Consider the following 57,671-nt stretch of genomic DNA (forward strand, 5'->3'; position numbering starts at 1 on the left):
GCTGAAGAGATAGAACGCAATGATAACGACCACAATTGCGCTGAGTGGAAACATGGTGCCTCCGGGCCTATGTGACTGCTGCTGAATACAGGTCAGGAGGATTCTACCGCAGTGACAGCTACTCTGAAAGTAAGAAGCTCACACGAGAAAATCGCCGCTTCACACCTATGCACATGGTCGTCCGGTGCGCCTGGCACTGCGCTCTGGGCGAAGCGATTGCCGGAAACTTCGCTCTAGGTGTAATCTAATCCTGCTCGTACGTGAGCGGGAGTAGTTCAGCGGTAGAACGCCAGCTTCCCAAGCTGGATGTCGCCGGTTCGATCCCGGTCTCCCGCTCCAATTCTTTCTGCGAGCTAATTACCAGAAATACAGGGCAACGACCCGAGGCGGACCAGACCGTCCATCGATCACCTGCGTCTCGATTACCACTTCAAGTCCTCGACTGCTCCAGTTACGCGGAGCTTTGCGCGCGATTTCGTCCATTTGGTCGGAGTTGGTCAGGAACTCGCCGGCGCTCACGGTTCCGCCACGGGCGATTCCGGCGGCAATCACGACGGGGCGGTCGGTATTGGAATCCCAGTAACGCGCCACAATCGCGTAATCCTTGTAGGTTCCCTTCAACTGCTGCGTGCGGTCCAGAACCCATGCCCGATTTCCCGGATTCTGTCGGTCTTCGATCCAGAACTGAGTCATGTCGGCGTTGTTGCCGAAGTGATAGCGCAAAGGCGCCGTCAGGCGCAGCGTCCAACTGTTGTCATAAGCACCGATGAAAACCGTGGGCCCTTGGCGGAGATCTGTAAACGTTGTCGCCGACTCGGCCTTTACGCGGTATGACCGTCCGTGCGACTGGAGTATCCCGGCGATGTTCACCAGCGGACTCACGTCATCGAATATCAGTGTGACCATCTGATCGTCGAGCGTGGTCTGGCGCGCTGGGTTTGCCGCGTCGCGCAATGTGATGTTGGAGTAGTGCACCTGGTCGGCAATGCAAAACAGCACTGGATCGCCGGAGTGAACGAACGGCCTCCAGAACTCATCCAGCGTCGAGCGATGTAGCAGTTGCCATCCGCTCAAACCGCAAAGGATGAGGAACACGACAGTTCCGACGGCGAATGCGAGAGGCGAGATGCGTCTGCTGCTGCTAATGGCAATTGCAGGTAAGGGCGCAGGCGAGTCTTCGCGTGATGGCGCGGCTTCTTGTACAGGCTTCGCAACTTCGTCCGACGGCGTGTTGGGAATGAATGTTGGCGCGTAGGAGCCAGATGGCAGTAACAGACGTAATTCGTTTTCGTGCCCTGGATCTTGATAATACTGGGCGATTCGCTTGCGGATTTCGGCAGCCGTAACGCGGACGATTGGATCGTCGGTTGTATCGTAATTGGGATCGCGCCCGAAGACTTCCACGCCAAGCGTGCGCTCTTTTATGTATTGCGCGTTTCCGGCGAGTGCCTCTGAAACTACGTACTTCAGAAAACTCGGATAGCGCTTGCTGTGGTTGAAATGGGAGTCCTGAACCATCCGGTTCAACTGATCGAGGACGAGAGCTTTCTCCTCTTCGGTCTGAGGCATCCAGTTTGCAACATCCGCTCCGGACGGCATGCTTCGAGTCTCCAGTCAGTTGAAAAGGCAAGCGGAATTGTATCCAAGGACTTGCAGAATGTCACGACTGAGTTTCTGGATGGGTCTTCACGCGCTCTTACTCGTGAGGCTGCAAGCCGCTGAAATCAGACCGATAATTCGTGGTCTTTTCATGTAAAGAAGTCTGAGTGCGGCGCGCACCGCAGTCGTCTTGCAGGGCGGCATTGCTGCAAAAACATTAGCGCTTGGAGACGAGTCGATTCCGATGCGTGTCACTTATCGTTTTCATTTGCCGTAAGGAGCTTTTCAGCAGCGCAAGTGCCCCGATATAAGTGTGTTCGAGTGCTGCGACGCTAAGCATTCCTGTTCTTCATACCAATTCATAAGGCGGCTCATGATCCGGAACAAAACTGCGGCCCTGCTGACAACTCTGATCGCGTTCAGCGCGTTAGCCTGGGCCGCCAGTTCTGCTGCATCCACACCGACACCGACGATTATGCCCTCAATCACCCTTCTAGGCGCACTCTCGTCGAGCACGCCCACCAATTCTGGCCTCGACCTGCGCAGCGGAGATGCCGTTATCCGGATCGTTGCTCTGCGCGATGATGTTCTGCGAATTCGCATTGCGCCCAAGGGAAAGTTTCCCGAAGATGCATCCTGGGCCGTGTTGCCGGAGGCTTCCAAGCAGTCGGTGAGCGTCGTTTCGGAGGCGAATGAGCGCACGGTAAGTTTTCGGACTCAGTCGCTTCGGGTCGAAGTCGATCGCGCAACCATGCGCATGCGGGTCTGTGATCTCGAGGGCAATATATTGCAAGAGGATGCCGAGGGGTTCTCTCCAGAGTTCAGGCAAAACGCGTTCCGCATCTACAAGCGCATGCCGGATGATGAGCACTATTTTGGATTGGGTGACAAGACCGGCCCACTCGATCGTCGCGGGCAAAGCTTCACGCTTTGGAACACCGACTCTTATAAGTTTCAGGAGTCCACGGATCCCATCTATAAAAGCATTCCTTTCTTCATCGCCGTGCGCCAGGGCCGCGCCCTCGGAGTACTGCTCGACAACACATGGCGCAGTAACTTCGACTTCGGACGACAGATGCCCGGGACATACTCCTTCGGGGCCGAAGACGGGCCGCTTGACTATTACCTGCTCTACGGAAGCGATGCGAAACAGGTGCTGAAGTCCTATGCATGGCTGACCGGAACAACTCCGTTGCCGCCGCTATGGTCATTGGGGTTTCAGCAATCACGATACACATATGAGCCGGAAAGCCGCCTGCGTGAAGTAGCTGCAAAGTTGCGTGCGGATCGCATTCCCACCGATGCGCTCTACCTTGATATCGGGTTCCAGCAGGAGAACAGGCCCTTCACCGTGGACACCGCGAAGTTTGCAAACTTTCCCCAACTTATAGAGGATCTGAGGAAGCAGAACTTCCGTGTCGTCGCAATTACGGACCTGCACATAGCGAACCGCACAAACTACGCGCCCTACGATTCAGGAATCGGGGGCGATCACTTTTTGAAGAATCCCGATGGCTCAAACTACGTCGGCAAGGTGTGGCCGGGAGCCTCCGTGTTCCCCGATTTCACGCATAAAGCTACGCGCGAGTGGTGGGGATCGCTCTACCGGGAATTTGTGGCGGACGGTGTTGCAGGCTTCTGGAACGACATGAACGAGCCCTCCGTGTTCGATGGACCCGGCGGCACCATGCCGGACTCAGTGCGCCATCGCATCGAGGAGCCAGGATTCGAGACAAGAGTTGCTGGGCATCGCGAGATTCACAACGTGTACGGCATGGAGAATTCCCGTGCGACGTTCGAGGGCCTGCAAAAACTCGAGCCCGATGTGCGTCCGTTCGTGTTGACCCGCGCAACCTTTGCCGGAGGACATCGATACGCAACAACGTGGACGGGCGACAACAGCAGTACTTGGAATCACCTTCGGATGACCACTCCCATGCTGTTGAATCTCGGACTGAGTGGTTTTGGAATGAGCGGCGCTGATGTGGGAGGATTCATCGGATCACCCTCGCCGGACCTGCTGACGAAGTGGACGGAACTCGCTGCCTTTCAGCCGATCGATCGGTATCACGCAGAGAAGGGAACCGCTGACAAAGAGCCTTGGGTGCATGGTCCGCAACATGAAAACATCCGCCGCGCCTACATCGAAGAGCGCTATCGGTTGATGCCGTATTTGTACACGGCGGCGGAAGAGATGTCGCGCACGGGAGTCCCTATTGTGCGTCCGCTATTTGTGGAGTTCCCAAGGGCCACGGCTGACGCGCATCCGCTTGATATCGATGCGGGCAGTGAATTTCTCTTTGGGCGCAACCTGCTCGTGGCTCCATCTCCATATCCCGAGCGGCCGGATGACTACGCTGTGCAACTGCCTCCTGTGGATTGGTATGACTATTGGACAGGTGAGCGTTATGCGGTAGCGCGCGGACAATCCATTTCTTCGGAGCCCAACGCTCCGGTGAGTCCGACTGCTGGATTGACATCCATCAATATACGTCCGAGGCTCGATGTGCTTCCGGTGTATGTGCGAGAGGGCGCAATCATTCCCATGCAACCGCTGACGCAAAGCACAGAAGAGAAGCCGAATGGACCGCTCACGCTGCGAGTGTATCCTGGGCGCGATTGCACCGGTTCGATCTACCAGGATGACGGCAAGACCATGGCTTACAAGCGCGGTGAATTCCTGCGCATGCAGTTCACGTGCGAAGTAGCTGCTGATTCAGTAAAGCTGCATATCGGAGCGCACGAGGGAAGCTACAAGCCATGGTGGAGTCAACTGCGTGTCGAGGTGTATGGTTGGCAGGCAACGTCCGCTCATGTGACCGGAAATGCAACCGCGCCGTTGGCGAGCGTTGACCGCAGTCGACATGTCGCAAGCTTCACGGTTGCCGATGATGGCAACGGGGCTGACATAGAAATTATGCACTGAGCCTTTATGCGCGATGTGCGCCGGTGAGGCTTGGCGATAACACCGGCGCTGGGCAACAATCCAGGGCGCAGAAATCGTGACTCGGCCCGAAAAGGCCAAGGGCAGGGCGTTGCGCGTCTGGATTCATCCTCTCTTCGATCAGCTCACGGATCATGCTTACAAATCGTGGATGCGTGCCCGCAGTGTGTGCGCGCTGATATGTGACGCCGAGTTCTTCGCAGCGCTCACGAGCCTGAGTGTCGAGATCAAAAATGATCTCCATGTGATCGGAGACGAAGCCGATGGGCACGAGCACAAGATCCTTAGCTCCGCGTGAATGCTCTTCGTCGATGGCCTCGAGAATGTCAGGAGCGAGCCAAGGCTGCGAAGGTGATCCGCTTCGACTCTGATATACGAGACGGTAATCGCGATGGCCAACGGCTTCGGCCACCAGCCGGGAAGCTTCCTCGAGCTGCTCGACATAGCGCGACGTAGATGCCATTGTCATTGGGATGCTGTGAGCAGTGAACAGCAGACGAGCATTGGCGCGGCGCTCGGCGGGCACTCTGGCGAATGCTTCACGCGCATTGGACGCGACTGCTTCGATGTAACCGGGATGATTGTAGAAAGCGCGGATCTTATCGACTCTTGGTGCACCTTCTCCGACTGATTGTTGTGCCGCGGCGATATTTTCTCGATACTGACGGCAACCGGAATAGGAACTATAGGCCGATGTGAAGAATCCAAGTGCGTGGCGGATGCCGTCGCGCTTCATCTCTGCAAGCGTGTCGGCGAGCATGGGGTGCCAGTTACGATTTCCCCAATAAATTGGAAGCGAGATGCCGTGCGCGTCCAACTCAGCGCGGAGTGCAGCGAGGAGGTCGCGGTTCTGCTGATTGATAGGACTCTTGCCGCCGAAGTGATAGTAGTGCTCGGCTACTTCGAGAAGGCGCTCGCGAGGCACAGGCTTGCCGCGCAATACGTTTTCGAGGAAGGGGATCACGTCCTCGGTCTTCTCTGGGCCGCCAAAAGAGACAAGCAGAATCGCGTCATACATACAAAGTGTTCTGATGCTGCGCTGAAGGCAGCGATGCGATATTCGCGGCGAATTCGACTCTGGTTCAAAGACTGCTTGAAAAATTGTCCACGGAATAAAATAGCCGAATGGCAATTGGAGTAATCAGCGATACTCATGGCCTGCTCAGGCCCGAAGCTCAAGATGCATTGCGCGGAAGCGAGTTGATCCTTCACGCAGGAGATGTAGGCAAGCCGGAGATCTTGCGCGAACTCCGTCGCATCGCCCCGGTCTTTGCGGTACGTGGAAATGTGGACGTGGAGTCGTGGGCAAAACAATTGCCAGTGAGCGAATTGGCAGAATGTGCTGGAAGAAGCTTCTACATCTTGCATCGCATCGCTGATCTTGATGTGAAGCCGCAGGCCGCGGGTTTTGCGGCGGTGATCTATGGACACTCGCACAAGCCGCTGATCGAGTGGCGCGATGGCGTGTTGTTCTTCAATCCAGGCAGTGCCGGACCTCGACGATTTTCGCTGCCAGTCACGGTGGGGAAGATAGAAGTCGTGGATGGAGAGCTCCGCCCGGAGATCATCCCCATCCTCTAATCACTACCAGATACCTTTGTCGCTGCCCGTTAGTTTGTAGCTGATTGCCGCGGCCGATGCGAGATAAGGCAACAGCGAAAGCCGCAATGTTCCCGCGACATCGCCGCGCATCGCAGCGGTTGTGACTTGTGCGGTGTAGAGCTGCGCGCCCTGCGGAACAATGGGTACGCGGATGAAGCGCGAACGAACGTACACCTTCTCGCCTCCGAAGACTGCGTCGGCGAGAACTTCCGATGGCAGAACGACAGGCGTGCCGCGATATTGCTGGACATAGTCGCTGACGATGCGGAGCAGCGAGCACACACCTTTCCAGATGCCGCCCATGGAAGCGGAGCGATGCAGCTCAACAAAATCCACGGCTCCGGACTCGACGAGCGCAGCGATGTTCACGATGTCGCAAACGCGAAAGTAGAAGTGGCGATACATGCGTTGCAGCGTGGCAACGACGATGCGCTCTTCTGGTGCGGGCACTCGAAAGTCGAAACCTGAAACTGATTTTGTAACGCGACGCGATACGAAACGCTGCGCCATCGCAAGATGCTCACCTGTCTGTCCGAGCCGCTGAACATGCACCTCTACGGCCTCGGGCAGGCCGGGGATGGCGAAGTTCCATTTATTGGCGAGGCGGTCGCCCCAACTGCGCGCTTCGATGTGCGCGTGGAATCGCGAGGTCATGACATCGCAGACCTGACCTGCTGACGCGGTGGTGTAGAGGTCGAGATCATTGCCGAGGTCGGGCCAGTGGTCGAGCGATTTCATTACCGTAGTGGGACAATTTGCGGATTCGAGCGCGCCAGTGATGACGAACAGGTGTTGAATTGCGTTGCTGATGCGGCGCTGTTCGTGCTCGATGCGAGTGCGGCAGCGCGTGGCGAGAGCGGTGTCGCCGTGGTGTTCGGCAGTTTCTTTGAGCGGCAGCAAGGCGCGTAGAACAACGTGGTTGGAGTCGGCGAGAGATGTGAACTCGTTGAACTCTTCGTCAGTAAGCTCGCATAGGTGTGGATAGACTTCGTGCGCGCGGGAGGGCGCGAGCGTAAGGGTAGAGAGCGCTTGCATGAACGAATTTTCTTGAGAGCTGGACATTTTCATAAGCAGGATGGCTGAACCACAAAGGCTAGGATGATGCTGAAATGCGCGGAGTTGCAGGTACTAGGGCTTAGTTCAACAGGTCTCAGGAAAGTGAACAGGAGTTCGGAGGGAAGTAACGGGCGAGTATATAGGATTGCAGTGAGGGGCGAGCATTGGCGGGAGAGTTAATGGAAGTTGTGAGGGAGTGCATGCGCGGTCAATGGAGGCCGGATTAGCAGGTTTTGGAGGGGAAATCGAGGGTCAGCGAGTCCTCTTGGTGGATGCTGGGCGCGAGTTGGTCGCGCCCAGTTTCTTGAGGCGCTCACGCGCCTGAGTCGCTTCGATGGTGCGGGGGTAACGCTGGATGAGCGCATTCAGTTCGCGGACGCCGGCGTCCTTGCGTCCGAGTTCGAGAAGAGCGTAGCCCTTCTTGAGCTGGGCGGCGGCAGCCTTGTTGCCTCCCGGGAACTGCTCGAGCACTTTGTCGTAGTCGGCGGCAGCGGCTTCGAAGTTTCCGGCGCGGTACTCGACGTCGGCGACATAGTACTGGGCATTACCGGCGAGATCGGTATTGGGGTAGTACTTGATGTAGTCCTGGAATTGCGAGAGCGCCAGGTCGTAGCGTCCGGAGTTGTAGTCGCGGAGCGCGTTGTTGTAGAGAACGTCGGCAGGAGGCGCGGCGGCTGCGCCGGTGGGCGCGCCTGCGGGTGCGGAACCGGAGGCAGGCTGTCCGGGCTGCAGATTCTGCTGCTGGTTCTGGAGATCGTCGAGCTGCTTGCTGGTTTTGGCAAGGCGAGCTTTTAGCTCATCGAGGGAATCATTGAGGGTCTGGATCTGTCCGGAGACCTGCTCGATGCGGCCCTGCGAATCGGAGCTCTGCTGCTGTAGCGTTCTCTGCAATCCCTGGACGGACTCGGTGAGCTTGTTCACGTTGTCTGTGCTCTGCTCGATGAGGCTGCGCATGACGCCCATGCGCTCGTCGAATGACTGCTGCATGTGAGCCATGCGGTCGGCGAGGTCCTGCACCTGGGTTTGTAGCTGGATGATTTCCTTGGACACGGCAAAGGCCGGAGTGGCGGGAGCCGCAATGGTGATGGCCAGAAGCGTGAGAGTTGCTGCTTTTCTCAGATTCATGATTCGTCTCCGGGCGTCTGGCGCCCGACTCTGTTCTGATGAAGACAAGAGAAACAGAGGTGATAACAACTAGTCGAGTTTAATACAAGCGACTTACTTTGTCTTGCCAGCCAGCGAAATCCGTTCGTGTGTGATGCGAAAAGTTTGCTATTCCCACATTCGCCAGAAGAGGGCGGATGTGGGCGACCGAGTTGGGGGGCACCGAATTTGGGGCTCCCCAAGATTACTCGGGATTAAGAATGGCGGGACGCGTGTGGCGTCCCGCCAAGTGAGTGCAAGCCGAAGACTACTTCTGTCCGTAGACGAAGTGGTCGCGGCGGTTCTGCTGCCAGCACGCTTCGGTGCTTTCGCTGCAGAAGGGCTTTTCCTTGCCGAAGCTGATGACCTTGATCTGGTCGGCCGAAACGCCAGCCTTGATCAGGGCATTGCGGGCGGCGTTGGCGCGATTGTCGCCAAGAGCCAGGTTGTAGTCGGTGGAACCGCGTTCGTCGCAGTGTCCCTCGATGGTGAACTTGATGGACGGATGCGACTTGAGGAAGGCGGCATCGGCATCGACGACGGCCTGATCTTCGGCGCGAAGGTCATAGCGATCGTAGTCGAAGTAGATGTCCTTCACGTTCTGCGCGAACAGAGCATCATCGGCCGGCTCGGGAGCTTTGGCAGCAGGAGGCGGCGGAGGCGGCTCAACAACGGTGAGGCGCGCGGTCGCGTCGGTCGATCCACCCGCACCCTGCGCGGTGAGGCGATAGGTGGTGGAGGTCGTCGGGGAAACCTGCTGCGAACCGCTGGCGTTTACGGTGCCGATTCCGTCGATGCTGACGGTCGTGGCGTTTTGCGTGGACCAGGTAAGGGTTGCAGAACCGCCGCGCTGAACGCTCTCAGGGCTGACGCTCAGGGTCGCGGTGGGTGCCGCCGGAGGAGGAGTTGGAGGCGGAGTCGGGGGAACCTGTTTTTTCTTACATCCGCCAACGATAACGATCATTGCCAGCGCAAGTGTTAATAGAAACCACTTCATCTTGCTATGTTTCAATTCATCCTCCAGGCGAGAAATCTCGCGTTGGGCCGACTTAGAAAGTTCGCCGGCCGTTATGAGTTACGGACACGTCTCAGCAACTGCTCATTAGAAAGCCGTTCCGATTTCTATTTCCAACTCCAATTAGGTTGCGAGTTGGAACCGGTGAAAGTCAATTGTGTTTGCTGGCTACCATCGGCCAGCATGGACCATATCTGTTCCGTACCGCTGCGCGTCGATTGATAGACGATGTGCCGTCCATCGGGAGACCACGACGGGAAATCGTTGCGTCCGCCATCATGGGTCAACTGCACCCACTGGTGGCTGGCTACGTCCATGATGTAAATGTCGGAGGCGCCGGGCGCACCGGGACCATAGTGGCGAATCCATGCGAAAGCAAGGAACTGTCCATTGGGAGACCAGGAGGGCGAGACTGCATAGCCCTGGTCGGTGATGCGCTGCACGTTGGTTCCGTCTGCGTCCATGATATAGATCTGCGGCAGACCGCTGCGCCCGCTCACCCACGCGATTTGCGCGTTGGTCTTCGGATTCCATACGGGCGATACGTCAGGTCCATGATACGCCGTCAGACGCTTGAGGTTATTGCCATTCTGATCGCAAACGTAAATTTCAGGATCGCCAGTGCGCGAGGATGAGAACGCGATGCGCGTTCCATCGGAACTCCACGCGGGTGAGAGATTGGTGCCGCCGAAACTGGGGAAGTTGACGAGGCGTCCGAGTTCGAGCGAATACATGGCGATGTTGGGACCGCCGCGCGCAAAGGATGAAAACGCGATGCGCGAGTTGTCGGGCGATACGCGCGGGGAGAGAGCGATGGAGCCCTGATGGATGAGCTGGTGCTGTCCCGCACCGTCATAGTCCATGCCCCAGACTTCCTTGCTGCCGCCGCGATTGCTGATGAAGTAGAGCCGGGTTTCGGCGATGCCGTTGATGCCGCCTCCGAGGCGGAAGATGATCTCATCGGCGAAGCGGTGAGCGATCAGGCGAGCATTGTCTTCGCTGGCAGCTTCGCGATACTGCTTGGCAAAGACCTGCGGGTTCTGCGAGTTCTTGACGTCGAAGAGCCAGCCCTGCACTTGAAGGCTTCCGCCGTTGACGCCGAGGTTTCCGAAAGCGAGCATGGCGGTGTTGACCGGAGGCGCGGCCCAGACATCAAGGCGCGCATCGGCCGGAACTCCGACGGCTGCGAGCGGGTAGAAGCTCTTGGAAACCATGTCGAAGATGCCAGCCTGGGCAAGGTCGTTGAACAGGACGGAATTAAACGTCTTGTCGAGCGGCGTGGATTGCGGGTCGCCAGTAGCGATTTTGAAATCGGGGACCGAGATGCGAATTTTTTCGCCACCAACGCCGGTGCCGGTGCGAATCCAGTCCTGCGCGAGAAGGGGAGAAGTCAGGGTGAGGAGGAGTGCTACGAAAGCAAAAATCGAATGGCGGTAGAAAGGCTTGGAACAGCCGAGCATATTTGAGCCTTGCTGGGATCCTTCGCTGCGCTCAGGATGACACCTCATAACAGAAGATTTGGGAAACGATTCCTTCATTCAACTCTCCGAAAGTGCGTCGACGCGTAAGGGTCAGCGCCGGTAATCGAACCAGAACTCCACGGAAACGTAGCTACCGTTGTACTCACGGGGCAGGTCGCCAAAGGTGTCGATGCGCTGCAGGGTACGAACGGCGGACATGTCGAGCGCCGGGATGCCGGAGGACTGCTCGATGCGTACGTTGGATGGCCTCCCATTCCGCGAGATGTCAAAAAGTATATAAACACGCTTGGCCGAGGTGACACTCGGATTTACTTCACTCTGCCAGGCCTGATGAACCTTTCTTGCTACGACCTCGGTGTACCAACCAAAGCGCGAGCCGAAGGTTCCGCTGCCGCCTTCGCCGAACTTCATGCCGCCGCTGGTGCCACCGCTCTGGAACGTGGTGAAGGGGCCGGCAACTGGGCCGCCGCCTCCGAAGGGAATTGTGTTATCGACCTTCGCCATCTCGCGCGGCTTCTCGCGGCTGGGCGCGGCGATCGTGGGTTGCTTCGCAACCTCGCGCGGGTTGGGGCGCGGGGAGGTGTTGGCGACGGGCTTCTCTTTCGCGGACTTCTGCTTCGCGTCGCGATCGGGGATGGCGATGGCTTTGTCGTCAGGCTTGGAAACCGGAGCGGGTTGCGATTGCGAGAGTCCTTTGCTGTCGTTGGCAAGAACGTTTTCGGGCTTGGCCTGCGGATTGGGAGGCAAGGGAATGCCGCTGACGAGATGCGCGCTCATGGCTCCGCCGGGCTCGCCGCCATTGCCGTTGTTTCCCCAGGCATCGCCAGAGTGGGAGAAGACACCGGGCAGCAACAGGGCGCACGCGAGCAGCGCCGCGTGAAGGGCAGCAGAGACGGCCAGCGACGAGAAAAGTGATTCCTTGCGGCCGTAGATGTCAGCGTCGAGAGGCATTGGTCTTCGTATTGAGCGGTTGCGTCACGATGCTCACGTTGGTGATGCCGGTCTGCTTCACGGCGTCCATGACGGTGGCAAAGGCGCCAAAAGGCACATTCTCATCGGAGCGGATGAACACGCTCTGGCCTTGCGGATCGCGGATCTTGTCGTGCAACCTGTCGGAGATTTCGTTGATGTTGATGGGATCGTTGCCCAAAAAGACGCGCTGATCCTTATCAATGGTAATGACCAGGCGCTCTTCGGTGATCTCCTTGACTGTTTTGGTCTTCGGCACCTCGACTTCGATTCCGGACTGAAGGATGGGCGCGGTGACCATGAACATCACGAGCAGCACGAGGACGACATCTACGAATGGAGTGATGTTGATGTCCGACAGTGAACTCTGGGTGCGTCCCTTGTTGTTTGTAAACGCCACCGATGTCTCCTAACGCGCGTCGCCGTTGCGGTCGATAATGTTGAGCAACTCGAGGCTGAAGTCATCCATGCGCGCGGCGAATTCACGAATGTTCTGCAGGAAGACGTTGTAAGCCACCACGGCGGGCACGGCAGCAAAAAGTCCGGCGGCGGTGGTGATGAGTGCTTCGGAGATGCCAGGGGCAACGGCGCGGAGGGTGGCAGCGCCTGCGGTGCCGAGTCCGTGAAAGGCGTCGATGATGCCCCAGACGGTTCCGAAGAGTCCGACGAAGGGAGCGATGGAGCCGGTGGTGGCGAGCCAGTTCAGACGGCTCTCGAGGCGCGTGAGTTCTTCAGAAGCGGCGATCTGGGTGGCGCGCTGCACGGAGACCGTGCGCGGGTTGGCACCGCAGCGCTTCAACTCTTCGACGGCGCCTTCAAAGACGGCCACGAGAGGCGAGGGCTTGAACTGATCCGAGACGGCGGCGAGCTCCTGCAGGCGCGAAGCCTTACGGAAGGTGCGAACGAAACGTCCGCTCTGCACCGAGGCGCGGCGGAAGAGACCGTACTTGGAGAGAATGATCGTCCAGGACAGAAGACTGAAGGCGAGAAGGATCAGCAGTACGATTTTGGCGACGAGGCCGGTGCTGGAAACCATGTCCAACACCTCTCCGCCGAGTGCGAAAGCTAGCAAATTAGTGATTGGCATCCTTTTCTCATGAGAGCGGGCGCTGAAGTCGCATCACGCCCAGGCGAGGCTTGTTGGCTTGTGGCTTGAGGCAGTGATGCGAAATCATTTTCATTATAGTCAGCTCTGTAGAGCTTTGCGCAGGCGTGTTGTGCAGAAGTCGAAGTTATCGAGCAAACAGGAATATGAAATGACAACTTCAGAGTAGGTTTTAAGGGGATGACTGTAGAGCAGGCTCTGAGGGCGTGTAAACTGCGAGTGCCTGAAGTAGGGGGAAACGGATTGAACCTAATCATGAAGACTAGTGGATGGTTGACGATCGCACTGCTGGCGGCTGGATCGCTGGCGGCAACGGCTCAGAATACGCCCGCGACTGCAGCGGCGAAACCGGCGGAGCGTCCGCTGAAGGCACTGCCTTATACACCGAGTCTGGATGTGCCGTCGATGGATAAGACGTCGGCCCCGTGCGTGGACTTCTATCAGTACAGTTGCGGCGGATGGATGAAGAAGAATCCGATTCCTCCGGACCAGGCGCGCTGGGATGTTTATTCGAAGCTGGCGAACGACAATCTGCAATATCTATGGGGCATTCTGGACGACCTCTCGAAGGCGAATGTGACGCGGACTCCTGTGCAGCAGAAGATTGGAGATTATTTCGGCGCGTGCATGGATGAGACGACGGTGGAGAAGCTGGGGGCGAAGCCCATCGAACCGATGCTGAAGCAGATTGCGACGATGAAGTCGAAGCGGGAGATTGCGCCGTGGCTGGCGGATCAGCATCTGAATGGGGCTCACGCAGGGCTGATGTTCGGATTTGGCTCGAACCAGGACTATGCGGATGCGACGCAGGTAATCGCCTTTGCCGTGGGCGGAGGGCTGGGGCTGCCGGATCGTGACTACTATCTGAAGACCGATGCGAAATCAGTCGAGCAACGGCAGAAGTACGTTGAACACGTGGCGAAGATGCTGGCGCTGGCCGGGGAAGGCGAGGCACAGGCGAAATCCGATGCTGCGACGATCATGCGCATGGAAACGGCTCTGGCGAAGGCTACTCTGACGCGGGTGGACAAGAGAGATCCGTACAAGCTGTTTCACAAGATGAGCCCGGCAGAGGTGGAGAAGATGTCGCCGGAGTTTGACTGGAAGACCTACCTGACGAAGAGTGGGCTGGATGGAGTGAAGACCGTCAACGTGACGGAGCCGGAGTTTTTCAAAGAGCTGAATGCGCAGTTGGCGAGCGAGCCGCTGGAGAATTGGAAGGTGTACTTGCGGTGGCACGTGATCGATGGGGCGGCGCCGTATTTGTCGAAGGCGTTTGTGGATGAGGATTTCGCGTTTAACCGGAAGTATCTGCGCGGAGTGGCAGAGCAGAGGCCGAGATGGAAGCGGTGCGTCGCGGATGTGGATCATCTGCTGGGAGAGGCGCTGGGACAGGAGTTCGTGCGCAGGACGTTCAGCGAAAAGACGAAGCAGGACACGGTGCGCATGACGGAGCTGATCGAAAAGGCCATGGCCGAGGAGATCAACGGGCTTGACTGGATGACTCCGGAGACAAAGAAACAGGCGCTGGTGAAGCTGAACGGAATCAGGAACAAGGTTGGGTATCCGGAAAAGTGGCGGGACTATAGTTCGGTAGAGGTCAGGCCGGGAGACCTGTTTGGAAATCACATGCGCGCGGCGTCGTTTGAGGCGCATCGCGATCTGAACAAGATTGGGAAGCCTGTGGACAAGATGGAGTGGGGCATGAGTCCTCCGACGGTGAACGCCTACTACAACCCGCAGATGAATGACATCAACTTTCCAGCGGGAGTGCTGCAACCGCCGCTGTACGATCCGAAGATGGATGACGCGCCGAACTATGGCAATACGGGATCGACGATTGGGCATGAGCTGACGCATGGGTTCGACGATGAAGGAAGGCAGTTTGACGCGGCAGGAAATCTGAAGGACTGGTGGACTCCAGAAGACGCCAAAAAGTTCGAGGAGAAGATCAACTGCGTGCGCGATCAGTATGCGGATTACGTGGTGGTGGACGACATCAAGATCAACAGCAAGCTGACGAGCGGCGAAGATGTGGCAGATCTGGGGGGCACTCTGCTGGCGTACATTGCGTGGCGAGAAGCGACGAAGGATATGAAGCTGGAGGCGGTGGATGGGTTCACGCCGGAGCAGAGGTTCTTTGTCGGCTTTGCGCAGTGGGCTTGCGAGAATGCAAGGCCGGAGGAGTTGAGAGCGAATGCGATCACGGACCCGCACTCTCCAGGAAAGTATCGGATCAATGGGATTGTCAGCGATCTGCCGGAGTTTCAGAAGGCGTTTGGGTGTAAGGCGGGTCAGCCGATGGTGAGAGCGAAGGCTTGCAAGGTGTGGTAAGGCAGGGAAAGTGACTACTCTAAACTCGCAACGCGAGTTTGGGGGAGCACCCGAAACAAGATCAACAACAAACGCAACAGCAACAGCAAAGGCAAAAACGGCAAAGACAAGAGAAGAACCTTTGGAGGGCGCTTCGCGCCTTCTTCAATAGAACCCACATGCGCTTGCCAAAAGAGGCAAGCGTATATGGGGCACCCGCGGTGCTTAGCGCTTTGCTTGGGTACAGGGACTTCTCGCCCGCGGTGCTTAGGTTCGCGGTGATGGGAAGCTGGTGCGCGAACAGTGGTCGTGCTTAGGGCATGGAATCAGAGCAACAGTGATAGCAAGGGCAAAGGCAAGGCAAGTTAGTTGCGGCGAGGATGCAGGAGGCGTGGTATGCTCGCCGGGAAATCTACACACGATGGGTGCCTGAGTGCTTAGGGAACTGCGGGTTGAAAACTACGCCGTTATCGACAACGTGGTGGTTGAGTTTGGGGCTGGGTTGAATCTGCTGACGGGCGAGACGGGCGCTGGTAAGTCGATTCTGATCGACGCGCTGGCGCTGCTGCTGGGCGAAAAGGCTTATAGCGATGTCGTGCGCCATGGAGCGGAGAAGGCGACAGTGGCAGCCGTGTACGAGTCGGAGGATCCGGGGATCGCCGAGGTGCTGGAGGAAAACGGCATCGACAGCGAAGGGGCGGAGATCATCCTGCGCAGGGACATCGCGCTGAACGGCAAAGGCAGAGTGTTCGTAAACAACCAACCGGCGACAGTGGCGGTGCTGAAGGCGCTGGCCCCGAGGCTAGCGGTGGTGCATGCGCAGAACCAGACGATGCTGATGTTCGATCCTCCGGAAAGGCTGGCGCTGCTGGATGCGGCGGCGGGGCTGAGTGTGGCCGGAGTGAGCGAGGCGTTTGCGAAGTGGAAAGAGGTCGCTGCGCGCATTGCTGAGTTGGAGAGGGACGAGCAGGAGAAGCTGAGGCTGGTGGATCTCTGGAAGTTTCAGTTGAAGGAGATCAAGGACGCGAACCCCGCCGCGGGAGAGGATCAGAAGCTGGAGGGGGAAAAGCGCGTGCTGGCGAACTCCGAGCGTGTGTATGGGGCGGCGCAGGGCGCATTCGATGTGCTGTATGAGGTGGAGGAGTCGGCGGTAGCAAGGTTGAGGGCGGCGACCAAGCATCTGGAGGAACTGGCGCGGTTCGACGAGTCGTTTAAGGATGTGCTGGCGCAGTTGGAAAGCGCGCGCATCACCGTTGAGGATGTGGCGACGACGCTGCGGGATTTCGCCGATGGGATGGATGCTTCGCCGGAGCGGCTGGCCGAGGTTGAAGACAGGCTGGCGGTGCTGGATAAGTTGCGCAGGAAGTATGGGCCGACGCTGGAGGATGTGCTGGCTTTCCAAGAGGAGACGGCGGGAAAGCTGAGCGATCTGGAGAATAAGGACGAACTGCTGGCGGGGTTGCGCAAGGAACTGGCGGCTGCGGCGGCTAAGTATCTGGAAGAAGCGCGGGCACTGAGCAAGAAGCGCTACGAGATGGCGCGGAAGTTGGAGAAGACGGTTGAGGCGGAAATCAACGACCTGGCGATGAAGTCGAAGTTCAAGATCGAGGTATCGGGGTCGGACGAGGAAGGCAACTGGTCGGCAACGGGATTTGATCGCGTGGCGTATCTGATTTCGACCAATCCGGGCGAGCCGATGGGACCGATTGAGGAGATTGCGTCGGGCGGTGAACTATCGCGAGTGATGCTGGCGCTGAAGGCGAGCGTTGAGGCAGGAAGCGCGAAGCACAGCAAGAAAGTGGACGGGCAGCGCTCGCTCGTATTCGATGAAATCGATACGGGAATTGGTGGGCGCGCGGCAGACGCGGTCGGCAAGAAGCTGAAGGCTCTGTCGAGGACGAAGCAGGTGCTGTGCATTACGCATTTGCCGCAGATCGCGTCGTTTGCGGACAGGCATTTCTTAATTGAAAAGCACGAGAGCGGGGGAAGGACTCGGACGACGGTGCGTCCGCTGAGCAGCGACGAGCGGAAGCGGGAAATTGCGAGAATGCTGAGCGGAGCAAAGGTGACAGAGGCGAGTTTGCAGAACGCGGAGCAGTTGCTGAAAGCGAACGCGTGAGGGGGTGGATTGCGGTCGCGTTGGTTTGGTGCGCGCTGGTGGTGTCGGTGGCGTGCGTGGATAGGTATGAGTGGATGGATGGTATTTGGATTGCGTTCCTGCTCGTGGGAGTGTTCGCGGCTTCGATCCATTCAGTGATGAAAACCCGGCGAGGAGTGTTGGGGGATATCCGCGGTGGTTCTTGCGATTCGCTTTGGACGAGAAGCGAGTAGGGGAAGGGAACTCCGGTGGGGGCGAGAGGGAAGGTTGCGGGAATAAATAGGGTCCCTCGCTTCGCTCGGGATGACACCGAAGAGCAAGGGCAAATACACGAGAATGGCGGTTGGTGACCTCAGGGTCGGCAGCGATGCGAGCGGTGGCTGTGATCCTTCGCTTCGCTCAGGATGACACCTTAGAAACAACGGCAAGAACAACAGCAAAAGCAAGAACAAGGACAAGGAAGGCGCTTCGCGCTTCTTTGGTAGATCCCACATGCACTTGCCAAAAGAGGCAAGCGTATATGGGGCACCCGCGGCGCTTGGGGATGCGGTGCTATCGCGGGGAGGGGTCTCCTGTTAGAATCGAGAGAGTTCAGGGATTGCTGTTCGCCTCCTGTTTTAGCCCTGCCCGATGCTGAATGGCCGCATTTCTATGCGACGAGGTGGCGGGAAATGGTGCCGGGACATAGACTTACAGGAAGCGTTGCTGTGCCGGTGGAGCACTGAAATCCCGGCAGGGCACAGTTGAATCTAAAAAATCGAATGACACAGACAACCGAAGCCAAAACCCTCCTGCTTTTGAAGCCCCGTGGATTCTGTGCTGGCGTGGTGCGCGCGATCGATATCGTACGCATTGCGCTGGATACGTTTGGTCCGCCGATCTATGTTCGCAAAGAAATTGTCCACAATAAGTATGTCGTCGAGGACCTGAAGGCCAAGGGCGCAATCTTTGTTGACGATGTGGAAGAGGTGCCGAATGGCGAGCGCGTGATCTACAGCGCTCACGGCGTGGCGCCTTCTGTACGCGAGGCCTCGAAGCTGCGACTGCTGCGCGTGATCGATGCGACCTGCCCGCTGGTGACAAAGGTTCACGTCGAGGCGATCCGTTTCGCGAAGGATGGATACTCGCTGATCCTGATTGGTCACTTGAATCACGACGAGATTGTTGGCACTCTGGGCGAAGCTCCAGAGGTTACGCAGGTCGTGAGCAATGCCGAGCAGGTGGCGAATATCGTGGTGCCGGACCCGAACCGCGTGGCCTATCTGACGCAGACGACGCTTTCGCTGGATGAGGCGAAAGACATTATCGAGGCGCTGAAGGCGAAGTTTCCGAATATTCGCGGGCCGCACGCGCAGGATATCTGCTATGCGACGGAGAACCGCCAGGTCGCGGTGAAGAACGTCGCCGAACAGGCGGATCTGGTGCTGGTAGTGGGCTCGCCGAACAGTTCGAACTCGAACCGCCTGGTAGAAGTGGCACGGAATCTGGGGACGAATTCGCACCTGATCGATACCTGCCAGGATATCGACGAGCACTGGCTGGAGAGTGCGCATACTGTTGCGCTGACGGCAGGTGCCTCGGCGCCGGAAATCCTGGTGCAGGAAGTGATCACGTTCCTGGAGAAGAAGGGCTTTGCGAATGTGCGCGAGGTGGAAGTGATGCCGGAGCATGTGCGTTTTGCGCTGCCTCCGGAGATCGTTGCTGCGATCGGTGCTGCTCCCGAAGCAACGGCGGAGTAAGAATTCATGGAAGCAAGTTCTACGCAGTCGAGTGCGATTCGATTTGGAAAGATATCCGGCTTAGGTACGCGGCTGAAAAGCGCGATCAAGGCAGGGCAGGATTTCCTGTTCTCGCACCAGCACGAAGAAGGCTGGTGGTGCGGCGAGTTGGAAGCCGACACGACTCTCGAATCCGACTACATCTTCTTACATACGGTGCTGGGTACGCGCGACGAGGCGCGGTTCCAGCAGTGCGCGGACGAGATTCTGCGTCATCAGAACGACGATGGCGGATGGCCGATTTATCAGGGTGGGCCGTCGAATATTTCGGCTTCGGTGAAGGCGTATTTTGCGCTGAAGATGTGCGGGTATTCGCCGGACGATCCTCGGATGGCAAAGGCGCGCGAACGTATCCTGGACATGGGGGGCGTGCCGGCCTGCAATACGTTCAGCAAGATTTACCTGTGCGCGTTGGGACAATATGACTACGACGCGGTTCCGGCGATTCCGCCAGAGATCGTGCTGTTTCCGAACTGGTTCTGGTTCAATATCTACGAAATTTCATCGTGGTCGCGGGCAATTCTGATCCCGCTGTCGATCTGCTACGCGAAAAAGCCGTTCAAGAAGATTCCTGACGAGTGGAATATCGACGAGTTGTTCCCCGAGGGACGGCACGGAAGTTCGCTGCATTTGAAGTGGGACAAGAAGCTGGTGGGGTGGAGAAATTTCTTCCTTGTCCTCGACAGGCTGTGCCACTGGTTTGAGCGCGTGCACGTGAGGCCGCTTCGCTCGGTTGCGTTGAAGGCGGCAGAGAAGTGGATGCTGGAGCGATTTGAGTTGAGCGATGGGCTGGGCGCGATTTATCCGTCGATCCTGAACTCGATCATCGCGTTGCGCTGCCTGGGGTATTCGCTGGACGATCCGCAGGTGATTCGTGCACTGGATGAGTTTGAAAAGCTGGGAATCGCCGAGGGAGATGGTTTCCGCATGCAGCCATGCGTCTCTCCGGTGTGGGATACGGCGTACTCGCTGTTTGCGCTGGCGGAGAGCGGAGTCGATCCGAAAGACCCGCGTATGCTGAAGGGCGCGGAATGGATGCTGAAAAAGCAGATTCGGCGCAAAGGCGACTGGTCGGTGAAGGTTCCCAAGGCCGAGCCGGGCGGATGGTACTTCGAGTTCAATAACGAGTTCTATCCGGATGTGGACGACACGGCGCAGGTGATGCTGGCGCTGAATCAGATCGAAACGAGCGATGCACGGTTCCAGAGCGAGTCGGTGAAGCGCGGAGTCGCATGGGAACTGGCGATGCAGTGCAAGAACGGCGGCTGGGCCTCGTTCGATAAAGACAACGACCGCATGGTGTTCCAGTACGTTCCGTTTGCCGACCACAACGCGATGCTCGATCCGGCGACGGTGGACATTACGGGGCGCGTGCTGGAGTGCCTGGCGGCACACGGATTCACGCTGGAAGACAAGCCGGTAAAGAAGGCAATCGAGTTCATCCGCAAGGAACAGGAGCCGGATGGATCGTGGTTTGGACGCTGGGGCGTGAACTACATCTACGGCACGATGTGCGTGCTGCGCGGGCTGGAAGCCATCGGGTTCGATAATCATGAGGCGATGGTGCAGCAGGCGACGGAGTGGCTGCGCATGATGCAGAACTCCGACGGCGGATGGGGCGAGTCGATTGCCTCCTACGAGGATGTGAACGAAAAGGGCGTCGGGGTGAGCACGAGCTCGCAGACGGCGTGGGCGGTCTTGGGACTGATGGCCGGAGGAGATTACAGGTCGGAGTCGCTGGCGCGCGGAATCGCCTATCTGCTGGATCATCAGCAGGCGGACGGCGGGTGGAGCGAAGTGCCGTACACGGGCACGGGATTCCCACGAGTGTTCTACCTGAAGTACCACTCGTATCCTTGGTACTTCCCGCTGATGGCGCTGGCGAAGTATGCGCGTTTTGAAGCGCAGGGAGCATAAGTGCGAGCGGTGACGCGATAGGGCCTGCACAAGTAAGGCTATGGGGCGCAGCCTGAACGGGGCTGCGTTTCATTTTGAAAGAGGGAAGAGTTGAAGGCGTTTGTCACGGGAGCGACGGGGTTTGTAGGAAGCCATGTGGCTCGCCTGCTGGCAGAGCAGGGAGCAGACCTGCGTTTGCTGGTGAGGGCGGGAAGTCGGCGGGAGAATCTGGAAGGACTCGGCGGCGAACTGGCGGTTGGCGATCTGACGGATGCGACTTCGCTGCGCAAGGGTATGGAAGGCTGCGAGGCGGTGTTCCATGTGGCGGCGGATTACCGGCTGTGGATCCGCGACCCGAAGCCGATGTATGCGACGAATGTCGAGGGAACGGCAGCAGTGATCGAGGCGGCGCAGGCAGCAGGCGTGCGTAGAACCGTGTACTGCTCGTCGGTGGCAACGCTGGGATTTGGCTACGAGCGCGTGGCGGTGGACGAGGCGACTCCGGTGACGGAGGCCGACATGATTGGACATTACAAGCGCTCGAAGTATCTGGCGGAGCGGAAGGCCGTGGAGTTGGCAGCCAAGGGCGCCGAGGTGGTGATCGTCAATCCGAGTACTCCGGTTGGAGAACAGGACATTAAGCCCACGCCGACGGGAAGGATCATTCTGGATTTCCTGCTGGGGAATTTTCCGGCGTACATGGAGACGGGAATGAACCTGGTGGACGTGCATGATGTGGCGCGCGGACATTTACTGGCATTTGAGAAGGGGCGAAGGGGCGAGAAGTACATTCTGGGCGGAGAGAACCTGACGTTGAAGCAGATTCTCGACATGCTGGGAGGCATCACGGGGCTGCCATCGCCGAAGATGAAGGTTCCGCATGGAGTGGCAATGGCGTTTGCGGCGTTCGATCAGACCTTCAATGGATACCTGAGGAATCGGGAGCCGAGAGCAACGCTGGAAGAAGTCAGGATGGGCCGGAAATTCATGTGGGTGAGCACCGCAAAGGCCGAGCGCGAGCTGGGATATACGCATGGTGAGGTACGGGCGGCGCTGCAGCGGGCGGCAGAGTGGTTTGTCGCGCACGGATATGCTCCGGCGTACGAGGCGATGTGTCCGACGGCATGAGCGAGCAGGTCGAGTTCGGATTTGTGGCGGCGCTGGAGCGAGAAGTGTCCGGGCTGGTGCGCGGATGGGGACGTGTGAAGCTCCAGCGCGGCGGGCTCGAATGGCGCATTTTCCGGCAGGGGAATGCGGCGCTGATATGCGCTGGAACGGGCGCGGAACGGGCATATGCCGCCACGAAAGCGCTCGTTGAGAACTGCTCGCCAAGGGTGATAAGTTCTATAGGGTTTGTGGGTTCCTGCGTGGCGGAGTTGTCTGTAGGGGCAATCGTTACTCCGGGGGCGGTCATTGACGCAGAGACCGGGCGGAAGTATCCGTGCGCTTCGGGTAATGGGCAGCTTGTGACACTGGCTCGGGTGGCCGGGAAGGCTGCGAAGCAGGACGCTTGTGCCCGGTTCAGTGCCGTGGCGGTGGATATGGAAGCCGCGGGCGTGGCGAGGGCGGCAGCGGAGCTAGGCAGGGAATTCGTGGTGATCAAGGTGGTGTCGGACGGGGCGGATGAGGATTTGGAGTTTCTGGCGGATTTTGTGACGCCGGAAGGGTTTGCTACTGGAAGGTTTGTGGCGCATATCGCGGTGCGTCCGGGATTGTGGCCGAGCGTGAAGCGGCTGCAGGAGAATAGTGCGAGGGCGGCGAAGGCGCTGTGCGGCGCGGTTGAATCGTGCATTGAACGCGGTGCGGTGCTCGTGCCAGGAAGCCGGAGTAGAGGGTAGGGGCCTTCGCTTCGCTCAGGATGACACCTCAGGAGCAAGGTCAAAGGCAATAGCAAGGCTTAGGAAAGTGAGTTGGGGAGAAGAATGGCGGTAAATGTAACGACGGTGGCGGCGCAAGGAGCTCAGGGGACGATTCCTGAGAAGATGCTGGCGGCGATCTACTACGGGAAAGACGATTTAAGGCTGGAAAGCGTTCCGGTGCCGCAGATTGGAAGCGGCGAGTTGCTGGTGCGCATTCATACGTGCGGCATCTGTGGGACGGATCTGAAGAAGATTGCGACGGGATCGCACTCGGCTCCGCGGGTGTTTGGTCACGAGATGACCGGTGTTGTGGTGGCGCGTGGCGCAGGGGTGACGAAGTTCAGCGAGGGAGATCGGGTGATGGTGTTCCATCATATTCCCTGCGGAACGTGCTACTACTGCAAGCGCAAGGTGTTCTCGCAATGCCCGGTGTACAAGAAGGTGGGGACCACGGCGGGGTTTGGCGAGGCCTCGGGCGGCGGCTTTTCGGAGTACATCCGGGTTATGGACTGGATTGTCGAAAAGGGCGTGATCCGGATACCGGACGGGGTGAGTTATGAGCAGGCTTCGCACATCGAGCCGGTGAACACAGTCTGGAAGGGCATCGACACGCTGGCGGTACAGAAGGGCGAGACGGTGCTGGTGATCGGCCAAGGGCCGATTGGGCTGCTACTAGCGAAACTAGCTCAGCGGGCGGGAGCGAATGTAATTACTTCCGATTTATTCCCACAGCGGCTTACAATTGGTCAGCGTTACGGATTAAGCCAGTCGATTGATGCTTCGACGACGAATGTAGTGCAGGCAATCCGGGAACGAACGGACGGCCGCGGTGCCGATGCCGTGATTCTGGCGGTAGGCGGAAGCTCGCTGATTAAGCCCGCGATTGAGGCGGCGCGGTTTGGCGGGCGCGTTTTGCTGTTCGCGCAAACGGTGCGCGGTGAGGTCGTAATCGATCCAGCCTCGATATGCGTAGATGAGAAGACGCTTCTGGGTTCCTATAGCGCATCGGTGGAACTGAATGACGAAGTAGCTCAATTTGTTTTTAGCGGCGAGATGGACCTGGCGGGGTTGTACAGTCACCGGTTTCCGCTGGCGCAGTCGCTGGAAGCATTGAGATTAGCTGCACATCCACAGCCGGACACGATGAAGATCGCGATTCAGCCGGGCAGCGAGTGGGAAGGATAACAGAGTGAGCAAACAGATGACGGCAGCAGTCCTCTACGGTAAAGAGGACGTGAAGATCGAGCGGGTTCCGATACCGTCCGTTGAAAAGGGCGAGGTGCTGATTCGCGTTCAGGCGGCGCTTACCTGTGGGACCGACCTGAAGGTGTATCGCCGCGGATATCACGCGAAGATGATCGTGCCGCCAGCATTGTTTGGACACGAATTCGCCGGTGTGATCGAAGAAGTAGGACCGGCGGTGAAGAACTTCCAGGTAGGGCAGCGCGTGGTGGCTTTGAATTCGGCACCGTGCGGGCAGTGCTTCTACTGCAAAAAGCATCAGGAAAATCTGTGCGAAGACCTGCTGTTCAACAATGGCGCGTATGCGGAGTTCATCCGAGTACCAAGGCGCATTGTCGAGAACAACATGCTGGTCATCCCGAAGGACATCAGCTTTGAGACGGCAGCGCTGACCGAACCGCTGGCGTGCGTGTTGCGTGGACTGCATGCAACGCATGTGGAGATTGGCGATACGGTGACGGTGATTGGAGCCGGGCCGATTGGGCTGATGTTCATGCAGGTGGCCCACATTATGGGCTGCGACGTGATCGCCGTGGTGAAGCATGATGAGCAGGTTACTTCAGCAAAGCGCGCGGGCGCGAGCAAGGTGGTGCAGTTCCCGAAGGTGGCGAACCCGATTGAGGCGGTGCGCGATTTGACGAAAGAACGTCGCGGATCGGATGTGGTGATCGAAGCCGTGGGGCGTCCCGAGGCGTGGGAGTGGGCCGTTGATATGGTGCGCAAGGGCGGCACAGTGAACCTGTTTGGCGGATGCGCGAAGGGGACGCGGGTGCAATTGAATACCGAACGCCTGCACTATTCGGAGATTACGCTGAAGGCTACGTTCCATCACACGCCGGACACGGTGCGCAGGGCATTTGCGCTGATTACGGAACGCAAGATCAAGGGTACGGACTACATTACCGGAGAAGCGCCGCTGTCAAAGCTGCAATCTGTGCTGCGGGACATGCTGGCGCGCGGCGGCGAGATCAAGACCGCGATCATTCCGGGACACTAAGGCAAGCCGAGTGACGTCATTTGTGCCCAGCACCCGACCGAACGGCGCCGGAACATCGGACGCAAGCCAAAATTCCAACGAGACGGAAGCCCTGCTCGCACGCGGGTGGGCCGCGCTGCCGCCGGAGTATGCGATTCCGGAGCGAGCGCCGTCGCTTGTCGAAGCGCAGGCATATTGCAAGCGGCTGGCGACCTCGCACTATGAGAACTTCTCGGTAGCGACGTGGTTCCTTCCGAAGCCGCTGCATCAGCATTTCTTCAATGTGTATGCGTACTGCCGCATCTCGGATGACCTGGGAGATGAGGTGGGGGATACGCGCGTCTCGCTGGCGCTGCTGGATTGCTGGCAGCAGCAGTTGGACGGGATGTATGCGGGGTTGGAAGGTGGAACGGGCGAGGCGGTGCGGCATCCGGTGTTTGTCGCGCTGGCGGATACGGTTCGAACGTTTGGGATTCCACGGCACGAGTTTGGCGATCTGCTGACGGCGTTCCGGCAGGACCAGACGGTCACGCGGTACGAGACGTTTAAGGATTTGCTGAGGTACTGCAGGAATTCGGCAAATCCAGTAGGGCATCTAGTGCTGTATTTGTGCGGTTACAGCGATGCGGAGCGGCAACTGCTTTCGGATTACACATGCACGGCGCTGCAGTTGGCGAACTTCTGGCAGGATGTGTCGGTGGATTGGAAGAAGGGGCGCGTGTACCTGCCTCTGGAGGATTTGCGGCGATTTGCTGTGAACGAAAACCAGATTGCGGAAGTGCAGTTCAATGGCGAGTTTCGCGAACTGATGAAATTTGAAGTGCAGCGAGCGAGGGAATGGTTTGAGCGCGGATTGCCTCTGGTGAAGATGGTGAATCGCTCGCTGGCGCTGGATATTGAGCTTTTCAGCCGCGGCGGGATGGCGATTCTGAGTGCGATTGAGGCGCAGGACTACAACGTGCTCGCGAAGCGGCCCAGTTTGAGCAAGCTGCGCAAGGCAGAACTGGCGTTGCGGGCGCTGGCCGGACGGATTGCGCTGGGGAGAGCGGGGTGAGCGCCACGATGCAGCACGTTGAGTCGCAACTGACGACGGCATATAGCGTTTGCCGACACATCGCACGCTCTTCGGCGAAGAATTTCTATTACGGGTTCATGCTGCTGCCGAGGCAGAAGCGCGATGCGCTGAGTGCGGTGTATGCGTTCATGCGTCATGCGGATGATCTGAGCGACGATCCGGGAATGAGCTCGCAGGAGAGACGAGCGAAGCTGGCGGGGTTCATCGACTCATATCATCGCGCGATGGAGACAGGGCGGACGGACGATCCGGTGTTCTTGGCGCTGCGCGACTCGCAGCAGAGATACCAGATTCCGATGGAGCTACTGGACCAGCTAGTTGCTGGGACGGGAATGGATGTGCGCGAAGACGAAGGTGGGGATGGGCCGCTGGTGGTCTATCGCACGTTCGACGACCTTTACGACTACTGCTATCACGTGGCCTCGGTGGTGGGGTTGGTGTGTATTCGCATCTTTGGGTATCGCGACCCGGCGGCAGAGCAGTATGCGGAGCATTTGGGGATTGCGTTTCAGCTCACGAATATTCTGCGCGACGTGAAAGAGGATGCGGGGATTTCGCGGGTGTATTTGCCGCAGGAAGACCTGGCGCATTTTGGGGTGAGTCCGCAGGAACTGGGTATGGGCGTGCCTGTGGAGAAGGTGCGGCCGCTGCTGGCGTTTGAGGCGGCGCGGGCGAGAGAGTTTTATAAGTCGGCAGACAAGTTGCTGCCGCTGATCGACGAAGTGAGCCAGCCGGCGCTGTGGGCGATGGTGGAGATCTATCGCGGGATTCTGGATCGAATTGAGCTAAAGCAATATGACGTGTACTCGGAGCGGGTACGGCTGTCGGTAGGCGACAAGCTGAAGGTGCTGGCGAAAGGATTTGGGAAGAGGCTGCTGTGAGTTGCGTCCAGTGTGATTGGCAGGGGCGGGTTTCGCGGTAGGTGACCTGGGTCGGCAGCGGCGATGCGGGACGGCGCTGGGATCCTTTGCCTGCAGCTCAGGATGACATCCTAAATTCAAATTCAAATTCAAACTAAAAGCAAAAACCAAAAGCAAAATTCAAATACAAAAGGCTAACGAGTAAGGGCGAGAGAGATGGCGCGGGCGACGGTAGGCGTGATTGGTGGAGGACTGGCGGGGCTGGCGGCGGGTTGCGCGCTGGCGGACGCGGGGTACGCTGTCACGCTGTTTGAGCGGCGTCCATTTCTGGGCGGACGCGCTTCATCCTATGAGCATCCGGGGACGGGCGAGGTGGTGGACAACTGCCAGCACGTGTTGCTGGGATGCTGCACGAACCTGCGCGATCTGTATCGGCGACTGGGAGTGGAAGACAAGGTGCGCTGGTATCGGCGTATCACGTTTATCGAGCCTGGCGGCAAGTCGGGTGTGATTGAGTCTTCATCGCTGCCTGCGCCATTTCATTCGGCAATTTCATTTGCGAAATTTGGGTTGTTGTCGCTAAGCGATAAGGCGGGGATTGCGCGCGCGCTGATGTCGTTGCTGGCGGGAGTGCCGGAAGATGGCGAAGAGGATTTCCTGACGTGGCTGCGGAAGAAGGGGCAGACGCAGAGGGCGATCGACCGCTTCTGGGCTCCGGTGCTGATCAGCAGCTTGAATGAAGAGTTGGACAAGTCTTCGGTGAAGTATGCGGCGCTGGTGTTTCGCGATGCGTTTTTGAAGTCGGCTGAGGCGGGCAGCATGGGTGTGCCGCGGATTCCGCTGTCGGAGCTGTATGGAGTGGCGGCGGAGTACATTCGGGCTCGCGGCGGTGAAGTGCGGTTGCGTAGTGGCGTGGATGCCGTGGCGTTCTGCGGCGATCGGGTAAAGCTGCGCTCGGGTGAAGAGGAATTCAGTTTTGATTATGCGATCTCGGCGGTGCCGTTTCATGCGATTGGGCGCATATTGCCGCAGAGCGCGGAAGCGGAGCAGTTACAGAAGCAGGTAAGTCATTTGCGCACGGTGCCGATTACGGGCATTCATCTGTGGTTCGACCGCGAGGTAACCGAGCTGGAGCATGCGGCATTGCTGGATCGCACGATTCAATGGATGTTCCAGAAATCGAAGATACTGGCGCGGGATGGTGCGAACGGCGGGAGCTATCTAGAACTGGTGGTGAGCTCGTCGAAAAACCTGGTGGACATGGGAAGGGCGGAGATTATCGAGCTGGCGATGAAGGAGCTGGCGGAGTTCTTTCCCAAGTTGCGCGAGGCAAAGCTGCTGAAGGCGACGGTGATCAAGGAAGTACACGCGACGTTTGCTCCCACGCCGGGAAGTGAGCAGTTTCGGTTGCGGCCGCAGAGCTCGTGGCCAAGGCTGTTCCTGAGTGGTGACTGGACGGCAACGGGGTGGCCCTCGACGATGGAGGGCGCGGTGCGCGCAGGGTATCTCTCGGCGGAGGCGCTAGCCCGAGCAGCGGGAGATGAGAGGAAGTTTCTGGTTCCTGATTTAGAGCCGCAGGGGTTCATGCGACTGTTCAGGCCCTAGTGTCCGTTCTAAGTTCGAGATCATAGACGCAGCAGATGCGAGCGGGGTGCTTCCCCATATGCCAAAGCAACGCATAATGTGGGCCACTATGTTCGGCTCGTGTAATTTCTAACTGAGAAAGCAAAAGCTTCCGTCGATGGTGCTGGGTGGTGTTCTGGATAGCCCTCAAAATCGAGGCTGCTGGAACGGCACGCATCCTGCACTGTAAAGGGCATCAGGAGGTTTTTGCATGAAAACCCTAGCACTTGGGACAGTACTGCTGGGCTGCTGTCTGGCGGCGACGGCTCAGACGGGCAGCACTCCAAACCAGACTCCACCGACATCAACTCCGCCGACCTTCCCTCAGACGCAGACGGGACAGACTCCGTCGAATCCATCGACTCCGTCTGATCCTTCGGCGATTCCGCCGGATACGCATGCACCGGGACAGATGTCGCAGGATGATCGCGCAACGCATTCGCCAAGTTCACAGGCGACGAGCCTACAAGGCTGCTTGAGCCAGACGTCGGATGGAAACTTCATCCTGGCCGATAACTCGGGAAACAGCTTCCAGCTTCGTGGTAGCACCTCGCAACTGCGTGACTTTGTTGGCAAAGAAGTGAGCGTAACGGGAATGGCGAACTCGAGCAGTTCGAGCGCTGGAGCGATGTCATCCTCTACGCCATCGTCGGGATCGACAGGTTCCGGTTCGTCGAGCAGCACGCCTTCGACTCAGTTTAACGTGAGCGATGTGCGCAAGCTGGCTGACTCCTGCACGGCGGGAACGAGCACGCGGTAAATCGAATTGAGAAGGCTGCCGATAGAAGCAGCCTCCGGGAAATATGGGGGACGAAAAGAAAGGCTGCTCTCGGTGAGGGCAGCCTTTCTGTTGTCCGGGCGATTGGCGGCAAACAAAGAACGTACCTTTGTCGCGGTCAGGCAGCAGCGATCTTCTGGACGTTTCCGGCCTGAGGACCTTTTTGACCTTCTACAATTTCGAACTCTACAACATCACCTTCCTGCAAACTCTTGTAACCTTCGCTGGAGATCGCACTGTAGTGTACAAACACATCCGGTCCGTCTTCGCGTCCGATGAACCCAAACCCTTTCGCATTGTTAAACCACTTCACAGTTCCCTTGAGACGAGCCACGTACTATTCCTCCGAGCATCGTGCTAACGGGCTATGCGATGAAGTTTGGAACCTCGCGTTATTGCGACGTTCCGACTTCTTCGTCGCGCTGCTGCTCATTGAGATGACTTGTTTGCTTGCGTGATTTCGACGATTCTCCGCCACTTTGTTTATGTTGTCAACCTAGTACATAGATGGAGCATTTAGCGTCGATTGCTGCTTGGTCCACTGCCTGAAATGTGAAATTTCTGCGCCGCCCAAAGAACGCCCGCGATTGCTTTGCCGTCCTTGAGTTTTCCGCTCATGACCCATTTCACGGCCGTCCGGAGAGGCACGAGTTTGCATGTGATGAACTCGTCTTCCTCGGGAGTTGCCTTGCCACTGTGCAAATCGCGAGCTGCGAAAATGAACATCGTTTCATCAAGAAATCCGGGACTCGCGTAATAGTACAGAATTGGTTTCCACTCGGAGGCGGTGTAGCCTGTCTCTTCTGCAAGCTCGCGTTTGGCTGCCGTGAGCGCGTCTTCTCCATCATCGATGCGACCGGCGGGAATCTCCCACAGATCCTGATTGGCGGCGTAACGATACTGCTTGATGAGCAGGACGGAAGGCTCGTCCTTGCGCTCGTCAATGGCAAGCACGACGACGGAACCTGGATGACGGATGATGTCGCGCCGAACTTTGACGCCGGAAGGCTCGATGACTTCGTCGCTGGTGACACGGAAGACGGGCGCGGTGTGCACGACCTTGGAGGATAGTATTTTGACCGCTTTTTGCGTGGCTGCTGCCGTGGATCGAGTGGTGGACTTTGCGGCGGAGCGAGAGCGCGGCTTGCGGGACTTCTTCGCTGCGGGCGTTTTGCTTGCTTTCTTCATGGCGACACTATACACAAAACGATCGCATGCCGTGCTACTCTGCTGAGCGTGAAAGCATTGCCATCAATATCGTTTGTTGGTGCGGGTGCGCTGGCCAGTGGACTGGCACGATTGCTGCGCGCAGAAGGGTTCGCGATCGAAGAAATCGTGGCGCGGGCGAATGCTGTATCGAAACGTAAGGCTGGTGTGCTGGCGCGTGCTGTTGGTGCAAAAGTTGCGACTCTGGAGGACGCCGAGCTTGAGGCGGATGTGCTGTGGCTCGCAGTTCCGGATGAGGCGGTAGGAGAGGTGTCGCGTGAGCTGGCGCGAAGAGAAAGACTGCTTCGGATTGTGTTGCACGCGAGTGGAGCACTGAGCAGCGCTGCGCTGCAGGTGCTGAAGGAACGCGGCGTACACACGGGAAGCGCGCATCCGATGATGACATTTGTGGCGGGAGAGCCGCCAAGCTTGCAAGGAGCTTGGTTCGCAGTAGAAGGCATGCCGAAGGCGGTAAAAGCTGCGCGTGCAATCGCTGGGAAACTTGGGGCGAAGAGCTTTACGATTAAGCCGGAGAGCAAGGTGCTCTATCACGCATTTGGGGCAATGCTTTCTCCGATGCTGGCTGCGGAACTCGAGGCGGCGGAGCGGACGGGAGTGAAGACAGGCATCAAGGCTGCAGATGTGCGAAAGATCATGGAGCCGATTGTGCTGCGCACGGTGCGGAACGTGTTGAGCAATGGGGCGGGAAAGTCCTTCAGTGGACCGCTGGCGCGGGGAGATGTGCGCACCGTGGAGGCGCATTTGTACGCACTGGACGATGCCTCCGAAGGAAAGGTGTATCGCGCGCTGATGGAGTATGCAACGGAGGCGTTGCCGGTGAAGCGAGCGGAGGAGATGAGAATGCTGCTTGGAAAGAAAAAGGCAAAGAGATAAAACAGGTAAGAGCAACCATCCCACACTGAACTCAAAAAGAACGCGAGGGCACCCTCTGGGTGATTGCTACTCCCCGCGGGGTAACCACGACAACATTACATGAAGAGGTGGCCCATCTTCTCGCGCTTGGTGCGGAGGTATTTGGCGTTACTTTCGTAAGCTTCGACGTCGGCGGGAACACGCTCGACGACTTCGATTCCGGCGGATTGGACGGCATCGACTTTTTCGGGATTGTTGGAGAGCAGGTGGAGTTTCTTCACTCCCAAGTAGGTGAGGATTTCGACGGGCATGTGGTAGCCACGGCAGTCGGCGCGGAATCCGAGCTTGACGTTGGCTTCAACGGTATCGAGTCCCTGGTCCTGTAGTTCGTACGCTTGTAGTTTTGCCATGAGACCGATGCCGCGGCCTTCCTGCTCCTCGTAGATCAGAATGCCTTTGCCGAGTTCGCCGATTTTCATGAGGGCGAGCTCGAGCTGCTGGCGGCAGTCGCAGCGCATGGAGTGGAAGACGTCTCCGGTGAGGCACTGCGAGTGGATGCGAACGAGTGGTGCGTCGCTTTGGACGTCGCCCATGACGAGCGCTACGGCTTCCTCTTTGCGGCGCTCGGTCCCATCAGGGGAGCCGGTGGCGGGGGTTCCGGGGACAAAGCCTTCAAAGCCGAGAATGCGGAAAAGTCCCCAACGGGTGGGGAAGTCGGCCTCGGCAATCTTTCGTATCGACATTGTATTCACTTCTATAAGTATAGACGCCGAGGCTCGGCCGCCGGATTCATGGCGACGCCAGCTACTCGGCCACAGGCTTGCGCGTGACGATGCTGGCGCCGATCGAGATGGCGAGCACACCAACGATTACTCCGAGGGCAACGACGGTCGGGATCTCGATGTGGTGCGCGGCAATCATCTTCGCACCGATGAAGACAAGGATGACCGCGAGTCCGTAGTGGAGCAGATGGAAGAGATCGATGAGTCCGGCGAGGGCGAAGTAGAGGGCGCGAAGGCCAAGGATGGCGAAGATGTTGGAGGTGAACACGACAAATGGCTGGCGCGTGACGGCGAGCACCGCCGGGATGGAATCAACGGCGAAGATTACGTCCGTGGTTTCAATGATGATGAGCACGAGAGCCAGAGGCGTGAAGTAGCGCACTCCGTTGCGAACGATGGTGAAATTGCCGTTGGAGTAATCGTCGGTCAGGCGCAGATGGGTCCGGGCAAAACGTGTGATGACATTGTTGGTGGGATCGCTTTGCTCGTCCTGAAAGACGAGCTTGATTCCGGCGTACACAAGGAACGCTCCGAAGATGTACATGATCCACTCGAAGCGATTGAGCAGCGTGACGCCGGCACCGATGAAGATGGCGCGCATGATGATGGCGCCGAGAATGCCCCAAAACAGCACCTTGTGCTGAAGTTCGGATGGGACCTTGAACTGCCGGAAGATGAGCAGGAAGACAAAAAGATTGTCAACGCTCAACGCTTCCTCGACCAGGTAACCGGTGATGAACTCAAGCGAGAGCTGACGATTGTCGTGCGTAAGATCGCCAGTGATGCGATTTCCGTGGAAGTAGATGAGGACGGCGAAAGCGGCGGCAAGGCTGATCCAGAAGGCCGTCCAGCTAAGCGCCTCGCGCATGCTGACGGTGTGTGCTTTGCGATTCAGGACCTTCAGGTCAATCACAAGCATTGCGACGATAAAAACAAGGAACAGTATCCAGAACAGGATGTTAGGCGGGAGAGACATGTATTGTCGTATTCAGTTGGCAGCAGTGCTGCGCCAGATCCTTCCTAAATTAGCGTATCACCTGCGCCAGTCTCTGAGTGTGATACGGGCGCAGGTGGCTATCGCGTATTCAGGGCGCGAATGGTTTCCATGACGACGTCGCCCACGATCTGTAGGCTCGCGGCGCTGCACTTGTCGGGAGTGTCCTCGGTGGTGTGGTGGTAGATGTTGTTGAATCCGTAGTCGAGATCGATGATGTCGGCCACGGGAATTCCCGCGTCGCGGAAGGGAAGATGGTCGTCAGAGATCTGGTTGGTCTGGGCGAAGAAGTGCGATTGCTTTCCGGTGCGCTGGGCGGCGCGATAAACAACATCAAGCAGCCAGGGCGTGGAATTGAGGTCGCGTACGACGTCGAGATCCTTGTCGCCGATCATGTCGAGCAGCAGGAATGCTTTTACTTTTGCGGCGGTGCCGTCCTGCTGCCACTCCTTTGCAAGATGCTTGCTGCCATAGACGCTGTCGGCGGCGGTCCACTCGATGGTGGCCTCCTCGCCGTCGGTGAAGACGAGCCAGATGCTCGAGCCCTCAGGTGGATGCTGGCGTAGCTGGCCGGCGATTTCGAGCATGAGGCCGACATTGGAGCCGCCATCGTTGGCTCCCACGAAGCTGGTGTTCTTGAGCGGGAGATTGGTGTCGTAGTGTCCGGCGAGGACGATGATTCCATCTTTTTTGCCAGGGAACTTGGCGACGATGTTGTTCATGGGGAACGAACCGGCGGCGGTCTGCGCGGTGAACTTATCCTGCTCGATCTGTGCGCCGTCGAGGTGCGCGAGGATGAACTGTTCGGCTTTGGTGTGTCCGGTGCTGCCAAGCGGACGGGGGCCGAGGGCGACGAAGTCCTTGAGGTTGCGGTAGGCGCGCTCTCCGCTGATCTTGAGGGCAGGAGGCGTGTCGGACTTCGGGTCGAACTCCGCTGGATTGGGCGCAGGACGGGTTGCGGGTTGCGTTTGCGCTGAGGCCGTCTGCGGGGTGGATTGGGAATCGCGGCAGGCGAGGGTGGAAAGGGAGGCCGCGAGGAGGAGAGCCAGAATCATGGGGCCTCCGATGCGATCAAAGTTCAGGAGGCCCCGATGTCCGTTCATCATTTGCTGTTCAGCTCCCGCTTCTTGCGTTGCGTGGGATGCACGATGTAGGCGACGCCAATGCTGACCAGGTAAAGGACGATCATGGGCGCGGCGAAGATGCACATGTTCATGATGTCGGTGGTCGGTGTGATGATGGCGGCGATGATGAAGATAACAAGGATTGAATAGCGAAGATTGCGCCACATCCAGCCCGGGCTCACCAAGCCGAACAGGGCAAGGAAGAAGACCAGAATGGGCATCTCGAATACCACGCCAAGGCCGAGCACGATCGTCATGAACAGATCGGTGTACTCGTTGATGGTGATCATCGGAGTGAACTGCTTGCTGTAATCGATGAGGAAGTCGAGAGCCGCCGGGTACACCATCTTGTAAGCGAAAAGGCCACCCGCAACGAAGAGTCCGACGGTGCTGAACATGAATGGGCCGACGTACCGGCGTTCATGCTTGTAAAGTCCCGGGGCGATAAACGCCCATACCTGCCACAAAACGAACGGAGAGGCAACGAAGATGCCCACAATGAGGCTGATCTTCAGGTACATGTTGAAGGGATCAGTGGGGTTCGTATAAACGAGGTTGGTGGGCAGGTTGTGACGGGTGAGAGCAAAGATGATAGGGCTCTGCATCCAGCCGAAAATTTTCTCGTGCCACCAATAGCAGACACAGAAGCCCGCGGCGACGTAAAGAAGGCTCCAGATAATGCGCTTGCGAAGCTCCTCGAGGTGTTCGAGGAAGCCCATGGACGACAGTTGCTGCCGGTCTTTCAGTGTGCTGGTTGGAGTTGCTGTGTCTGACATCAGAACCTTATCTGGTCACCCGGTTAGCTGTTCTGCGAAGCAGAATCGCTCTGGGCCGGCGCCGGAGTGAGCGGAGGTTGGCCGGTCGCGGCATGAACCGGGGAGGAAGCGCTCGGCGCGGCCTCTGCATTCTCGGTGGCGGCAACAGGCGTGGAAGGCGCAGGTTCAGCCGCTGGTTCCGACGCAGGTACGGCCTCGGGATAAGCAGAGGACACGGTCGGAGCATCGGGCGGACGCAGCGTGAAGTTCTGCGCATCGAACGCCATGCGGGCAGTCTTCATCAGGCGGTCGTGCGCGTTGTCAATTTCGGAAATGGCCGAGGTGACAGCGGGCGGCAATAGCGTCTGGGTGAACGAAGAACTTTGCTGGGCACCCGTATTGGAGACCGGCGGTACTTCGGTAGCGGCGTTTTCGATTTCAGTCTGGAGCTGGTACTTGAAATCATTGGACGCACGCTTAAACTCGGCCATAAACTTGCCAATCTCGCGGCCGATCTCGGGTAACTTCTTGGGGCCGAATAAAATCAGCGCCAGCAAGAAGATGAAAATCATCTCGGGCATTCCCAGGCTCATACCGAAATATCATACACGGCAACGGCTTCGGCTAAGAAGCAGGTGGCGAGCCTGAGAGGAGAAAAAACAAGACCTTAAGACACTTAGGACAGGGAGTAAGCCCCGGGGCGGACGGGCCAAAGAAGTTCGAAGCCGAGCAGGGAAGTTTCGCATCCTATGAATGCCGCTGCGGTGGTCTATTTCCCAATCCAGCATCGGTGCGGAACTAACAGCGGAGTGGGTGAAACTGCTATACTCTTGCGAAATTAAGGGTTGCGCGCGCTGTGTACAGTCAGGGCGAGCGCGGCAAACATTCACGATTGCGCTGTCGCGCAGCTCACAGAGAAGAAGGTATCAATGGCCGGACGTTCCCGTCGCTCACTTGTAGTAGTTTTCCTCGTTATTCTGACTTGCGGTTTGCTCGGAGTGGTCTTCGGGCGGACGGGAGCAGCACCCGCCAGCAGCGACGACGATATGCGCGATTCGGTGCACAATTTCGCGCAGGTCTATAGCGTCATCGAGCAGAATTATGCAGAAAAGCTCGATCCGGATAAGGCGATCTATGACGGCGCGATCCCCGGCATGCTGCGTGTGCTCGATCCGCACTCGAATTTCTTCGATCCGAAACAGTACTCGGCACTGCAGGAAGAGCAGCGCGGCCGCTACTACGGCGTAGGTATGCAGGTGGGGCCGCGGAACAATAAAGTCATCGTGATCGCTCCGTTCGCGGGCGCTCCGGCGTATCGTGCCGGTATCCGGCCGGGTGATGTGATTGTAGCCATCGACGGCAAGCCGACGGACAACATGACGACCAGCGACGTCGCCGACCTGCTGAAGGGACCGAAGGGAACGACGGTTCATATCGCGATTTTGCGCGAGGGCAACACGAAACCGCTCGACTTCTCGGTGGTGCGTGACGAGATTCCTCGCTACTCGGTCGATCTGCACTTCATGATTCGTCCGGGAATCGGGTATCTGCACGTTAGCGGTTTCCAGGAGACGACAGAGGCCGAGACGGCAGCGGCACTGGACGAGATGGGCGACCTGAAAGGCCTGATCCTTGATCTTCGCAATAACCCCGGTGGGTTGCTGAGCGAAGGCGTGGGCGTAGCAGATAAGTTCCTGAAGAAGGGACAGGTGATCGTAAGCCACCATGGACGGAATTCACCGGAGAAGGTCTACCGCGCGGCTCATGGCAGCACGAAGGACTTCCCGATTGTTGTGCTGGTGAACCACGGCACGGCTTCGGCGGCGGAGATTGTTTCTGGCGCGATTCAGGACCATGATCGCGGATTGATCGTGGGCGAAACTACGTTTGGCAAGGGACTGGTGCAGACCGTGTATCGGTTGAGCGAAAACACCGGACTGGCGCTGACCACGGCCAAGTACTACACGCCGAGCGGAAGACTGATCCAGCGCGAATACAACGGTGTGTCGCTTTACGACTACTACTACAACCGCAACCAGGACGATAACTCGATCAACGGGCAGAAGCAGGACGACGCGAACCGCGAAGTGAAGCTGACCGACAGCGGACGCACGGTGTATGGCGGCGGCGGTATCACGCCGGATGTGAAGTTCCCGCCGATCAAGGCAAATAAGTTCCAGGAAGAGCTGCTGCGCAAGTATGCGTTCTTCAATTTTGCCAAGCACTATGCGATCAATCACAAGGTCGAGAAGAACTTCCAGGTAGATGACGCCGTGATGCAGGAGTTCAGGACTTTCCTGAATGACGCGAAGCTGCCCTTCACCGAGAAGGACCTGGTGGACAACAATGAGTGGGTTCGATCGAGCATCAAGAGCGAGCTGTTCGTCGGCGCCTTCGGCCAGCAGGAAGGCATGAGGGTTCAGGCGGAATCCGACCCGAACGTGCTGAAGGCTCTGGACCTGATGCCAAAGGCGAAGGAACTGGCAGAAAACGCCAGGAAGACCATTGCCGAGCACAACAACGCACGGTTGGGAGCGGCAAAGTAAGCTAGTCAGACTTGATTGCAAGAGGGCACCCTGCGCGGGTGCCCTTCTTTATTGTGACGAATCGTCCTGGGAGGAATCGTCGAGCGCACATAGAAAAACCGGAGAGGCTCGTAAGAGCGACTCTCCGGTGAGGAGGGGAGCGGAGGACTAGAGCGCGGCGGCACCCTCTTCCTGGTTGCGGATGCGGATGGCGTGTTCGACTTTGTACAGGAAGATTTTGCCGTCGCCGATCTGGCCGGTGGACGCAGTGTTTACGATGCATTCCACGACTGAGTCCACCATGTCATCGGGGACAACGGATTCGATCTTGATTTTCGGCAACAGGGAAAGGTCGTACTCGCGGCCGCGGTAGGTCTCGGTATGGCCTTTCTGGCGGCCATGTCCGCGTACCTCTGAAACTGTCATTCCCTCTATGCCAAGCGTGCCCAAGGCTTCTCGGACTGCATCGAATTTGCCGGGCTGAATGATCGCTTCGATCTTGGTCATCTTTGAATCCTCGCTTTAGAGATTGGGTCCAGTTGAGGACGGCAGGCAGGCTGCCGTCCCGGGTTACTGGCGTTTGCGCTATGTGGTCGTCCGTATGGTGACGCTGGTTTTCTTGTCGGCAGACGAGGCGTGTGGATCCATGCCTGATGGAGTGCCCAGGGCCGAGATCACATACTCTGGGTAGGCAGAGATGCCGTGCTCGTAAAGGTCGAGACCGTAGAGTTCGCCTTCACGGGAGACGCGCAGAGTGCCGGTGGCGTTGACGGCGTACATAAGTGCCAGAGCCACAACGAAGGTTGTCACCGTGACAATGAAGCTGCCAAGAGCCTGCGCTCGCAGAAGTTGGAATCCACCGCCGTAGAAGAGGCCCTTGAGCGCGGTCGAGTTGTCGGGAGCGATCGGGCCGGTGGCACCGTACTTGCCGCAGGCAAACAGACCGAGCGAGAGAGTTCCCCAGATGCCGCAGATTCCGTGGACGGGAACCGCGCCGATTGGGTCATCGATGCGGAGGTACTCGAGAAGTTCGATTCCGGCGATGACCACTACGCCAGCGATGCCGCCGAGAATGATCGATCCGGTGGGGCTGACCCAGTAGCAGGGGCAGGTGATGGCGACTAGTCCGGCAAGGAATCCGTTGACGGTGAAGCTGACGTCCCACTTCTTGCTCAGGATGTAGCCGTATGCCATGGAGGTGAGCCCGGCGGCGCAGGCGGCAAGAGTGGTGTTGGCGGCAACGCGGCCGATGCCTTCGAAATCCATCGCCGAGAGCGTGCTGCCGGGATTGAATCCGTACCAGCCGAACCAGAGCAGGAGGCCACCGGATGCGGCGATGGTGAGATCGTGCGGCATCATGGGGCCACCGCCGTCGCGCTTGAACTTGCGGCCGAGGCGAGGACCAAGAACGATAGATCCGGCAAGAGCAATGAATCCACCGATGGTGTGGACCACGGTAGAGCCGGCGAAATCGTGGAAGCCGGTGCCCATCCAGGGAAGGAAGTTGCCGTCGCTGCCCATGAGCGCCAGGAAGCCATCCGGTCCCCAGGCCCAGTGGCCAACGATGGGATAGATGAATCCGGAGACGCCGACGGAGTAGATCAGGTCGCCGACGAAGCCGGTGCGTCCGATCATGGCGCCGGAGGTGATGGTGGAGCAGGTGTCGGCAAAGGCGAACTGGAAGAGCCAGAAGGCAAGAAACGCTACGCCTGAGGTTTCATAGGTTGAAGGCACGCCTTGCAGGAAGAACCAGTGATATCCGATGAAGCCGTTGCCGTGGCTGAACATGAATGCAAAGCCGAATGCATAGAACAGCAGGCCGCACAGACATGTATCAACGATGCACTCCATCAGCACGTTTACGGTTTCACGCGAGCGGCAGAATCCAGCCTCTAGCATGGTGAAGCCGACCTGCATGCCGAAGACGAGGAATGCCGCGACCAACGTCCACATGGTGTTGATGGGGTTGATGACATCGGCTGCCTTGACGGGCGTCTCGGCAGCGAGCGCATTGGTGAAGAACAGCGACGATGCCAAGGTCATCACCATCAGGACCAGGGCTATGCCTGCTGCTTTACCGGCGAAGAGCGTCATTCCGTAGCGTCGCCACTCGGGGTTGCGCAAACGATCTGCGAGCCGTGAAAACTTCTGCGAATAAGACAGGCTGTTGTTGTTCGCTGCCTTCGTTCGAACCTTTTCCAGAGTAGTTACGTCTGCCATCCGTGTCTCCATCTCCTCGTAATTATTGCGTGTCTTGGTGTGTAGCCTGTAGTTTCTAAATTCTGATTACTTGGTCTCGCTGGGTTCCAGCACGAAGACAAGACCGGCATCGACCGTGGTCTGTCCCTTCACGAACGAAGAACCGCCGCGCTGGAAGAAGTTCTGGTTGGAGCTGTCGTGGCGGTACTCGAGTCGCGAGAGCAGGTGTCCGGCAATCTTGCGCTCGATGGTGCCAGTGAACTCCTGCATGTGCTGTCCGGTTGCAGGAATGAAAGCGTTGGGAATGCCACTCGCAAAACCGTCGTGATCGTTGAAGTACTCATAACGTGCCGCGACGGCGAACTTGGGATTCACGGCGTACTTCACGTATCCGGCGACGCCTGCGTAGTCTCCGGGCTTTCCGCCGAGAACGCCTTCATCGCGGTTGTAGTCGATATTGGCCAGCAGCGAGAGCTTCGCGGTGGGATTGAAGGCAATGACGGTATCGGAGAGATGATTCCACTTGGTGTTGTCTCCGGTGCCAAAGCGATCAAGAGGGCCGGCGAGATAGGTTTCGGTGATGCTGAGCTTCTTGGTCGCGTTCCATGCAATGGTGAGGCCGCCGGTCTTTCCGGTATTGGTCGAGACGACGTTGTTCCAGCCATTCAGGGCATAGCCGGTGACAGCCCACTTGTCATTGAAGGTGTACTTGGCGCGCAGGCCCATGTGGTAATAGGGAATGGCATAACTGAAGAGCAGGCTGCGCGAGTAGTTCCAATTCTGGTTGGTCTCGATGACTTCGGCGCCAGTAGGAGTGACGAACTTGCCCACGTCGATCTGCAGTCCCTTGCCGACCGGAGCGAGGTAGGAAAGATAGCCTTCCTTCAGATATTGATCGACGGGCAACGTGCGGGCCACTTCGAAGGGGGTGCTATTGACGGCATTGACGGCCTGACCAAAGGCGATCGCAGCACGGAAGCCCAGAGGCGAACTCTTGTCGGGAACCTTGTCAAGTTGCAGTTCGAGCAGGTTGAGCGAGAACTGATTGTTGGTGAACTGGAAGGGCTCGGTCGCGGTATTTCCGACGTGCGCGACACCGAGGGCAGGATGGTTGGCGTTGTAGCCGTAGTAGGCATCAACAAGCCCGGTGAACGTGGTTCCGGCGAGCACACTGCTGATTCCAGAAAGCGGGTTTGGGGCTGCGGCGGGCGCTGTGGCAGGAGTTGCGACGGCAGCGGTTGGTGTCGCGTGCATATCAGCCGGCATGTCCGTGGATGCAGGCGCAGCCTTTGCGGGTTCCGCTGTCTTCGAGGCCTTTAGCGAGTCCAGTTCGGAGCGCATCATTTCAAGCTGTTTTTCGAGATCGGCGATCTTGTGATCGACATCCGCACTTGATGTTTGTGCCGTTAAGCCAATCGGCAGAGTGCACGCGAGGAATAGAATTCCCAGCGCCGTGGAAAGAAGGCGTCTCATCCGCATCAGCAGTTCTCCTGTCTAAACGTCGTCAGCAATATCCAAGGTGAGCAGTGCACTTGATCAAGCGTTGGCCGAGAGTAGCTGTGGGTGGCTCCGTATTACCAATTCCTTTTATTTATCGGGCTGATAACCGATTGTTGTAGTGAACTGGATTGGCGGAAAGCAGAAATATGCAACGGGATGTATATGTATGCATGAGCGCGCGGGAAGTGGCGAGCTGGGCCGCATAAACACTGAGGATTATGGTGGTTGTGCGAGATTGGTGACTTCAGCGGCGAGCGGGAAAGATGAATAAGGCCATGCGCGTAAGGAAGCGCGGAATAAATAAGACTTCTTGGATTGATAGAAAAGATTTGTGGAGTTGGAGCAAAGATTGGGCGGGATCTGGTGCGCCTGGCAGGATTCGAACCTGCAACCGCGAGTTCCGAAGACTCGTGCTCTATCCAGTTAAGCTACAGGCGCGCAGATGCAATTCTATGCCAGAGACTACGGTTCTGACTATGGCAGGTTGGCGAGGTTGCGCAAGATTGCGTCCGGGTTGGTGACGAGCAGGCGCATGGCGGCATTGAGTCCGGCGATGCGGGCAGCAGCATCGCGCGCGGTGGAGAGAATGGGCGGTCGTCGTTCAGTGCCGTGCGCATCGCTGGCGATGATGTGCACGAGATTCTTCCTGAGCATGGACTCGGATGCCCTCTGACTTGACTTGCCCCAGGCTCCGGTAAGGGCGTTGGCGGTGATTTGAACGAGGCAGCCTGAATCGACAAAAGATTGAACCATGCCGGGATTCCGCAGAACAATGGGATTGCGCTCGGGATGAGTGATGATGGGCACGAGGCCGATGGTCTGCAGGCGATAAAGCGTTTGCGAAATGTTGAAGGAGCTGTGGTCGGAGAGTTCGACGAGCAGGTAACGAGTGTTGTCGATGACGTATCTCTCTGGATTTGTAAGTGCATCTTCGATGTTGTCGTAGGAGAGATGGAAATCACAGCCGAGAGAGAAGCTTAACTCGGGCACACGCGAGCGAAGTTCATCGAGCAGGGCGAGGCAGGCGGTACGATCGTAGGAGTAGCGATGATTTGCATGGGGAGTGGCGACGATGTGAGCGATGCCATCCCGCTGCGCGAGGCGACACATCTCCAAGGTTGCGTCCCAGGAGCTTGCGCCATCGTCTATGCCGGGCAGCAGGTGGCAGTGGAGGTCGATCATGCTCGTGAGCGTCACTCTGACTTGAGCGCGGCTTCCTTTTCGCAGAAATCGGCGTATGCGATGCGGATTCCATCTTCGATGGAAATCTTTGGCCGCCAGCCCAGGTTGAAAAGCTTGCTGCTGTCCATCAGTTTGCGGGGAGTGCCGTCAGGCTTGGTCGCATCGAAGACGATGTTGCCGCGGAAGCCGAGTTGGTCGCAGACCTTTTGTGCGAGCTCGCGGATGCTGAGTTCGATGCCGCTGCCTACGTTCACAAGGGGCGCTAGCTGGGGATGGTGGGTGAGTTCGCGGAATGTCTGCTGCGGAACGTTGAGCAGGAAGATGCAAGCGTCGGCCATATCATCGCTGAAGAGAAATTCGCGAAGAGGTGTGCCGGTGCCCCAGACAGTGATACTGGAGTCGCCACGCTGCATTGCATCGTGCACTTTGCGGATCAGGGCAGGTAAGACGTGCGAGGATGCGAGGTCGTAGTTGTCGCCGGGACCGTAGAGATTGGTGGGCATGGCGGCGAGGTATTCGGTTCCGTGTTGGCGATTGAAGGCCCAGCACATCTCGATTCCGGCGATCTTGGCAATAGCGTATGAACGATTGGTGAACTCGAGTGGACCGGCGAGCAATTGATCTTCGGCAATCGGTTGCGGAGCGAGCTTTGGGTAGATGCAGCTTGAGCCCAGGAACAGCATGCGGCTTACGCCGGAGCGATAGGCGCTCTCGATAACATTGCTTTGGATACGCAGGTTCTGGGCGATGAAGTCGGCTGGGAAGTCGCGGTTGGCGAGAATGCCTCCGACCTTGGCGGCAGCAAGGAAAACGAACTCGGGGCGCTGATCGTCGAAGAAACGCGCGACCGCCGCCGAATCGAGCAAATCGAGTTCCTGGCGTGTGCGCAACAGGAGATTGTTGTATCCCTGCGTGCGCAACCTGCGCACGAGGGCAGAACCGGCGAGACCGCGATGGCCGGCGACGAAGATCTTCGCGTCCTGCGGAATGTAGTTACTCATGGTGGTGGTGGAAAACTTTGTAGCCGTTCGCCGAAACCATGGCGTCGCGTTTGGCCAGCTCGTAGTCTGCTTCGACCATTTCAGTGACTAGCTGATCGAAGGTGGTGGTGGGCTTCCATCCGAGTTTTGCCTTGGCTTTGGCGGGATTGCCGAGCAGGCTATCGACTTCAGCCGGACGGAAATAGTGCGGATCGATGGCAACGATGCAACGTCCATGCTGGTCAAAGCCTTTTTCGTCGCGGCCGGAGCCCCGCCAAGTGATTCTCAAATCCAGTTTGGAGGCCGCGAGGTTTATGAATTCGCGCACGCTGTGCTGCTCTCCGGTGGCGATTACGAAATCCTCCGGCTTTTGCTGTTGCAGCATGAGCCACTGCATCTCGGCGTAATCGCGGGCGTGTCCCCAGTCACGGCGAGAGTCGAGGTTGCCCATGTACACCGTCTGTTGCAGACCGGCTTTGACGCGAGCCAGGCCGCGGGTGATCTTGCGCGTTACAAAGGTTTCGCCCCGGCGGGGAGACTCGTGATTGAAGAGGATGCCGTTGCAGGCGTAGATCCCGTATGCCTCGCGGTAGTTTACGGTGATCCAGAAGGCATAGAGCTTGGCGGCAGCATAGGGAGAACGCGGGTAGAAGGGAGTTGTCTCGGTTTGGGGAACTTCCTGCACGAGGCCATAGAGTTCGGAAGTAGAGGCCTGGTAGAAGCGCGTGGTTTTCTCCAGCCCGAGCATACGAATGGCCTCAAGCAGCCGCAGAGTGCCTACGCCATCGGCTTCTGCGGTGAACTCGGGCTGCTCGAAAGAGACTCCAACGTGGCTTTGGGCGGCGAGGTTGTAGATCTCGTGGGGTTGGATGGCCTGGACGACACGCACCAGACTGCTGGTGTCCGTCATGTCGCCGTAATGCAGAATGAGGCGCCGATCGCGGTCGTGCGGATCCTGATAGAGATGGTCAATGCGGTTGGTATTGAACAGCGATGTTCGGCGCTTTATGCCGTGGACTTCATAGCCCTTGGAAAGTAGCAATTCTGCTAGATAGGAGCCGTCCTGCCCAGTGATGCCGGTGATCAAGGCTTTTTTCATCGGATTCCAAACCCTGCCTCAGATTACGTCCTGGAAAGCCATAGCTCGGGCAAGTGTTTAGAGGATAGCAGCTTGAATGGAGAGCGAGAATGAGGCTCAACTCCGGCTGAAGCAACTATTCTGCCCTAGGGACATTCTGTTAAGACGTGAGTGACTGATATGCTTGGATTTGCCCCCGGAGCCTGTGTGATAGAAAAGCTTCCAAAAGAGGAAAATCGTGGATTCTCAACTGAAATCTAATGTCCCTGTGAAAATTGCTGTGGTTGGTTCAGGGTATGTGGGACTGATTGCCGCTGTGTGCTTTGCTGAGATCGGTCATTCGGTCGTTTGCGTCGATAACGATACGGCCAAGGTCACAGCGCTGCAGACTGGCGGAATCCCGATTTATGAAGAGCAATTGCCGGAGCTGCTGGAACGGCATCGCGGAAAACGACTGGTGTTTTCCTCAGACTTGCTGGCAGCAGCGCGCGACGCTGAGGTGATCTTTATCGCCGTAGGCACTCCGCAGTCGCCGACCGGGGAAGCTGACCTTTCGTATGTTGAGGCTTCGGTACGCGAAATCGCGGCCGAGCTGCAGGATTATAAAGTCGTGGTGGAGAAGAGCACGGTTCCGGTGCTCACCAACCAGTGGATCAGCCGCACGCTGCGGTTCAATGGCGCGAAAGAAAAGAATTTCGACGTCATTTCGAACCCCGAGTTTCTGCGCGAAGGAACGGCGATCCAGGACTTTTTGTATCCGGACCGCATTGTGGTGGGAGCGGATACGGAGCGCTCGCGAGCAGTGCTGCGCAGAGTGTATGAGCCTCTGATTGATGGCAGCTACTACAAGCGCCCAGACCACGTACCGGGGCCTCGGGACCTGACGGGCGGAGTCACCTACCTGGAGACCAGCGCGAAGAGCGCGGAACTGATCAAGCATGCATCGAACGCGTTTCTGGCGCTGAAGATTTCCTTTATCAACGCAGTTTCGAACATTTGCGAGCTGGTGGGAACGGATGTGCAGGAAGTCGCGATGGGCGTTGGGTCGGACTCGCGCATCGGGTCGAAGTTTCTCAATGCCGGAATCGGCTATGGCGGATCATGCTTTCCGAAGGATGTGCGGGCGTTCTACAAGATTGCGGAGTCGGTGGGGTATGACTTCGATCTGCTGCAATCGGTGGAGAAGATTAACGAGAACCAGCAGCAGTGTTTCATCAAGAAGCTGCGCTCGGCCTTGTGGACACTGAAGGGCAAGCATATTGGCGTGCTCGGATTGGCATTCAAAGGCGGCACGGACGATATTCGCGAATCTCCGGCGATCAACGTCATTCGCCTGCTGCTGTCGGAGGGGTGCAAGGTTTCCGCTTACGATCCGGCGGCGATGTCGAAAGCAGAATGCGTGCTGCCAGAGAACAAGAATCTGCAGTATGTCGAGGATGAATTCGAAGCCGCGCGTGATGCACATGCGGTGCTGGTGGTGACCGAATGGCCGCAGTTCGCCCGACTGGACCTGGTCAAGTTGCAGCAGATCATGCGTTACCCGGTGATCATCGATGGACGCAATTTGTTTGACCTGAAGAAAATGTCGGAGGCGGGGTTCCACTACTACAGCATGGGCCGTCCGCTGGCGCAGCCGAAACCTGCGGAAAACGGGAACGCCGCCGGGGACTGAGTGGCTGTGCGAAAGTCGGCTCGCATGTGTCGTTTATGATGGGCGTTGCTGGAACGAATGGCTGCAGTGGTCTGCGACACTTCGCTCGGCTGTGAATGTTTTCAGATTCGGTGGATAGAGGCGATTCATGCGGGTTCTTGTAACCGGTGGAGCCGGATTTCTGGGCTCCCATCTTTGCGAGCGGCTGCTGGCGGACGGTCATTCAGTCGTTTGCGTGGACAATCTGCTGACAGGGCGGATTGAGAACCTGAAGGAATGCTCCAAAGACCCTCGGTTCAGCTTCGAGCAGCACAACATCTGTGTTCCTTTCGACTTTGGCCCGGTCGATTTCATCTATGAGTTTGCCTCGCCTGCGAGTCCTTTCGATTATCTGAAATATGCGCTGGAGACGCTGGAGGTGGGTTCCTCGGGAACACGCAACTGTCTTGAACTGGCGCAGAAGTACAACGCGGGATTTCTGCTGGCTTCGACATCCGAGTGCTATGGCGATCCGGAGGTGCATCCGCAGCCGGAGAGCTACTGGGGCAGGGTGAATCCGATTGGACCGCGCTCGGTGTATGACGAGGCAAAGCGCTTCTCGGAGGCGCTGACCATGGCCTACCACCGCTATCGCAAGGTGGACACGCGGATTGTGCGTATCTTCAACACCTATGGCCCGCGCCTGCAGCTCATGGACGGACGGGTGATCTCGACCTTTATGCGGCAGGCTATCCTGGGCGAGGACATCACGATCTTTGGCGAAGGCAGCCAGACCCGCAGCTTCTGCTATGTGAGCGACGAGGTGGATGGCATCGTGCGCCTGGCGGCCTCGGGAGAGCACTATCCGACCAATATCGGGAACCCCGGGGAGTTCACGATGATCGAATGCGCGAAGCTGGTGCTGGAGGTCACGGGTTCGGCGAGCAAGCTGATTTTTGAGCCGCTGCCGGAAGATGATCCCAAGCAGCGCCGTCCGGACATTACGAAAGCCAAAGCCCTGCTGGGCTGGGAGCCAAAGATCGACCTCGGCACGGGACTCCAGTTGAGCCTTCCATACTTCCGCGAGAGCGTCGCAACGCATAAGGTTCACTCCGATGCGAACCGGTAGATGCGGGCCTGAGTTTCGGCTGAACACCATCTGGTCCGTGTTTGCTGAAACGGATGGCTGAGGAATCGGGCAGGTCATGTGTATGAGTCGTGCTAGACATGACGATGATTCGCTGAATGCAATCAGTCCCAGAGTTGGAAAAACGCCAACTCTGGGCCACCCGCCGGAGCAGGTCATGTGTACGAGTCGTGCTAGACACAATGATCGCTGATGCAATTATCCCAGAGTTGGAAAAATCGCCAACTCTGGGCCACCCGCGGGACCGCCGTAGCCGGAGTGAATACGTTGAGGATGGCAGGGAGGTTCTTCGCGCCAATCGCGGTTGCTGCCACAGCAATAGATGCTGCCGCAATTGCAACTTGCACGCTCCTGGATTAAGGCTAGGAGGAACCCATGATTAATCGAGATGATCGTGACAAGGCAGCCTCAATTCTTAGGCAGTTTATTGATTGTGAGATAAACAACAACGAGTTTTCGAAGCTCTTTCCGCGCAGCCAAGTGGATATGGCCGTCAGGGCAATCAGAATGCAAGTGTGGACTTACTATTCGGATTTTTCGGAACACCGGCTCTCTGGAAAGAATCGACCGTCCGCCGAGATTATGGCTCTATTGGAGAGGTGCTGGTCATTTCTGTTGAGTAACTGCGAATATCGTTGGCCCGAGCCATCGTTTGGAATCAAGAGTGTGCTTCGTAATCTACTCAGCAGGTTCGGACGGACAGGGGGCAGCAGTTCGGAAAGTCCCGGAGACGAGAATGTATGGCCGTTTTTCAGCGCGGAAGAGTACGAACGATCCAGAAACATGAAGGACGGCGAACATACATCTTGATTGAGAAGGTCGGCTTTGAGCTGGCCGTGCGATCCTCCTGAGGCGGCATCGTAGCTCCGCGTGGCACTTCTGGAGCTTCGATGTGGTGTTGTTCTCTGGGTTCCGCGCGGTATCCGTGAAGGGAGAAAACCGTCCATGCCTTCGGCATGGGGTTTAGGGGTGACACGCCACCCCAGAATGGGAGCTGCGGGTGAACGCGGCGTTAACGCCGGATGCAACGCGCTTCAATAGTGGGCAATACTGCACTTAGGAGTTCGGATGATGAAACGAAAGCTTTATTCGCGCGACGGTGAATGCCCGTATTGCGGAGGCGTTGTTCCTCCCGCATTTGTCATGCTTCGTGGGTCTTTCTGTGTCCCTGGATATTACCCTTCCGAAGCGGGAGCGGGGGGAGGGCATGACCCTGTGGTAAACCCATGCAGTGACCCAAACTGGGTGTCGGTGCACCCCCTGGGTTGCGGAGGGCCGCCAACCGGAGGGTCAGAGTACGGAACATTCGGCGAAGGTCCGCATCTACCAACCGGAGGATTCGGGGATGGCGACATGATTTTTTTCCCCTCCATTCTGGATTTGCGTCCGTGTAAGTTACTGGGTTTCCCGTGTATGGAGGACGCGCTGAACCCAATCATGGATCTGTCCTCCCCAAACAACGGGACACCTGCAGCACCGCCAGCGCCGCCAGCGCCGCAGCCTAACCTAGACGATTGCTCTAAGGCAGCGTCAGCGGCGGCTGGTTCCCTTGTGACAAGACAATCTGTCGAGACAACTGCAATGACGACCTACTTCTCCTTCTTGATGCCGGGCAGCACGGCATTGAAGCTTCTGCGGGGTGTAGGGTTGGGTCAGCTGGCCTCGATTTCTGTGAAGGGATCGGATTACATGGGAGCATATTATCAATGCCTCTGGAGCCACGGCGTTTCTCAGCCTATTCCTCACGGACACTAGAACATTGGCGGGAATGAGATATGGAGAAGACATCGATGAATAATCAGCTCGCCTTTGCGTTGAAGATTTTCGTGTTTGCCATACCTCCGACGATGGTGGCTCAGTTCAGCAAGGGGCATGTCATTCTCGGGATTGCGTTAATTATTGGCTCCTTGCTCCAGGCCCTTATTCCGCCACGGAAAATGGGTCTGATGCCGATGCTCGCGATTTCAACGGCATACACTCTGGCTGCGCTTTTCTGGATGCAGTTTGGCAGCCGGTTTGTATTCAGATAACAGGTTCTTTCTAGTGCTTACGGTACAGTGAGGCCGTCTCTTTCGGGGCGGTCCTTGCTGTCTGTGGGGGTGGCGGTTCTGAGCCAGTTATTGATCTGCCCCCATTCTCCGCACGGTGATCTTACAACTTAATAGCCGCCTTAGAAGGCAGGTGCTCTTTGCGCATATTTTTCCGGCTGCTGAATCGAGCTACTCCGTGTCCTCGAGGATGGCAGCCAGACTGGGGGCATGCGCATCGGAGCAGGGGAAGAACGCAGGCCGGATCGACACCAGAAATACTTATGGTGCTATTCCGGATGCTAATCACTTGGACTGGTGATTTGCGTCATGGCGCGCATGTTCAGGTCAAGGATTTAATGCTGTTCCGGATCGAGGGTTGCGCCCTCGAAACAAGGCCTCCGGGCCAACCTTTACCCTCGTGGAAAGGTGGCACTGGATGGCGGCGGCGCAGTGCTTAAGGCTTGAGCACTCGGGATTGGCCGCTGCCTCCACCCCCTCTCTTTCGCTGATAACGGCCCGCCGGGAGCCTTCTATTTGCAACAGGTTCAAACATCCTGGAGGCGTTACACATGCCAACCGAACTAAATCTCGCAACCCCCGGATACAAGAATCCGGCAGGCTACATTGAAGAAGTCCTTGCCCAGGTGAAGGCGAAGAATCCCGCCGAACCGGAATTCCATCAGGCTGTGCAGGAAGTGCTGGAATCCCTGCGCCCCGTGCTCGACAAACATCCGGAATTTCGCTCGGCCCGCATCCTTGAGCGCATGGTGGAGCCTGAGCGCGTCATCATGTTCCGCGTGCCGTGGTTTGACGATCATGGCAACATGCAGATCAATCGCGGGTTCCGCATTCAGATGAACAATGCCATCGGGCCGTACAAGGGCGGCTTGCGGTTCCATCCGTCGGTGAATCTTGGAATTCTGAAGTTCCTGGCGTTCGAACAGGTGTTCAAGAACTCGCTGACCACGCTGCCGATGGGCGGCGGCAAGGGCGGCTCGGATTTCGATCCCAAGGGAAAGAGCGATGGCGAGGTGATGCGCTTCTGCCAGAGCTTTATGACCGAACTGCAGCGCCACATCGGTCCGGACACGGACGTGCCGGCTGGTGACATTGGCGTGGGCGGTCGCGAGATCGGCTTCCTCTTTGGGCAGTACAAGCGTCTCCGCAACGAGTTCACGGGCGTGCTCACGGGCAAGGGCCTGAACTGGGGTGGATCGCTGATTCGTCCGGAAGCGACCGGCTACGGCTGCGTGTATTACGCGCAGGAGATGCTGAAGACGCGCAAGGACTCGCTGGAAGGCAAGGTCTGCCTGGTCTCGGGCTCGGGCAATGTGGCCCAGTACACGGTGGAGAAACTGCTCGACCTGGGAGCGAAGCCGGTGACGATGTCGGATTCGAACGGCGTGATTTACGATCCGGACGGCATCGATCGCGAAAAGCTGGCGTGGGTAATGGAACTCAAGAACGTGCAGCGCGGCCGCATCAGCGATTACGCGAAGGAGTTCAAGAAGGCGATCTTCGTTCCGACGGACGTGCAGAAGGATCACAACCCACTGTGGGCGATGAAGGGCGATTGCGCCTTCCCGAGCGCCACGCAAAACGAAATCAGCCTGAAAGACGCGGAAAACCTGATCGCCAACGGATGCAAGGTGGTTTCAGAGGGCGCCAACATGCCGAGCACGCTGCCGGCAACGCGGCTGTTCCTGGAACACAAAATCCTGTACGGTCCGGCAAAGGCGGCGAACTGCGGTGGCGTTGCTACTTCCGGCCTGGAGATGGCGCAGAACAGCCAGCGCATGTCGTGGAGCCGCGAAGAGGTCGACCAGAAGCTGCACAGCATCATGGTCGAGGTACACCGGAATTGCTTCGAGACAGCCGAGAAATATGGCCAGCAAGGCAATCTGGTAGCGGGCGCGAATATCGCCGGCTTCATGAAAGTGGCCTCGGCGATGATGGATCAGGGCCTCGTGTAGGTTTGTGCGATAGGGCTGCCGTTCGGCAAAACAAGGCCTTGGCAGCATAATCTCCCGGCAGGGACGCGTGGCGCAGGGTGAGAAAACAAGCTCGCGGCGTGCGCTATCCTTGCCGGGATTGTTTTTGGAATAGAGATTTTCACATTCGCTGCTCCCCACATTCGCCAAAAGAAGGCGGATATGGGCTACCGGTGTAGGATGTTGCGCGAGACCATGCCGCCAGTCGAAAGTGCCAATGCGAAGCTGTTTGCCGATCCGGAGCGATTGTTTGAGCGCTTCGAAAACCTGATGCCGTTTCGCGTGCAGGATATTTTGCTGGTTTCGAGTTTGTATGACTCGTTCATGCTGCGCGAGGATGGGCGGCTGAACGAGCTGCTGATTGGCGAGTCGATTGAGCTGCATTTGCAGCACACGCCTGAAATCACGCATGTAAGCACGGCGGCAGAGGCGCTGGAACTTGCTCGCACACAGCCGCGCTACAACCTGATCATCTCCAATGTCCACCTGAGCGATATGGATTGTCTTGAGCTGGCGGCGGCGGTGCGCCGGGCGGGGATGGATATTCCTGTCGCGGTGCTGGCTTTTGACCTGCAGGAAGTGCAGGCGCTGATGGCGCGACATGCGCAAGATGGGCAGAAGCTGAAGGGCATTGAGCAGGTCTTTTTGTGGCAGGGAAATCCGCGGCTGCTGCTGGCCATCGTGAAGTCGGTGGAAGACCGTCGCAATGTGGCGCACGACACGCTGAAGATGAGCGTTCCTGTGGTGCTGGTAGTGGAAGACGATGTGCGCTACTACTCGGCGCTGCTGCCGGAAATCTACACGGCGCTGATTACGCAGTCGCGGCGCGTGCTGAGCGAGGGATATAACCTGGCGCACAAACTGGTGCGCATGAGGGCGCGTCCGAAGATTCTGCTGGCGCAGGATTATGAGAGCGCGATTGCGATTGTCGAGCGCTATCGCGACTACCTGTTTGGCGTGGTGTCGGACGTGGAGTTTCCGCGTGCGGGGCACCTTGATCCGGAAGCCGGATTTGAGCTGGCGAGGTTGGTGCGCAGGACGATTCCGGATATTCCGGTGGTGTTGCAATCGAGCGACTCGCAGTTTCAGGGGCGAGCCAATGCGGAGGGATTTGCGTTTCTGCGCAAGGGCTCGGACACGCTGCTGACGGACATGCGAAAGCTGCTGACGCACGAGTTTGCATTTGGCGATTTCGTGTTCAGGCTGGCGAATGGCAGGGAAGTAGGGCGGGCGAGCGATCTGGATGCGATGGAGTCGCAGTTGCGGCACATTCCGGCGGAGTCACTGATCTTTCATGGCGAGCGCAACGACATCTCGCACTGGTTGATTGCGCGCACGGAGTTGGCGCTGGCGGAGAAGCTGCGTCCGCGGCGCGTGGTGGATTTCCAGGACGCCGAGGCGCTTCGAGCACATTGCCTGCAAACGATTCGGGACTACAGGCGCGAGCAGAAGCAGGTGCTGGTAGGAGATTTCGATCCTTCGCACTTCAAGCCATCGTCGGGATACTTCCTCCGATTTGGCAGCGGCTCGCTGGGGGGCAAGGCGCGTGGTCTGACCTTTGTGCGGCATCTGCTGCACAAGTACAGCGTCAATCAGAGATTCCCAGATGTGAGAGTGGCGGTGCCGAACACGCTGGTGCTGGCGACGGATCTGTTTGAGCAGTTTCTAGCGGAGAACAATCTTGAGGCATTCGCGATTCGCTGCACGAACGACGATGAGCTGCTAAGGCGGTTTCTGGAGGCGTCGCTACCGAGGGCGTTACGCGCAGCGCTGGCGTCTTTTCTGCGGGAGACACGAGTGCCGCTGGCGGTGCGTTCTTCGAGTCTGCTGGAGGACTCGCAGTATCAGCCCTTCACGGGCGTGTATGACACATTTATGCTCGCCAACTGCGACGCGGAGCTGAATACACGGTTGGAGGAGCTGATCGAGGCGGTCAAGCGCGTGTACGCCTCGACCTACACGCAGCACGCGAAGGGATACATTCATGCGACTCCGTTCCGACTGGAAGAGGAGAAGATGGCGGTCATCATCCAGGAGGTGGTGGGGGCCGAGCATGGAACGCGCTATTATCCAGACTTCTCTGGTGTGGTGCGGTCGAGGAATTTCTATCCTTCGGAGCCGTTGCAGCCGAACGATGGCATTGCGACTGTCGCGCTAGGGTTGGGCCGCACGGTGGTGGACGGCGGCAAATCGCTGTCGTTCTGCCCACGTTATCCGCGGCACATGATCCAGTTTTCGAGCGTAGAGGACATACTGAAGAATTCGCAGACGGAGTTCATGGCGCTGGAGTTGGATGGGCACGGAGCGGCGGATGGTGTTGTGGGGAATCCCTCTGGCGCAGGTGACGCTGCGGTTGCGGCAAGAAGAGGCGTGGAGCGCGGAGCAGAACGTTTGCGCGAGCGGGCGTATCCGATCCGCATGGCGGAGAAGGATGGAACGCTGCAGTATGTCGCATCGACTTACTCTCGCGACAATGATGCAATCTACGATGGAATGAGCCGTCCCGGTGCGCGGGTCGTGACCTTTGCGCCCATCCTGAAGCATGCGATCTTCCCGCTGGCTGCGCTGCTCGAGTATCTGCAAAAGATGGGCGCGGAGGCGCTGGGGCGTCCGGTGGAGATCGAGTTTGCGGTGCGCATGGGAAACGCTACGGAGCCTTCCGAGGTTGGGTTCCTCCAGATGAGGCCGCTTATCTGCTCGCGAGCAACGGAAGACTTTGCGATCGAAGCGGCGGAGCCTACGAGCATTCTGTGCCGGAGTTCGCATGTGCTTGGCAATGGGCGCATCGAGGATCTTCGCGATTTGGTGGTGGTGGACTATGAGAGCTTCCATCGCAACGACAGCGTCGAGGTGGCGGAGATAGTGGCACGGCTGAACGCGCAACTCGTGAATGCGAACACGAATTATGTCCTGGTGGGTGTCGGACGCTGGGGATCGAAAGATCCGTGGCTCGGGATTCCTGTGACGTGGGACCAGGTGTCGGGAGCGCGCGTGATCGTCGAGACAGGGTTCCGTGATCTGCGGGTGACGCCTTCCCAAGGAAGTCACTTCTTCCAGAATCTGACGGCGTTTCGCGTGGCGTACTTCACGATTAATCCTGATCTTGGGGAAGGCATTGTGGATTGGGAGTGGATGGCGCAGCAGCCTGCTGTGGAACAGTTCGGCGTGGTACGCCATATACGGCTGGAACGCCCGCTGACGGTGCTGATCAGTGGGGCGCGGGGCGTAGGCGTCATCCTGAAGCCAGGCTTGTAGTTGACCCACACTCGCCAGTGAGGCGAATGTGGGACAACTCATGGAGTTCACGTCACGCGACCTTGATGACGATCTTTCCTACCTGCGCGTTGGATTCCAAATACCTGAACGCATCGATTGCTTCTGAGAATGGGAAGACCTTGGCTACCTTGGGGCGGAAGCGTCCGTCGGCAAGGCGGTCGTAGATGTATTTCTTGGCGATGGCGAGTTCCTCAGGGTTTTGCGTGACCTCCATGATGGAGTAACCGCGGATTGAGAGCCCCTTCGGGAGGGCGATGGTCAGCGGAAATGGTGTGGGCTGCATGGAGAGCGAACCGTACTCGAAGATGATTCCGCCGGGCGCTGCGGCCTCGGCAAGTTTTTCTACAAAGGGGCCAGAGATAGGATCAAAGGTGACGCGAACGCCTTTGCCTCCGGTGATCTCGTTGACGCGTGCTACGTAGTCCTCTTCTTCAGTGGCAATGACGTGATTAGCTCCGAGTGAGAGCAACTCGTCACGCTTGGCGCTGGTGCGGGTGGTGGCGATGGAGATGGCGCCTTCGGCTTTGGCAATTTCGAGGGCAGCAATGCCGACGCTACTGGAGGCGGCGGGAATGACGACGTAGTCGCCTCGGGTCAGATGCGCGATGGGGATGAGAGCTCCGTAGGCGGTCAGGTATTGCATCCAGATGGCGGCGGCTTCTTCGGAGGAGAGCTTGGGCGGGTATTCGCCGAGGGCGTACACGGGGGCGAGCACTCCTTCGCCGAGCATGCCGTATTGGTTCATGGAGAATGAAGGGATGGTCGCGACCGATTTGCCGACCCAGGATTGATCCACGTCGGGACCTACGGCTTCGACCACACCGGCGGCCTCGTATCCGATGCCGGTCGGAAGTTTGGGGCGGTCAAGATACTTGCCACGGTAGAACAGAGCTTCGGCGCGATTGAGCCCCACGGCTTTCACGCGCAGGCGAACTTCGCCCCGGCCGGGCTGGGGCGTGGATTCCTCGACGAAGGTCAGAACTTCAGGGCCGCCGAGCTTATCAAAACGAACGATCTTAGGCATAAGGATTTCGATCTCCTAGCATTTAGATCACGGGAATGCTGGTGGCGATTCTTGTTGTGCAATGCCCATCGCGGAGTGCGTCGTGGGGCGAGTGCAAGTCATCTAAGTTCGTGCGCAAGACGATTGCGCAACACATATGAGCGACGCACAGAGCAATCATCCTGATTGGGAAAAGAACGGGATCCGAATTGTCCACGCGAATGAGTTGGACATGAATACGCCGCAGACTCCGGGCATGACGCGGGCAGCGGCGATTACGCATGCAAGGGCGGGGGCGCAAAAGCTGTGGGCGGGAACGGTGGTTGTACAGCCGGCGGCTCGCACTGGACCGCATCATCATGGGGAACTGGAGACGGTGCTGTACATCGTCCGGGGGAGAGCGAGGTTTCGCTGGGGAGAGCGGCTGGAGTTTGTGGCCGAAGCGGGGCCGGGCGACTTTATCTTCGTACCGCCGTACGTTCCGCATCAGGAACTGAACGCGACCAAGGATCAGCCGGTGGAGGCAGTGATTGTGCGCAGCGGGCAAGAGCCGATCGTGGTGAATCTGCCGATTGAGACGCCGGAACCAGCCGTGGACGAGTCGTGGGAGGATCCGTTCCATTCGTGAGCGAGAATCTTGCAGCCAAAGCTCTCGATTCACGTAATTTCAATAGTGCCGTCATCAGCAGTTAACTTTAGAAGGCTATACCTCCAGCAACGGTTGTGGTGCTCCAAGGAGTTGCAAGAGTCCGCGAAGGAGCCCCCACGCTGGAGGTTGTGCATGCGTTTGCCCGAATGTCTCCTGTTTCTACTGCCGTTGCCTCTAACCCATCTGATTCGAATCGATCCTGCAAATAGCCAGAGCTGAATCTTGTTGCGCACCTTGCGCCGAGATCGGCGCCGAGGTGTGCCTCCCAGAACAGGCTGTAATTACCGGGCTAGACATTTGTCTCGCCTGCAAGGAGCGTAAGGAATGAAGAAGCCAGCACTGGTCTCTTTTGTGCTTGTGTTGTGTGTATCTGCCGTAATCAACGTTGCGGCCCAGAGTGTGAGCAGCGGAAGTAAGGCCGCTCAGCGAAACGTGATCATATTTGTCGCGGATGGGTTGAGGCCGGGATCGGTGAACGCGACCGACGCTCCTACGCTGCTGAGTGTGAGGCAAAACGGGGTGTACTTCGCAAACAGCCACTCGATGTTTCCGACGTTTACTACTGCGAATGCGGCGTCGATTGCTACAGGGCATTACATCGGCGATACGGGAGATTTCAGCAATACGTTGTACTCGGGGTATCCGGTGTTTAATACCGGGAACTTTGGGTTGGCGCCGGGGACGGTCACTCCGTTTGTGGAGAACGATCAGATTCTGGGTGATCTCGACGAGCACTACAACGGCAATTATCTAAATGAGGAAACGCTGTTGAGTCTCGCTCGCCGTGCGGGGTACAACACGGCAGCGATTGGCAAGCTCGGTCCGGTGGCGATTCAGGATGCGTCGCAGGTGGACCCAGTATCGAAGGCTTTTGTCGTGCCGAAGACGGTCATCATCGACGACGCAACGGGATCGGCTTCCGGTGTGCCTTTGAGTGCGCAGATTGCAGCGGCGCTGACGAGTGCAGGGCTGGGAATGGTTCCGACCCCGCGCAATCAGCCCTCGGGCAACAACACGACTCCCGGGACGCTAAGTGCCAATCTCGGACAGCAGCAGTGGTTTGTGGATGCAACGACAAAGGCGGTGCTGCCGACGTTTGCACAAAACGGAAAGCCTTTCGCGCTGGTATATTGGTCGCGCGATCCGGATGGCTCGCAGCACAATCAGGGCGACAGCCTGAACAAGCTGGTGCCGGGCATCAACGGTCCGACCTCGAAAGCAGCGATCAAGAATGCCGACAACAACCTAAAGCAGATTCTCGATTACATCAGCAGCAATCCGGTGCTGGCGGCAAATACCGACGTGTTTGTCACGGCGGACCACGGGTTTGCGACG

47 protein-coding genes and 2 tRNA genes (2 of these 49 only partly in view) are annotated in these 57,671 nt (G+C 58.0%); 24 read left to right on the forward strand and 25 right to left on the reverse strand.

Annotated elements, in window-relative coordinates; all coding sequences use genetic code 11:
- Positions 1-54 carry the start of a slipin family protein gene (locus AC6IY8_RS04280; protein ID WP_497777460.1) on the reverse strand. It extends 747 nt beyond the left edge of the window, so the window shows 54 of its 801 coding nt (coding positions 1-54); the start codon lies at positions 52-54; its stop codon lies beyond the left edge, outside the window.
- A 210-nt stretch (positions 55-264) separates the two neighbouring features.
- Here AC6IY8_RS04280 and AC6IY8_RS04285 point away from each other — a divergent pair.
- Positions 265-339: transfer RNA gene (locus AC6IY8_RS04285), tRNA-Gly, on the forward strand.
- Positions 340-357: 18 nt separating this feature from the next.
- On the opposite strand, the gene AC6IY8_RS04290 is transcribed toward AC6IY8_RS04285, so the two are convergent.
- The gene (locus AC6IY8_RS04290; protein WP_497777461.1) at positions 358-1,599 is read right to left on the reverse strand and encodes a hypothetical protein; all 1,242 of its coding nucleotides are present in this window, start codon (positions 1,597-1,599) and stop codon (positions 358-360) included.
- A 373-nt stretch (positions 1,600-1,972) separates the two neighbouring features.
- On the opposite strand from AC6IY8_RS04290, the gene AC6IY8_RS04295 reads away from it, so the two are divergent.
- Positions 1,973-4,525 carry a glycoside hydrolase family 31 protein gene (locus AC6IY8_RS04295; RefSeq protein ID WP_497777462.1) on the forward strand — a complete coding sequence of 851 codons (2,553 nt, stop codon included), beginning with the start codon at positions 1,973-1,975 and terminating at the stop codon, positions 4,523-4,525.
- Positions 4,526-4,529: 4 nt separating this feature from the next.
- Here AC6IY8_RS04295 and AC6IY8_RS04300 read toward each other — a convergent pair whose 3' ends face one another.
- Positions 4,530-5,561 (reverse strand): ferrochelatase, encoded by a 1,032-nt coding sequence (locus AC6IY8_RS04300; protein ID WP_497777463.1) that lies wholly within the window; start codon positions 5,559-5,561, stop codon positions 4,530-4,532.
- 107 nt (positions 5,562-5,668) lie between these two features.
- Here AC6IY8_RS04300 and AC6IY8_RS04305 point away from each other — a divergent pair, with 107 nt between their 5' ends.
- On the forward strand, positions 5,669-6,124 hold the full coding sequence (locus AC6IY8_RS04305; protein WP_497777464.1) for a metallophosphoesterase family protein: 456 nt from the start codon (positions 5,669-5,671) through the stop codon (positions 6,122-6,124).
- Between the two features lie 3 nt (positions 6,125-6,127).
- Here the strand turns inward: AC6IY8_RS04305 and AC6IY8_RS04310 are convergent, their stop codons facing one another.
- The 7 genes from AC6IY8_RS04310 to AC6IY8_RS04340 form a co-directional block, all read right to left on the reverse strand.
- Positions 6,128-7,180, reverse strand: a complete 1,053-nt coding sequence (locus tag AC6IY8_RS04310) for a hypothetical protein (RefSeq protein WP_497777465.1) — start codon at positions 7,178-7,180, stop codon at positions 6,128-6,130.
- A gap of 273 nt (positions 7,181-7,453) precedes the next feature.
- On the reverse strand, positions 7,454-8,326 hold the full coding sequence (locus AC6IY8_RS04315; protein ID WP_497777466.1) for a tetratricopeptide repeat protein: 873 nt from the start codon (positions 8,324-8,326) through the stop codon (positions 7,454-7,456).
- A gap of 286 nt (positions 8,327-8,612) precedes the next feature.
- Positions 8,613-9,356, reverse strand: a complete 744-nt coding sequence (gene pal / locus AC6IY8_RS04320; protein WP_497777467.1) for a peptidoglycan-associated lipoprotein Pal — start codon at positions 9,354-9,356, stop codon at positions 8,613-8,615.
- A gap of 110 nt (positions 9,357-9,466) precedes the next feature.
- Positions 9,467-10,819 carry a Tol-Pal system beta propeller repeat protein TolB gene (gene tolB / locus AC6IY8_RS04325; protein ID WP_497777468.1) on the reverse strand — a complete coding sequence of 451 codons (1,353 nt, stop codon included), beginning with the start codon at positions 10,817-10,819 and terminating at the stop codon, positions 9,467-9,469.
- Positions 10,820-10,930: 111 nt separating this feature from the next.
- Positions 10,931-11,791: a TonB family protein gene (locus tag AC6IY8_RS04330; protein ID WP_497777469.1), complete on the reverse strand. Its 861-nt coding sequence runs from the start codon at positions 11,789-11,791 to the stop codon at positions 10,931-10,933.
- Positions 11,775-12,209, reverse strand: coding sequence for an ExbD/TolR family protein (locus AC6IY8_RS04335; protein WP_497777470.1), 435 nt, complete (start codon positions 12,207-12,209; stop codon positions 11,775-11,777). Before AC6IY8_RS04335 ends, AC6IY8_RS04330 begins: the two co-directional genes overlap by 17 nt.
- Before the next feature lie 9 nt (positions 12,210-12,218).
- Positions 12,219-12,896: a MotA/TolQ/ExbB proton channel family protein gene (locus AC6IY8_RS04340; RefSeq protein ID WP_497777471.1), complete on the reverse strand. Its 678-nt coding sequence runs from the start codon at positions 12,894-12,896 to the stop codon at positions 12,219-12,221.
- A 273-nt stretch (positions 12,897-13,169) separates the two neighbouring features.
- On the opposite strand from AC6IY8_RS04340, the gene AC6IY8_RS04345 reads away from it, so the two are divergent.
- The 12 genes from AC6IY8_RS04345 (at position 13,170) to AC6IY8_RS04400 (ending at position 29,394) form a co-directional block, all read left to right on the forward strand.
- Positions 13,170-15,248, forward strand: coding sequence for a M13 family metallopeptidase (locus AC6IY8_RS04345; RefSeq protein ID WP_497777472.1), 2,079 nt, complete (start codon positions 13,170-13,172; stop codon positions 15,246-15,248).
- 412 nt (positions 15,249-15,660) lie between these two features.
- On the forward strand, positions 15,661-17,346 hold the full coding sequence (gene recN, locus AC6IY8_RS04350; protein WP_497777473.1) for a DNA repair protein RecN: 1,686 nt from the start codon (positions 15,661-15,663) through the stop codon (positions 17,344-17,346).
- A 740-nt stretch (positions 17,347-18,086) separates the two neighbouring features.
- Positions 18,087-19,064: a 4-hydroxy-3-methylbut-2-enyl diphosphate reductase gene (locus AC6IY8_RS04355; protein WP_497777474.1), complete on the forward strand. Its 978-nt coding sequence runs from the start codon at positions 18,087-18,089 to the stop codon at positions 19,062-19,064.
- Between the two features lie 6 nt (positions 19,065-19,070).
- Complete coding sequence (gene shc, locus AC6IY8_RS04360; RefSeq protein WP_497777475.1) at positions 19,071-21,020, forward strand: squalene--hopene cyclase; 1,950 nt, start codon at positions 19,071-19,073, stop codon at positions 21,018-21,020.
- A 90-nt stretch (positions 21,021-21,110) separates the two neighbouring features.
- The gene (gene hpnA / locus AC6IY8_RS04365) at positions 21,111-22,127 is read left to right on the forward strand and encodes a hopanoid-associated sugar epimerase (RefSeq protein WP_497777476.1); all 1,017 of its coding nucleotides are present in this window, start codon (positions 21,111-21,113) and stop codon (positions 22,125-22,127) included.
- Entirely contained in the window at positions 22,112-22,837 is a 726-nt protein-coding gene (locus AC6IY8_RS04370; protein ID WP_497777477.1) for a phosphorylase family protein, read from the forward strand. The genes hpnA and AC6IY8_RS04370 overlap by 16 nt, the downstream gene beginning before the upstream one ends.
- An 84-nt stretch (positions 22,838-22,921) precedes the next feature.
- The gene (locus AC6IY8_RS04375) at positions 22,922-24,043 is read left to right on the forward strand and encodes a zinc-dependent dehydrogenase (protein ID WP_497777478.1); all 1,122 of its coding nucleotides are present in this window, start codon (positions 22,922-22,924) and stop codon (positions 24,041-24,043) included.
- A gap of 4 nt (positions 24,044-24,047) precedes the next feature.
- Complete coding sequence (locus AC6IY8_RS04380; RefSeq protein WP_497777479.1) at positions 24,048-25,097, forward strand: zinc-dependent alcohol dehydrogenase; 1,050 nt, start codon at positions 24,048-24,050, stop codon at positions 25,095-25,097.
- A 10-nt stretch (positions 25,098-25,107) separates the two neighbouring features.
- Positions 25,108-26,130 carry a squalene synthase HpnC gene (gene hpnC, locus AC6IY8_RS04385; RefSeq protein ID WP_497777480.1) on the forward strand — a complete coding sequence of 341 codons (1,023 nt, stop codon included), beginning with the start codon at positions 25,108-25,110 and terminating at the stop codon, positions 26,128-26,130.
- On the forward strand, positions 26,127-27,032 hold the full coding sequence (locus AC6IY8_RS04390; protein ID WP_497777481.1) for a phytoene/squalene synthase family protein: 906 nt from the start codon (positions 26,127-26,129) through the stop codon (positions 27,030-27,032). The genes hpnC and AC6IY8_RS04390 overlap by 4 nt, the downstream gene beginning before the upstream one ends.
- Positions 27,033-27,227: 195 nt before the next feature.
- Positions 27,228-28,616 carry a hydroxysqualene dehydroxylase HpnE gene (gene hpnE, locus AC6IY8_RS04395; RefSeq protein ID WP_497777482.1) on the forward strand — a complete coding sequence of 463 codons (1,389 nt, stop codon included), beginning with the start codon at positions 27,228-27,230 and terminating at the stop codon, positions 28,614-28,616.
- A gap of 229 nt (positions 28,617-28,845) precedes the next feature.
- The gene (locus AC6IY8_RS04400; RefSeq protein WP_497777483.1) at positions 28,846-29,394 is read left to right on the forward strand and encodes a hypothetical protein; all 549 of its coding nucleotides are present in this window, start codon (positions 28,846-28,848) and stop codon (positions 29,392-29,394) included.
- Between the two features lie 136 nt (positions 29,395-29,530).
- Here AC6IY8_RS04400 and AC6IY8_RS04405 read toward each other — a convergent pair whose 3' ends face one another.
- Both AC6IY8_RS04405 and AC6IY8_RS04410 read right to left on the reverse strand, forming a co-directional pair.
- A complete protein-coding gene (locus tag AC6IY8_RS04405; RefSeq protein WP_497777484.1) occupies positions 29,531-29,746 on the reverse strand; it encodes a cold shock domain-containing protein in 216 nt (71 codons plus the stop codon).
- Positions 29,747-29,928: 182 nt separating this feature from the next.
- Entirely contained in the window at positions 29,929-30,600 is a 672-nt protein-coding gene (locus AC6IY8_RS04410; protein WP_497777485.1) for an NUDIX hydrolase, read from the reverse strand.
- Positions 30,601-30,657: 57 nt separating this feature from the next.
- On the opposite strand from AC6IY8_RS04410, the gene AC6IY8_RS04415 reads away from it, so the two are divergent.
- Positions 30,658-31,512, forward strand: a complete 855-nt coding sequence (locus AC6IY8_RS04415; protein ID WP_497777486.1) for a Rossmann-like and DUF2520 domain-containing protein — start codon at positions 30,658-30,660, stop codon at positions 31,510-31,512.
- Between the two features lie 95 nt (positions 31,513-31,607).
- Here the strand turns inward: AC6IY8_RS04415 and ribA are convergent, their stop codons facing one another.
- From ribA to AC6IY8_RS04440, 5 genes are all read right to left on the reverse strand, one after another.
- Entirely contained in the window at positions 31,608-32,234 is a 627-nt protein-coding gene (ribA, locus tag AC6IY8_RS04420) for a GTP cyclohydrolase II (protein WP_497777487.1), read from the reverse strand.
- A gap of 61 nt (positions 32,235-32,295) precedes the next feature.
- A complete protein-coding gene (locus AC6IY8_RS04425) occupies positions 32,296-33,249 on the reverse strand; it encodes a TerC family protein (protein WP_497777488.1) in 954 nt (317 codons plus the stop codon).
- Positions 33,250-33,347: 98 nt separating this feature from the next.
- Positions 33,348-34,373, reverse strand: a complete 1,026-nt coding sequence (locus AC6IY8_RS04430; protein ID WP_497777489.1) for a M28 family peptidase — start codon at positions 34,371-34,373, stop codon at positions 33,348-33,350.
- A complete protein-coding gene (tatC, locus tag AC6IY8_RS04435; protein WP_497777490.1) occupies positions 34,370-35,167 on the reverse strand; it encodes a twin-arginine translocase subunit TatC in 798 nt (265 codons plus the stop codon). The genes AC6IY8_RS04430 and tatC overlap by 4 nt, the downstream gene beginning before the upstream one ends.
- 23 nt (positions 35,168-35,190) lie before the next feature.
- Positions 35,191-35,727, reverse strand: a complete 537-nt coding sequence (locus tag AC6IY8_RS04440) for a Sec-independent protein translocase subunit TatA/TatB (protein ID WP_497777491.1) — start codon at positions 35,725-35,727, stop codon at positions 35,191-35,193.
- 348 nt (positions 35,728-36,075) lie between these two features.
- Here AC6IY8_RS04440 and AC6IY8_RS04445 point away from each other — a divergent pair, with 348 nt between their 5' ends.
- Positions 36,076-37,692: a S41 family peptidase gene (locus tag AC6IY8_RS04445; RefSeq protein ID WP_497777492.1), complete on the forward strand. Its 1,617-nt coding sequence runs from the start codon at positions 36,076-36,078 to the stop codon at positions 37,690-37,692.
- Positions 37,693-37,839: 147 nt separating this feature from the next.
- Here the strand turns inward: AC6IY8_RS04445 and AC6IY8_RS04450 are convergent, their stop codons facing one another.
- The 7 genes from AC6IY8_RS04450 to gmd form a co-directional block, all read right to left on the reverse strand.
- Entirely contained in the window at positions 37,840-38,178 is a 339-nt protein-coding gene (locus AC6IY8_RS04450; protein WP_497777493.1) for a P-II family nitrogen regulator, read from the reverse strand.
- 78 nt (positions 38,179-38,256) lie between these two features.
- Positions 38,257-39,891 carry an ammonium transporter gene (locus tag AC6IY8_RS04455; protein ID WP_497777494.1) on the reverse strand — a complete coding sequence of 545 codons (1,635 nt, stop codon included), beginning with the start codon at positions 39,889-39,891 and terminating at the stop codon, positions 38,257-38,259.
- A 66-nt stretch (positions 39,892-39,957) separates the two neighbouring features.
- Positions 39,958-41,343, reverse strand: a complete 1,386-nt coding sequence (locus AC6IY8_RS04460; protein ID WP_497777495.1) for a porin — start codon at positions 41,341-41,343, stop codon at positions 39,958-39,960.
- Positions 41,344-41,731: 388 nt separating this feature from the next.
- A tRNA-Arg gene (locus tag AC6IY8_RS04465) sits at positions 41,732-41,808 on the reverse strand.
- A 36-nt stretch (positions 41,809-41,844) separates the two neighbouring features.
- On the reverse strand, positions 41,845-42,552 hold the full coding sequence (locus AC6IY8_RS04470; protein ID WP_497777496.1) for a tyrosine-protein phosphatase: 708 nt from the start codon (positions 42,550-42,552) through the stop codon (positions 41,845-41,847).
- Positions 42,553-42,563: 11 nt separating this feature from the next.
- On the reverse strand, positions 42,564-43,553 hold the full coding sequence (locus AC6IY8_RS04475; protein ID WP_497777497.1) for a GDP-L-fucose synthase family protein: 990 nt from the start codon (positions 43,551-43,553) through the stop codon (positions 42,564-42,566).
- On the reverse strand, positions 43,546-44,631 hold the full coding sequence (gene gmd / locus AC6IY8_RS04480) for a GDP-mannose 4,6-dehydratase (RefSeq protein WP_497777499.1): 1,086 nt from the start codon (positions 44,629-44,631) through the stop codon (positions 43,546-43,548). Before gmd ends, AC6IY8_RS04475 begins: the two co-directional genes overlap by 8 nt.
- Before the next feature lie 217 nt (positions 44,632-44,848).
- Here gmd and AC6IY8_RS04485 point away from each other — a divergent pair, with 217 nt between their 5' ends.
- The 5 genes from AC6IY8_RS04485 (at position 44,849) to AC6IY8_RS04505 (ending at position 54,663) form a co-directional block, all read left to right on the forward strand.
- A complete protein-coding gene (locus tag AC6IY8_RS04485; RefSeq protein WP_497777500.1) occupies positions 44,849-46,282 on the forward strand; it encodes a UDP-glucose dehydrogenase family protein in 1,434 nt (477 codons plus the stop codon).
- Positions 46,283-46,409: 127 nt separating this feature from the next.
- A complete protein-coding gene (locus AC6IY8_RS04490; protein ID WP_497777502.1) occupies positions 46,410-47,369 on the forward strand; it encodes a UDP-glucuronic acid decarboxylase family protein in 960 nt (319 codons plus the stop codon).
- 1,808 nt (positions 47,370-49,177) lie between these two features.
- Positions 49,178-49,417, forward strand: a complete 240-nt coding sequence (locus AC6IY8_RS04495) for a hypothetical protein (RefSeq protein ID WP_497777503.1) — start codon at positions 49,178-49,180, stop codon at positions 49,415-49,417.
- Positions 49,418-49,986: 569 nt separating this feature from the next.
- Entirely contained in the window at positions 49,987-51,390 is a 1,404-nt protein-coding gene (gene gdhA / locus AC6IY8_RS04500) for an NADP-specific glutamate dehydrogenase (protein WP_497777504.1), read from the forward strand.
- Positions 51,391-51,603: 213 nt separating this feature from the next.
- Positions 51,604-54,663, forward strand: a complete 3,060-nt coding sequence (locus AC6IY8_RS04505) for a PEP/pyruvate-binding domain-containing protein (protein WP_497777505.1) — start codon at positions 51,604-51,606, stop codon at positions 54,661-54,663.
- Positions 54,664-54,715: 52 nt separating this feature from the next.
- On the opposite strand, the gene AC6IY8_RS04510 is transcribed toward AC6IY8_RS04505, so the two are convergent.
- Positions 54,716-55,708: a zinc-dependent alcohol dehydrogenase family protein gene (locus tag AC6IY8_RS04510; RefSeq protein WP_497777506.1), complete on the reverse strand. Its 993-nt coding sequence runs from the start codon at positions 55,706-55,708 to the stop codon at positions 54,716-54,718.
- A gap of 136 nt (positions 55,709-55,844) precedes the next feature.
- Between AC6IY8_RS04510 and AC6IY8_RS04515 the strand changes: the two genes are divergently transcribed.
- Positions 55,845-56,315 carry a cupin domain-containing protein gene (locus AC6IY8_RS04515; RefSeq protein ID WP_497777507.1) on the forward strand — a complete coding sequence of 157 codons (471 nt, stop codon included), beginning with the start codon at positions 55,845-55,847 and terminating at the stop codon, positions 56,313-56,315.
- Between the two features lie 345 nt (positions 56,316-56,660).
- Positions 56,661-57,671, forward strand: the 5' portion of a protein-coding gene (locus AC6IY8_RS04520; RefSeq protein WP_497777508.1) for an alkaline phosphatase family protein. Its footprint extends 990 nt past the window's final position; the window shows 1,011 of its 2,001 coding nt (coding positions 1-1,011); it begins with the start codon at positions 56,661-56,663; its stop codon lies beyond the right edge, outside the window.

The organism is Koromonas soli, assembly GCF_059726265.1.

What these genes read in the sequence shown, in the direction of transcription:
- AC6IY8_RS04290 (WP_497777461.1), bottom strand. Translation starts at nt 1,599, where the DNA reads ATGCCGTCCGGAGCGGATGTTGCAAACTGGATGCCTCAGACCGAAGAG.
- AC6IY8_RS04295 (WP_497777462.1), top strand. Translation starts at nt 1,973, where the DNA reads ATGATCCGGAACAAAACTGCGGCCCTGCTGACAACTCTGATCGCGTTC.
- AC6IY8_RS04300 (WP_497777463.1), bottom strand. Translation starts at nt 5,561, where the DNA reads ATGTATGACGCGATTCTGCTTGTCTCTTTTGGCGGCCCAGAGAAGACC.
- AC6IY8_RS04305 (WP_497777464.1), top strand. Translation starts at nt 5,669, where the DNA reads ATGGCAATTGGAGTAATCAGCGATACTCATGGCCTGCTCAGGCCCGAA.
- AC6IY8_RS04310 (WP_497777465.1), bottom strand. Translation starts at nt 7,180, where the DNA reads ATGCAAGCGCTCTCTACCCTTACGCTCGCGCCCTCCCGCGCGCACGAA.
- AC6IY8_RS04315 (WP_497777466.1), bottom strand. Translation starts at nt 8,326, where the DNA reads ATGAATCTGAGAAAAGCAGCAACTCTCACGCTTCTGGCCATCACCATT.
- tolB (WP_497777468.1), bottom strand. Translation starts at nt 10,819, where the DNA reads ATGCTCGGCTGTTCCAAGCCTTTCTACCGCCATTCGATTTTTGCTTTC.
- AC6IY8_RS04330 (WP_497777469.1), bottom strand. Translation starts at nt 11,791, where the DNA reads ATGCCTCTCGACGCTGACATCTACGGCCGCAAGGAATCACTTTTCTCG.
- AC6IY8_RS04340 (WP_497777471.1), bottom strand. Translation starts at nt 12,896, where the DNA reads ATGCCAATCACTAATTTGCTAGCTTTCGCACTCGGCGGAGAGGTGTTG.
- AC6IY8_RS04345 (WP_497777472.1), top strand. Translation starts at nt 13,170, where the DNA reads ATGAAGACTAGTGGATGGTTGACGATCGCACTGCTGGCGGCTGGATCG.
- AC6IY8_RS04355 (WP_497777474.1), top strand. Translation starts at nt 18,087, where the DNA reads ATGACACAGACAACCGAAGCCAAAACCCTCCTGCTTTTGAAGCCCCGT.
- shc (WP_497777475.1), top strand. Translation starts at nt 19,071, where the DNA reads ATGGAAGCAAGTTCTACGCAGTCGAGTGCGATTCGATTTGGAAAGATA.
- AC6IY8_RS04375 (WP_497777478.1), top strand. Translation starts at nt 22,922, where the DNA reads ATGGCGGTAAATGTAACGACGGTGGCGGCGCAAGGAGCTCAGGGGACG.
- hpnE (WP_497777482.1), top strand. Translation starts at nt 27,228, where the DNA reads ATGGCGCGGGCGACGGTAGGCGTGATTGGTGGAGGACTGGCGGGGCTG.
- AC6IY8_RS04400 (WP_497777483.1), top strand. Translation starts at nt 28,846, where the DNA reads ATGAAAACCCTAGCACTTGGGACAGTACTGCTGGGCTGCTGTCTGGCG.
- AC6IY8_RS04410 (WP_497777485.1), bottom strand. Translation starts at nt 30,600, where the DNA reads ATGAAGAAAGCAAGCAAAACGCCCGCAGCGAAGAAGTCCCGCAAGCCG.
- ribA (WP_497777487.1), bottom strand. Translation starts at nt 32,234, where the DNA reads ATGTCGATACGAAAGATTGCCGAGGCCGACTTCCCCACCCGTTGGGGA.
- AC6IY8_RS04425 (WP_497777488.1), bottom strand. Translation starts at nt 33,249, where the DNA reads ATGTCTCTCCCGCCTAACATCCTGTTCTGGATACTGTTCCTTGTTTTT.
- AC6IY8_RS04430 (WP_497777489.1), bottom strand. Translation starts at nt 34,373, where the DNA reads ATGATGAACGGACATCGGGGCCTCCTGAACTTTGATCGCATCGGAGGC.
- tatC (WP_497777490.1), bottom strand. Translation starts at nt 35,167, where the DNA reads ATGTCAGACACAGCAACTCCAACCAGCACACTGAAAGACCGGCAGCAA.
- AC6IY8_RS04440 (WP_497777491.1), bottom strand. Translation starts at nt 35,727, where the DNA reads ATGCCCGAGATGATTTTCATCTTCTTGCTGGCGCTGATTTTATTCGGC.
- AC6IY8_RS04445 (WP_497777492.1), top strand. Translation starts at nt 36,076, where the DNA reads ATGGCCGGACGTTCCCGTCGCTCACTTGTAGTAGTTTTCCTCGTTATT.
- AC6IY8_RS04450 (WP_497777493.1), bottom strand. Translation starts at nt 38,178, where the DNA reads ATGACCAAGATCGAAGCGATCATTCAGCCCGGCAAATTCGATGCAGTC.
- AC6IY8_RS04455 (WP_497777494.1), bottom strand. Translation starts at nt 39,891, where the DNA reads ATGGCAGACGTAACTACTCTGGAAAAGGTTCGAACGAAGGCAGCGAAC.
- AC6IY8_RS04460 (WP_497777495.1), bottom strand. Translation starts at nt 41,343, where the DNA reads ATGAGACGCCTTCTTTCCACGGCGCTGGGAATTCTATTCCTCGCGTGC.
- AC6IY8_RS04470 (WP_497777496.1), bottom strand. Translation starts at nt 42,552, where the DNA reads ATGATCGACCTCCACTGCCACCTGCTGCCCGGCATAGACGATGGCGCA.
- AC6IY8_RS04475 (WP_497777497.1), bottom strand. Translation starts at nt 43,553, where the DNA reads ATGAGTAACTACATTCCGCAGGACGCGAAGATCTTCGTCGCCGGCCAT.
- gmd (WP_497777499.1), bottom strand. Translation starts at nt 44,631, where the DNA reads ATGAAAAAAGCCTTGATCACCGGCATCACTGGGCAGGACGGCTCCTAT.
- AC6IY8_RS04490 (WP_497777502.1), top strand. Translation starts at nt 46,410, where the DNA reads ATGCGGGTTCTTGTAACCGGTGGAGCCGGATTTCTGGGCTCCCATCTT.
- AC6IY8_RS04495 (WP_497777503.1), top strand. Translation starts at nt 49,178, where the DNA reads ATGAATAATCAGCTCGCCTTTGCGTTGAAGATTTTCGTGTTTGCCATA.
- gdhA (WP_497777504.1), top strand. Translation starts at nt 49,987, where the DNA reads ATGCCAACCGAACTAAATCTCGCAACCCCCGGATACAAGAATCCGGCA.
- AC6IY8_RS04505 (WP_497777505.1), top strand. Translation starts at nt 51,604, where the DNA reads ATGCCGCCAGTCGAAAGTGCCAATGCGAAGCTGTTTGCCGATCCGGAG.
- AC6IY8_RS04510 (WP_497777506.1), bottom strand. Translation starts at nt 55,708, where the DNA reads ATGCCTAAGATCGTTCGTTTTGATAAGCTCGGCGGCCCTGAAGTTCTG.
- AC6IY8_RS04515 (WP_497777507.1), top strand. Translation starts at nt 55,845, where the DNA reads ATGAGCGACGCACAGAGCAATCATCCTGATTGGGAAAAGAACGGGATC.